The sequence below is a fragment of the Parabacteroides sp. Y3-G-102 genome (assembly GCF_023656845.1).
GTDB lineage: Bacteria > Bacteroidota > Bacteroidia > Bacteroidales > Tannerellaceae > Parabacteroides > Parabacteroides distasonis.
In genome coordinates, this window is sequence record NZ_JAMOKU010000037.1 from 1 (window position 1) to 53783 (window position 53783).

The window sequence follows — 53783 nt, forward strand, 5'->3', positions numbered from 1 at the left end:
GAAAGTATCTCTGATGGCAGAATCAACTGTGCCAATGCTAATAGTCCTTGATTGTTCATGGTACAAAGGTGCAAATTTTCTATAGAATTAAAGAATTTTCCCCCTGATTTATCGGGTGAGCCATCGCTATCCGTGTGATGCGCTCATGTAAGGAGATGGGGATTCGCACTGTTGCCGTATATTCGGAGACCGATCGTACCGCTCGGCATGTAATGTATGCGGATGAGGCAGCCTTGATAGGCCCGGCGGCTTCCAAGGAAAGTTATTTGAATATAGACAATCTGATCGCTGCGGCGAAACGGCACCATGCCGATGCGATACATCCCGGTTATGGTTTCTTGTCGGAGAACGCGGACTTCGCACGCCGTTGTAAGCAAGAAGGATTGATATTTATCGGCCCGTCAGCGGAGACGATGGAAGCGATGGGAGATAAGATCGCCGCACGCAAACGCATGATCGCCGCAGAGGTTCCTGTGGTTCCCGGTACGGAGCAACCGTTGCAAAGTGCGGAAGAAGCGCTTCGGGTTTGCGAAGAAATTGGTTTCCCTGTTATGCTGAAAGCTTCTATGGGAGGTGGAGGAAAAGGGATGCGCCTGATACATGAGAAGGGCGAGGTTGTCGAGGCTTATCATACGGCTCGTTCAGAATCGTTGTCCTCATTTGGTGATGATACGGTATATATAGAGAAATTCGTAGAGGAGCCGCATCATATAGAATTCCAGATATTGGGAGATAACCATGGTAATGTCATTCATCTATTTGACCGGGAATGTTCGGTTCAACGTCGTAACCAGAAAATAGTAGAGGAAAGCCCGTCTCCATTCCTAACAGCGGACTTACGTAAAGAAATGGGGGAAAAGGCTGTGGCTGCGGCTAAAGCGGTTCATTATTCCGGAGCGGGAACGATAGAGTTCCTTGTAGATAAGGACCGCCATTTTTATTTTTTGGAAATGAATACCCGGCTACAAGTAGAGCATCCTATCACGGAAGAAGTGGTAGGGGTGGATTTGGTAAAGGAACAAATCCGTATCGCCAATAATGAGGTTTTGCATCTTCGTCAAGAAGATCTTTTCCAACGAGGACATGCCATCGAGTGCCGGATCTGTGCGGAGGATACGGAAAATAATTTCATGCCTTCCCCGGGTATTATCCGGCAATTAACGGAACCGAATGGTATCGGGGTACGTATCGATAGCTATGTATATGAAGGGTATGAGATTCCGGTCTATTATGACCCTATGATCGGTAAATTAATCGTATGGGCAACGACACGTGCGTATGCGATCGAGCGTATGCGCCGGGTTCTATATGAATATAAAATCACGGGCTTAAAGACGAACCTCAGTTATTTGAAACGTATCATGCATAATCCTGATTTCGTGAAAGGGGAATATAATACATTATTTATCGCTAAGAATGCCCGGATGCTACAACGGTCTAACGGTAATAACGAGGAAATCGAGAATATCGCCATGATCGCCGCTTATATGGATTATTTGATGAATTTAGAGGAAAATACTTCTACCCAATTGGTGGATACACGTCCTATCAGCCGTTGGCGGGAGTTTGGTTTACAAAAAGGTGTCTTACGGATTTAACGGGTATTGGTTATGGAAATACATATCGGAAATCGTGAGGCCGATGTGACATTGGTCAGTAAAGAAGGGAATAAAGTCCGGCTTTCTATCGACGGGAAGCCGTATGATGTGGATATCGTGATGACGGAGAACGGCAGTTGTTCTGTCTTGCACGATGGGAACTCATTTAACGCGGAGATCATCTCCGGAGAAGATCATCGGAGTTATGACGTGAATATGTTCTACCGTTCCTATCATGTGGATATCGTAGATACCCAAAAGAAATATTTGCGTATGCGTAAAAGTGCGGAAGAGAAGCAAGATGACAAGATTGTCGCCCCGATGCCGGGTAAAGTCGTGAAAATACCTGTGCGGAAAGGAGATCGCTTGGAAACGGGGGATACCGTGGTCGTACTTGAGGCGATGAAGATGCAGAGTAACTATAAGGTAAGCTCAGCATGCGTGGTAAAAGATATATTGGTATCCGAGGGAGATTCCGTTGATAACAATCAAGTGCTTATGACTTTAGACCTATTAAAAGATGATTCATATGAATAACGAGCAATTATATAAAGATTTTGAGGCTTTGAATAAAGAGGCCTCGTTGGGAGGAGGATTGAATCGCATTGAGAAACAACATGCTTGCGGGCGTATGACCGCCCGTGAACGAATCGAGATGCTGTTGGATAAAGGGACTTTCAATGAGCTGGATAAATTCGTGGTGCATCGGTGTACAAACTTCGGGATGGATAAGAATAAGATTCCCGGTGATGGAATGGTAAGTGGTTATGGAAAGATCGATGGTCGTTTGGTATTTGTTTACGCTTATGATTTTACCGCATACGGTGGGACCTTGAGTGCCACGAATGCCGCTAAGATCGTGAAAGTGCAACAATTAGCCTTAAAGAACGGAGCGCCGATCATCGCCTTGAATGACTCGGGGGGTGCCCGGATTCAAGAAGGGGTGAATAGCTTGGCTGGTTATGCTTCTATCTTTTACCAAAATACGATGGCCTCGGGAGTCGTTCCCCAATTATCGGCTATTTTGGGGCCTTGTGCGGGGGGCGCTTGTTATTCCCCGGCTTTGACCGATTTTATTTTTATGGTCAAAGAGCAAAGTCATATGTTTATCACGGGGCCGGATGTCGTAAAGGCGGTGACTCACGAGGTGATCGATAAGGAAGAGCTGGGCGGGGCGCAGGTACATAGCGGAAAAAGCGGGGTCGCACATTTTGTGTGTGATACGGAAGAGGAGACTTTGATGAGTATCCGGGAACTTCTGAGTTTCCTGCCTTCTAATAATATGGAAGACGCTCCAGTTATAGCTTGTGCTGACGATGTGCGTCGGGTAGAAGAGTCGTTGCAGCATGTGATTCCGGAAGATCCTAATGTCCCTTATGACATCAAGGATATTATAGAGCCGATAGTGGATAATCATTACTTTTTCGAGGTTATGCCTCATTTCGCTCGCAATATTGTAGTGGGATTCGCTCGTTTGGGAGGCCGTACCATAGGTATCGTAGGGAACCAACCTGCCTTTTTAGCGGGAGTCTTGGATATCGATGCTTCTGATAAGGCCGCACGTTTCATTCGCTTCTGCGATTGCTTCAATATTCCATTGATCACGTTCGAGGATGTGCCGGGCTTCTTGCCGGGCTGTACGCAAGAACATGCGGGAATTATACGCCACGGGGCAAAAATTGTCTACGCTTATGCGGAGGCCACGGTTCCCAAAATCACGTTGATTACCCGGAAGGCTTACGGGGGAGCCTATATCGTAATGGCAAGTAAGCCTACCGGTGCCGATATAAACTTGGCATATCCGATGGCTGAGATTGCGGTGATGGGGGCTGAAGGTGCCGTGAATATATTATACCGGAAAGCCAACGATGAGGAGAAGAAACAAGCAATTCGTGAATACACCGAGAAATTCTCAAATCCTTACCGGGCAGCCGAGCAAGGATTTATAGATGAAGTCATACAACCTAGAGACACACGTTTTAAATTGATTCAGGCGTTGGAAATGGCGAAAAATAAGAGCCAGAGTAATCCTCCTAAAAAACATGGAAATATTCCCTTGTAGTAATTATTATTTAAGGAAAATCAAAGCCTCTTCCTGTCGGGAGGATAGCTTAGAGGTTAAAAGATCCCGGTTCAATTGTTTTGTCCCGGGATTTTTTTATTTGGATAATAAAAGTAAACAAAAAAGCGAAAAGATATGATATATACGGAAAACATGCTATCTTTGTTCCCGAATCGGTTCCGCATATACCATTCGGGTATGTGGATTAAAAGGGAATCGGGTGTAAATCCCGGACAGTCCCGCTGCTGTGAAGCTCCGAAGAACATCTTGAAACAACACTATCGCCACTGGTTCTAGCGACCGGGAAGGCTTCAAGATGGGAGTCAGTCAGAAGACCTGCCATTCATTAAAGGCTGTTTTTGCTCGAGGGATTAGGAAAGCAGTACGAAAAGATAAGCAATATCTTAAAAGGAACAAAGACGTATGAAAAGGATCTGTTCGCACTGTCGTGCGACATTTGAATGGCCGGTAACCCTTTTGCCGGAAGAGGAAAGTTTGTCTAAATTATCAGCATAAGAAATAGAAAATATATTAGTAAATGTTGTTAGAATGGATGCCAGATTAAACTGGGATACTAAATGTTCAATATGTGTATCTCTGCCGAAGTGATTCGCCAGAGGTACTTTTTTATCTTAAATTAATATATACATGAATAGATATGGAATGGATTAATGAATTGTTATGGGGAGAAGGGGTAGGGCATTCTATCCTTTTGTTATCCGTTGTGATCGCTCTGGGGATCCAGCTTGGTAAACTGAAGCTATTCGGTATCTCTTTAGGGATTACCATGGTACTGTTTGTCGGGATCTTTCTCGGGCATTTCGGTTTTACGGCGAATCCGTCGGTCGTTCATTTTTTTAGAGAGTTTGGTTTGATCTTATTTGTTTACTCGGTAGGTATGCAAGTAGGCCCCGGATTTTTCTCTTCGTTTCGAAAGGGAGGGATCACGTTGAATATGCTTGCTTGCGGTATTGTTTTTCTAGGGGTGATTACTGCCTTGATTATACATTATATTACAGGCATTCCTATACCGACAATGGTAGGTATCTTATCCGGAGCAGTGACGAATACACCGGGATTGGGCGCTGCTCAACAGGCTTATTCAGATATGACGGGGATCTCGGATGAAACGATCGCTTTAGGATATGCGGTTGCCTATCCGTTAGGTGTGATCGGCATTATCTTGTCGATGATTTTTATCCGTTATGTTTTCCGTATCTCTTTTGCGAAGGAGACGGAACAATTGGAAGAAGAGACGGATACGGAATCGGGAGGAGAGGCTGTACCTATCTCTTTGGTGGTGAAGAATCCGGCGATTTTTGGTCGTAGCGTAAGTGAGCTATCTAAATTGTTGGAACACCGTGAATTTGTTATTTCCCGTATTTTACGTAACGATACGAATCGGATAGAGATCGTGGCGGGGAACACGGTATTGAATGGGGATGATAAGATTTTTGTTATTACCGCAGAGCATGACGTGGAGGCGATAAAGACTTTTATCGGTCAAGAAATACAGATGGATCGTAAGCAATGGATTCCGGCGGAAAGCCAGTTTATCAGCCGGCGTATTTTGGTTACCCGGTCTGAAATCAACGGTAAGCAATTAGGGGCTTTGCAGTTACGCCGTTTACATGGAATTAACGTGACTCGGATCAATCGTGCGGGGCTGGAGTTGGTAGCTACTCCTAATCTGGTCTTGCAAATAGGCGACCGGGTGACAGTGGTCGGTAGTGAATTGGCGGTGGAGAAAGTTGCCGAGACGCTGGGTAATTCAATGAAACGCTTGAATGAACCTAATTTGGTGACTATTTTTGTTGGTATAGTTTTGGGTATTATCGTGGGAAGTCTTCCTATTAGTTTTCCGGGTATTCCTCAACCGGTGAAATTAGGATTAGCGGGAGGTCCGTTGATCGTTGCGATATTGATAAGCCGGTTCGGTTATCGTTATAAATTGGTTACTTATACCACGCAAAGTTCTAATTTACTATTGAGGGAATTAGGAATCACGTTGTTTCTCGCCTGCGTGGGATTGAGTGCGGGTGAAGGTTTTGTCGATACGATAGTCAATAAGGGTGGTGTAGCTTGGATCGGTTATGGTTTTATAATAACGTTATTGCCTCTACTGATTATCGGTTGTGTGGGAAGGTATTTTTATAAACTGAATTATTTTACGTTGATGGGATTGATTGCGGGAAGTACGACCGATCCTCCTGCGTTAGCCTATTCCAATATGGCGGCAGGAAATGATGCGCCGGCGGTTGGATATGCGACGGTTTATCCATTGACCATGTTTTTGCGTGTGTTGACCGCACAGTTAATGATATTATTCTTTTATACATAGAATAAATATTTTGTTGTTAGTAATGTTTAGAAAAGTGTAAACTCCCTAGCCTTCCGCCGAAGTGATTCGCCGGGGGGCTTTTTTGTTGCTAATCAAAAAGTAAACATGTATCTTTGCGGCCAATCAAGGTGTAGATGTTATCGATTCCGATAATAATCAGTAAAAGGGAATCCGGTGCGAGTCCGGAGCTGTACCCGTAGCTGTAAGTCCTTGGAGCCCCGGCAAATCTTGTTGCCACTGCCTATCGGATAGGCGGGAAGGTAGCCGACAGAGGGTGGACGAGCCAGAAAACCTGCCATGATTTTGTTATGCGACGTTTCGGGTGAAGACGTTGGTAAATCTAAATGTTGCTATGCGAGATTTATATCTTATAAGATGCCTATGCGTTTTTAGCGCATGGTTATTCTCTTTGGGTGTCGCTTACGGTCAACAGATCGATACGACGGCCTATCACGAGCTTTCCGGGGTGGAAGTGGTGGAGAAGGTACGTCCGTCGGTCACCCGTGAAGGTACGCCTTTGCAAATTATGGACCGGGCGGGAATCGATCGCTTGGGAGTACAAGACCTATCCGAGGCCGTGAAACGCTTCTCGGGAGTTACGGTACAGGATTATGGGGGGATCGGAGGATTGAAAACGGTCTCGGTACGTAGCTTGGGGGCGAAGCATACCGCCGTCAGTTACGATGGGGTGACGATTACGGACGCGCAAAGCGGGCAAGTCGATATCAGCCGTTTCTCGTTGGATAATGTGGAGATGGTTTCCTTGTCAATCGGGCAGTCGGATGACATTTTCCAAACGGCAAGGGTGTATGCTTCGGCAGGCGCCTTGAATATACAAACCGGAAAGCCCACGTTTAAAGACAAATCGTTTCATACTTATCTTAAGGTTAAGGGAGGTTCCTTCGGGCTTTTTAATCCTGTGCTGCATTATGATCAAAAATTAGGAAAGCGTTGGAGCGCATCCTTACATGGTGATTTCGTGCGTGCGGATGGACAATATCCCTATACATTAATTAATGGGGAATTGGAAACGAGAGAGAAGCGAAGAAATAGCGATATCCATTCTTTCCATTTGGAAGGTAATCTATTCGGCGATTTTGGAAGGGGAGGCGAACTTTCCTTTAAGGCGTACTATTTTGATTCGGAGCGGGGGCTTCCCGGTTCTGTTAATTTATATAACAAGAACACTTCTGAACGATTATGGGATAATAACTTTTTCGTGCAATCGGGGTATAAGAATGTTCTTAATGAGAAATTTACGCTACGGGCCATGGCTAAGTATAATTATGCTTTTACTCGTTATTTAGATATAAATGATAAATATGCTGCGGGCGAACAAGTCGATTTGAATACACAGAATGAGTATTATGGCTCTGTAGGTTTGCTGTATACTCCTATAAAGTATGTATCGGCGACGTTGACTACGGATTTAACTCGCTCTATGCTGGACAATAATTTTGTGAACGGCCCTAATCCAAAGCGAATGGCCTCTCAATCAGTACTAGCGGTGCAATATAAGAACAGTCGATTCACGGCTACCGCTAGTTTATTGGGAACATATATCACTGATAAAGTGGAGCAAGGGGAAAAACCGGATGATAAGAGGCGTTTATCCCCGGCTGTAAGTTTGTCTTGGCGGCCATTCTCGGAAAGTACTTTGCGGATACGTGCCTCTTACAAAGATATATTCCGGGTTCCTACATTTACGGACTTGTATTACCTCCGTATGGGAAATACAAATTTGAAACCGGAAGAAACTTCCCAATATAATGTAGGGGTAACATGGAGTTCTTCCTGTGGGGATTGGCTGCGGCATTTCAGTATTTCGGCGGATGGATATTATAATACGGTGAAAGATAAGATCGTGGCTTTACCTACCATGTATGTTTGGAAGATGATGAATATGGGCGAAGTGGATATTAAAGGGGTAGATGTAAATTTATCTACACAATTCCGATTGCCCTTACGAATGAGCTTGCTTTTGGCTTCCACTTATTCTTTTCAATACGCGGTTGATGTGACAGATCCGGAAGCTAAGAATTATAAGGATCAGATTCCTTATACACCTCGTCATTCTGGCACGGTTTCCGTAACCTTGGAAAATCCATGGGTAAATGTCTCTTATATACTGACTGCGGTTGGTGATCGTTATGCATTGCCGCAAAATATAGATCGGAACAGGATTGATTCTTATATAGAACAGAGTATTTCTATAAATCGAGATTTTCGTTTTCGATATTTCGGTTTGCGTTTGCAAGGTGAATTGTTAAATCTTGCGAACGTGAATTATGATGTTATTCAGTATTATCCCATGCCGGGCCGTTCTTGGCGTTTAAGTATTTGTTTATCCTATTAGTAAACTATAAAAGTAAAGTAATGAAAAAGAAGAATTTAGTTTGTGTCTCTGCCTTGTGTGCATTGATGTCTTTCTCGTTTGTCAGCTGTGATGATGACAATGAGCCTTCACTGAACATACCAAATGTATCTGTAACTAATGTCAGTTTTACGGATGAGAATCCGGAAGCTTTAAAAGTTAGCGGAACCTTAAATTGGACAGCTCCGTCTTCTGTTGACAATGTAACAAAGTACGTGATTTATGGTTCCTCTGATGGAACCGCTAAAGATATGAAAATTGCGGAGGTAGAAGTTGGAACACATTCATATGCTATTACGGATGTCGTAAATATAGGCTATTTATTAGTTATAGCCGCAAATGCGGAAGGTGAGTCTTCTGTTTATGCTTCCGTAAGAGTTATTGATTTTGTGAAGGATAGTTCTTTCATGGCTTTATATTTCTTGAATTCGGGCAATATGGGAAATAACAACTCTTCTTTATATATGTACGACATAGAAAAGGATGAGGTTGTCCCCGATTATTTCTTGGCTCAAAATGGCAGGGGGCTGGGAGATACGGCACAGGATATGATCGTGTATGGCGATAAGATGTATATCGCGGTATATGGAGAGTCTACGATAGAAGTGACAGATCTGAAGGCAAAATCCATTAAGCAAGTCAAGACAGAGGGGCAGCCCCGTTATATGGTATCAGAGGGTGGAAAAGTCTATATTAGCTATTATAATGGATATGTCGCTCGTTTGGATACCGCATCCTTGGAGGTTGAGGCGAAAGTAAAGGTCGGACGGAATCCGGAACAATTGGCGGTATCTTCTAATAAATTGTTTGTCTCAAACTCCGGAGGTATGGATTACAGTACCGAGGTTGGGTATGATAAAACGGTATCAGTGGTTGATCTGTCTACTTTTACAGAGATAAAGAAGTTGGATGTAGTATTGAATCCCACACGGATACAGGCGGATGAGCAAGGAAATGTATATGTGGTTTCTATGGGTAACTATGCGGATATACCCAATACGGTACAAAAGATAAATACGGAGACTTATGAGGTTACTTCCCTTACGAATTGTCCAAACGCAACGGAGATGGCCTATGAGGATGGCAAGCTATTTCTGTTCTATGCGCAATGGGGAATGTCTAGCCCTGCATTTTTAACATTTGATACAAAGAGCCAATCTGCGGGAACGAGCTTTATTACAGATGGAACCTCAATACAATCCCCTTATTCAATCAGTGCCGTGGGTGGAAATGTCTATGTCGCAGAGTCTGATTATAAGAATAATGGCGATATCTATTGTTTCGGAGGTGACGGTAAATTGTTCAAGAAGTTTGAGGCCGGTTTAAATCCCATGAAAGTAGTCCTCGCTCAAAAAGATAATATCTAATGCGATTACTGATTCTCTTAGGGTTCGCTTTCTGGATGGTGGCATGTACGCCATCCGGAAAGCAAACTTCTTCCAAGGAAGCTCTTTCCTCTGATAGTATTCAATATGCCCAAGGTTTCACGGTTCAGCGCTTTGATACCTATATAATGGTGGAAGTTCGTGATCCGTGGGATAGCACCCGTCTGCTTCAACGCTATTTATTGGTAGACCGGACAAAGTCGGTTCCCGGCGGATTACCCAAAGGGACGATCGTGAAGGTCCCGGTAAAAGATATTGTGATTTATACTTCTGTCCATGCGGCTATTATTGATCAACTGCACGAAACCGATAAGGTTATAGGCGTTTGTGAGCCTCGTTATATGGATACTCCTGCCATACAAGAGGGTATACAGGCCGGAAGAATCGCTGATTTAGGTGAGGCTACCTCTCCGAATATAGAGAAAATGATAGAGATCGGCGCGGAACTCGTGATAGCTTCCCCATTCCAGAACAGTAGTTATGGGCCTGTCGAGAAGATAGGGATACCCATTATCGAAGGAGCCGACTATATGGAGGCATTTCCTTTGGGGCGTACGGAGTGGATTCGCTTTTATGGTTTGCTATTCGGAAAGGAAGAGATGGCCGATTCTATATTTAAAGAAACAGAGCAAGCCTATTTGTCTCTAAAGGACTTAACCGCAAATATAGATAATCGTCCTACTGTTTTGTCGGAGAAAAAGTTCGGCTCTTCGTGGTATGTACCATCCGGAGATAGTTATATGGCTCATCTTATCGAGGACGCCGGAGCTGATTATATGTTTAAGGATTTACCGGGTGCCGGAAGTACCCCCTTAGCGTTTGAGACCGTGTTTGATAAAGCGATCCATGCGGATATTTGGCTTGTTAAATATAATCAGTCTTCTGAGATGACCTATAACGATTTACGCTCCGAATATACTCCTTACGAGAATTTCGACGCTTTTAAAAAAAAACGGATTTATACCTGTAATACAGGTGCAGTTCCTTATTACGAGGAATTCCCTATACATCCGGAATATTTATTGAAAGATTTAATCTGGATTTTCCATCCGGAGCTAGTATTCGGGTATTCTCCCCGTTATTTTAGAGAAATGCCCTGATTGTCTTAAAGGTTTCATATCTTTGTTGAAATGTCGTTTCTAGACAAATAAAGGTATTAGACTATGAAGATAAAAAAGGTATATGCTGATGCTTTAACTACATTAGCGAAGGGAACAGATGCCGGGATTTACAGGTTGAATCCCAAACGAGTTGAAATCGTGAGTCGTGAGCAAGATGTAAAACGTGTTCTTGCTGAATGTGAGAAGACTGGTAAATCTGTAACCTTTAAAGCTGGGGGGACCTCTTTATCCGGCCAGACTATTACAGATTCTGTATTGATGGAAATCAGTCCTGACTATGGAAAGGTTAAGATTTCAGGAGATGGGAGTTTGGCTAAATTCCCTTGTGGTATAACTGGAGAAGAGGCGAACCGCTGGTTGAAACCTTATGGCCGTAAGCTAGGGCCTAGCCCTGCCTCCATCAAATCCGCACGTATCGGCGGGATCGTAGCGAATAACTCGAGTGGTTCTAGCTATGGTATTATCCATAACTCCTATAATACGGTCCGGGATATGGAGATTATCTTTGCGGATGGAGCCTTTTTGGATACTTCTTCGTTAGCGAGTCGCAGGGATTTCATGCAAACGCATATAGGCTTATTGGAGAAGTTGATGAATTTCCGTTTGGAGATCTTGTTGAATCCGGACATGGAAGACCGGATTCTATCTAAATATGAGTTGAAGAATACATGCGGTTATGGAATGAACTCTTTCTTGGATTATACCGATCCATACGATATACTCATGCATTTAATGGTTGGCTCGGAAGGAACCTTAGGGTTTATTTCTTCGGTTACTTTCGAGACAGTCCCCGATGAGGCTTTAAAAGCTTCCGCCTTGATTTATTTCCCCTCTTTGATGGAGGCGTGCAGAGCCATAGCCCCGTTACGCCAATGCAAAGTGTCCGCCGCCGAGTTGATGGATAGAAACGCCTTACATGCGGTAGAGGATGAACCGGGGATGCCGGAGATATTACATTCTTTACCCGAGGATGCGGTAGCGTTGCTGATCGACACGTCTTCTAATTCGGAAGAAGAACTTCAAATCCAATTCCGGGATATAGAGGAGCGGCTAGCAGATATACAGACCTTATATCCGGTATCATTTACGACCGATCCGAAGCTTTACGCTACTTATTGGCGGGTACGAAACGGTTTATTTACTTCCGCTGCGGGAAGACGGCCACGGGGGACGGTATCTATTATTGAAGATATTGCTTTCCGGGAAGAGGTTTTAGGAGAGGCTTTGGAACAAGTGCGTGGGGTCTTGTCGGATTATGGATACGGAAATGCGGTGATGTGGGGACATTTATTGGATGGAAACGTTCATTTCACGATTTTTCCGGATATAAACGCACAGGAAGGTATCGATCATTACGCTTCTTTTATGCGTAGCCTTGTAGATGTGGTACTTTACTACGACGGTAGCTTGAAAGCGGAGCATGGCACGGGACGAAATATGGCTCCATTTGTTAAAGATGAATGGGGTGAGGAGATTTATGAGTTGATGTGGAAGATCAAAAGGCTCTTTGACCCGGAAAATATATTAAATCCGGGTGTCCTTTTAAATCGGGACCCGGATGTGTTTATAAAGAACTTAAAGCAAATACCGTTGGCGAATGAGCTGATCGATAAATGCATCGAGTGTGGTTTTTGTGAGATACAATGTCCGTCAAGGCATGTGACATTGACACCCCGGCAACGTATCGTGATCTATAGGGAATTATCGGCTTTGGCGGAACAGGGGGAAACAAACTCTAAGCGATATAAAGAACTCAAGAAAGCCTTTAACTATAAAGGTAACGCTACCTGCGCTACCGATGGCCTATGTGCTACGGCATGTCCGGTTGGCATTAATACCGGTTTATTGATCAAAGAGTTACGGTGGAAAGAGAATGGTGTCTTGGCGAATGCTATCGCTTCGGGCATCGCCGGGAATATGGGAACCGTAACGGGTATGCTTCGTCCTTTGCTTAAGCTGCCCCATGTGCTTTCAAAGCTGGTGGGGTATAACGCATTCGAGAGATTTGCCTCTTTCTTGTTTAGGGCTTCCGCTCATAAATTCCCGCTTTGGACTCGGCATACACCTTCTGGCGCGTCAAAGTTCAAGGAACTGACGGGTGTAGAGAATGGGATGGAAATGGTTTATTTCCCGTCTTGTATTACCCGTACGATGGGAGCTTCAGCTGATTATGAAGATGTGGATTTTGTAAGTGTAACGGAACAAATAATCGCTTTATTGACAAGAGCGGACTTTACGATTCGTTATCCTGAGAATCTAAGTAAGCTTTGTTGCGGCATGGCTTTTAGCAGTAAAGGGTTCCGGAAGCAAGCGGCGCAGAAGGCGGAGGAATTGAATGAGGCTCTTTTGCGGGCGAGCGATAACGGCCGCTTGCCTATTTTGTGTGACATGAGCCCTTGCTTGCTGCATATGAGGGAAACCTTGGATAAACGTTTACGATTATATGAACCTGTGGAGTTTATCTATGACTTTATGCGTGATCGTCTGAACTTTACTAAGTTGCCGGTTACGGTAGCGGTACACTCTACTTGTAGTACAACGAAGATGGGAGTACAAGACAAGCTGGTGGAACTGGCGGGCTTATGCGCGAACCGGGTGGTCTCTCCCGCTCAAGTTACTTGTTGCGGTTGGGCGGGCGATCGTGGTTTCTTCTATCCGGAACTAAACGCTTCCGGTCTTCATTACTTGAAACCGAACTTGCATGGGGCGACGGAAGGATATAGCAATAGCCGTACGTGCGAGATCGGTTTGACGATGAATAGTGGGATATCCTATAAATCGATCGTCTATTTAGTGGAAAAGGCTACTCGTTAAAAATCAAAAACCCCGGTTTCGTACAACTGAAACCCGGGGCTTTGTAGTTTGGCATTCGAAATTATAGGGAGTTTTATTTCATAGATTTTTTTTATTCATATTATGCGTAACCGTTAAGCATTCCGTTGAAATACATCGGTTTTAAAATATATACCTTTAAGATCCAAGCAAGCCATTGCTCTTTTGATGTATCGATCATCGAGAATGGGAATGAAATGTCTGGTTTCTTTTCGTAGTCAAACTCACAAAGCAACACATGACCGTAATCCGTGACGATCGGGCAAGCGGCATAACCGTTGTATTTCTCGGTCGGCTCTTTGCCTTCCATGAGCGCGATCAGGTTCTTGGCGGCGATAGGTACTTGCTTACGGATAGCGGCAGATGTTTTACTGGTCGGGATACCGGCTACATCACCCAGAGAAACGATGTTCTGGTATTTCTTATGTACCAAGGTCTCTTTATCGACCATTACCCATGCGTCCGCGGCCAATTTACCTTCTGTCCAACCTAATCCGGCATCACGAACGAAATCAGGAGCGGACATAGGCGGGGTGAAGTGTAAGAAATCGTAATCCTCTACGAACGGCGTTACGATCTTTTCTTCGCCTTTTGTCTCTATCTTCTCAAAATGTACTTGCTTCGCGGATGTGTCTACACCTTTTACACGTACATTCAAGTTAATAGGTATGTTACGTTCATTATATATTTCTAGCAAGCGAGGTGTGAAATACGGGATATCGTATAGCTCCTTCGATGCGGTAAAATAATTCAATTGCAGTTTGTCGCGAGTCCCTTGTTTCCTTGCGTAATGCTCGGATAATAAACAGATCTTTTTGGGAGCGCCACCACATTTATGTTTTGTATAGGTATCGGTATAAATACCTTTGCCTCCTTTTTTAGCGAATTCTTGAAGAGCTTTCCATGTCTTTTGGGCTCCTTCGAAATCGTAAATAGAGTTTGCGTTTCCTTGTCCCAAGGTGTCGTGGGTAATGCCCTCTACTTTTTCCCAGTTACATTGTAATCCCGGGGTCAGTACTAAAAAGTCGTATGGAATCTTTCCGTTACTTTTGGTCGTTACTTGATTCCATACGGGATCAACTGCGGCGACCGAGTCCTTTATCCATTTTATACCGCTAGGCATACAATCCTCTTGCTTCTTCCAAACATCTTCCGGTTGGTACACACCTGAGGCGATCAGAGTGAATCCCGGTTGATAAAACTGACGATCGCTGGGGTCAATCAGGGTGATATCCGGTTCATCAAGCCAATGTTTTAATCGGGCAGCCATACTGATACCAGCGGCTCCTCCACCGATAATAACGATTTTACCTTTTGCGCTGCTTGAAAAAGCGTTTGCTTTTCCGGTATTAGCTCCCGCGATCAGTCCTGTCGCCGCTAATAACTTAAAGAAATGCCGTCTGTCGACACCTTTCTTTTCTAGCGCATCTAATTGTTTCTCCAGTTCGTGTTTCATCATGACGAAAGAATTTAAGATTTTATTCGCCAGCAAAGGAAACACAATAAATTACGGTAGCCATGAAAATGACTACTACACGACTTGCGCAAATGATTTTTTTATTGGATAAGACTACTACAAGACTTTCTCAAGCTCTTTCTATGTGCGTTTAATATGCTGTTATGTAGAATATTATATATTAAGCATATTCTAGAAAATAATTTTAGTAGTTCATTAAGAAATCGACAAGATTCGTATCCCCATCAAGGGCTAATCGCTTTCTTAAGCGGTATCTTCTTAGCTCGATAGCTCGTACGGATACATTCATTAACGATGCGATTTCCTTCGTGGAAAGGTTCATGCGGAGTAAGCAACAAATACGCAAATCTCCTGCCGTTATATCTGTGTATTGCTGGCGTAAACGATCCATGAAATTCTGGTGGGCGCTATTAAAATAGGTCTCGAACTGCACCCAATCCGCTTGATCGTTCAAGGTAGATTCGATCAAGGAACGTAAACGGGTATATAACTTATTGGGATATCGGTCACCCAATGTCTCTTTCTGCTTATCCAGTTCTTCCAACAAAGCTTGGATTGCCTCGTTTCTTTTTACCAAAGCTGTTGTCTGGAGAGTAAGCTCATTGTTTTTGTTTTGCAACTCCGTTTCCAGCATCTCGCTTTTCATTTGTTGAAGCCTTTGCTGTTCGGCTTGTCGTTCAGCCTCCAACATTTCTTGTTCTTTTTTTCGTAAGTTCCTTAAATGATACCGAAGCCCTTCTTGAATGGCGAACCATATCAAAGCGACGTAGATCAAATAGGCCCATACGGTATTATACCAAGGAGGGCGCACCATGATTTGCATCGTGATCTCGGGAAACGGACCCCGGGTTACATATTTACGTACCCTTAGCTCATAAGTTCCTTCCGGAAGTTGTAAGAAGGTAATTTTGCCGTCTTTCTGCCAAGAAGACCAATCGGCGGATACCCCTTCCAGCTTATAACTGATTTGGTGATTAGGGGTGAATACCGTTGTCCCGATGTATAGCGAGAGTTCTTGGAAGTTATGGGGCATGTTGATTCTTTGAGTATCTGGATATAAATAATGTGTACCTTCTTGATCTTGATACTCGATGCGCATAAACCGTGGCATCGTCAATCCTCCTAGGCTTCCCTCTATTAATTGGCGGGTGTTGATTAATAGGGTTCCTTGCATGGCGGATACCAAATCAAGAGAATCATTCAAGGGGATGATCCGTTTGCCGTTGGTCACCAGATTCAGATCGTAATTATCGAATAGGATCCGGCATTTTAAAGTTCCTGTACCGTTTTCCCGATGGAAGAGTCCGGCCTCATTCTGGATCGTGAGCCAATACAAATTGTCTGGAACCGGGTAAATACTTTCTGCGTTGGCGAATACGCCCAATACATCTTTATTCTTAAATAAAGTGCTTACCGATAAATGATTGTCGGCCGTATCCGGATGGATATATGAACGTCCGATCTCACCGGATATCGGGGTAAACTTATCACCAAACATCAAGCTCCGGCTGAAGTAGCCGAGATTTGTCCGGATATAGAGGCGGTTATCCTCTTTTACAGCGTCTTCCAACTTTCCGATCTGGCTTCTTTTACCTAACATGGCGATGGGAGGATTGATATCTATTTGGGAGATACCATTATCCAAGGCGACCCAGATTAAGTTATTATCCTGTACGCAGATGGAACGTACGATATTATCTTGTAACTGATTATTGATGTTGAGATGTTGAAAGATCTCCCCTTCGTCGTTGGTGATATAAATGCCGGACGTAGATGTTCCCGTGAAATTGAGACCTCCGGCGCTAGCGAAAGAAGTAGGGTGCTTCTCCTCGATTTCTTTCGGGATCGTGTAATTCGTCTCGGGATCATCGAAATTTATATATGACGGGAGCGTATCGATCGGATGGTATTCCAGATTCCCGAGTTTGTCGTATAGCCAATAGCCTAACGATGATTTGCCTTGGGTATAAATAGAATCGTTCTGGAAAGATACTTTATAAATAGGGGTTTTATCCGGTAATGGATATGTGTTCCATGTATTCCCGTCAAAAGTAACCAGACCGGAATTATTAGCTACATATAAGATGCCATGATAGGAAACCGCTAAATCCCAATTTTGGCAACTAGCCTTGTAATCGTCTACGGAATAATTTTGTACGAGGATAGAGGGAGCGACCACAGACGCACGCAAGGCGAAAACCGCCAGTATAGATAATAATATGATAAAAGGTAGCCGTCTGTACATGGTCTTTAAACTATAGAGACAAGGCATAAAGCCTTGTCTCTTTATATTACACACATGCAAATATAATCAAATTTTGATTACTTGTACTCCTGCCAGCTCTTAATCTGTATATCTTCTACGTTCATATTGCAGAAAGCGTCGATAAAGGCGCTAGCCAGACGGGCGTTCGTGATCAATGGAATGTTATGATCGATCGCCGCACGGCGGATCTTATAGCCATTGGTCAACTCACGTTTGCTATGATCTTTCGGGATATTTACTACCAATTCGAAAGCGTGATTGCTGAACATATCCATGATATTCAAATCACCTTCCTCATCCGGCCAGCAAACGGCGGTTGCCTTGATTCCGTTATCGTTCAGGAACTTGGCGGTTCCGTGCGTACCATAGATCGTGTAACCCTTGGCATCCAGCATGCGGCAAGGCTCCAATAAATCGACCTTGCTCTTAGCTGCGCCGGAAGATACTAAAATGTTCTTCTTAGGAATACTGTTGCCTACGGCGATCATGGCGGAAAGCAAAGCCTCGTTGAAATCGTCGCCTATACAACCTACCTCGCCGGTGGAGCTCATGTCCACACCTAATACAGGGTCTGCCTTGTGCAAACGGGCGAATGAGAACTGGGAAGCCTTGATTCCGATCCAGTCGATATCGAATGCGCTCTTATCCGGTTTCGTATACGGAGCGTCCAGCATGATGCGGGTAGCCGTCTCGATAAAGTTGCGTTTCAATACTTTAGATACAAACGGGAAACTACGTGAGGCACGTAAGTTACATTCGATTACTTTCACGAAGTTATTCTTCGCCAAGAATTGGATATTGAACGGACCGCTGATATTTAACTCCTTTGCGATCATCTTGCTTACTTTCTTGATGCGGCGGGCTGTCTCGAAGTAAATCTTCTGAGCTGGGAACACCAAGGTAGCGTCACCGGAGTGAACACCGGCGAACTCGATATGCTCGGAGATCGCGTACTCAACCACCTCGCCATTCATAGCGACAGCGTCGAACTCGATCTCTTTCGTTCCTTGCATGAACTCGGATACGACCACCGGATATTCCTTGGAAACCTTAGCGGCCAAATCCAAGAACTCGATCATCTGCTCTTTCGTGTGGCAAACGTTCATCGCCGCTCCGGACAATACGTAAGACGGACGGATCAAGATCGGGAAACCTACTTTCTCGATAAACGCGTCGATCTCTTCCATGCTGGTAAGCTCTGCCCAACGAGGTTGGTCGATACCTAGCGAATCCAACATCGCGGAGAATTTATGACGGTTCTCAGCACGGTCGATCGATAGCGGGGAAGTACCTAATACCGGAACATTCTGGCGGTACAGTTTCATCGCCAAGTTGTTCGGGATCTGTCCACCTACGGAGACGATCACGCCCTTCGGCAATTCCAGATCGATCACGTCTAGCACGCGCTCGAATGAAAGCTCGTCGAAGTACAGACGGTCGCACATATCGTAGTCGGTAGATACGGTCTCCGGGTTATAGTTGATCATGATCGATTTATAACCTAGCTTACGAGCGGTCTGGGCGGCATTCACCGAACACCAGTCGAACTCAACGGACGAGCCGATACGGTAAGCTCCGGACCCCAAGATAATCACGCTCTTCTCATTCGGGTAGTAGGTGATATCGTGCGGCGTGCCGTCGTAAGTCATATATAGATAGTTGGTCAATTCCGGGTGTTCGGAAGCGATCGTGTTGATACGTTTCACGGTAGGGAGAATGCCCATTTTCTTACGCAAGTTGCGTACGCGGATATTCTCTTTCTCCATATTTCCTTCCGGGTTCTCTACGTAACGAGCGATCTGGAAGTCTGAGAAACCAAGGCGTTTCGCCTCTTTCAATACATCTTCCGGAAGATCCTCGATCTTGTTGTAACCTTTCAATACGTTGGCGTAATCCACGATATTCTTCAAGCCCTCCAAGAACCAGCGTGTGATCTTTGACAACTCATGTATCTTGTCTACGCTATATCCCTGTTCCAAGGCTTGCGCCACGGCGAAGATACGCAAGTCGGTAGGGTTCGCCAACTCCTCGTCCAAGTTATCGAAATGGATATCGTTGTTACCTACGAAACCATGCATTCCTTGTCCGATCATACGAAGACCCTTCTGCATGATCTCCTCGAAGCTCTTACCGATCGACATGATCTCGCCGACGGATTTCATGCTGGAACCGATCTGGCGGCTAACGCCGACGAACTTCGTCAAGTCCCAACGCGGGATCTTCACGATCATATAATCTACCTCCGGTGCTTTGTATGCGGAGTTCGGAGTACCCATCTCGCCGATCTCGTCCAATCCGTAGCCCAACGCCAACTTAGCGGCAACGAAAGCCAATGGATAACCGCTGGCCTTGGATGCCAAGGCGGAAGAACGGCTCAAGCGAGCGTTCACCTCGATCACACGGTAATCGCAAGTCTCGGAGTTGAAAGCGTATTGGATATTACATTCACCCACGATACCTAAGTGGCGGATCGTCTTGGTAGAAAGTTCTTTCAATAAATCTAATTCTTTCTCGGTCAAGGAGCAAGTCGGAGCTACTACGATACTCTCGCCGGTGTGTACGCCTAGCGGGTCTACGTTCTCCATGCTCACTACCGTGAAGCAATGGTCGTTCTTGTCGCGGATCACCTCGAACTCGATCTCTTTCCAACCCTTCAAAGATTCCTCGACCAAGATCTGGGATGAGTAAGCGAAAGCGCTTTCCGCCAAGGTGCGAAGCTCGGCCTCGTCCTTACAGATACCACTGCCCATACCACCTAATGCGTAAGCGGAACGGATCATTACGGGGAAACCGATCTTATAAGCGGCAGCCACGGCGTCGTCCATGCTTTCTACGGCTTGGCTGATCGGGGTCTTCACTTCTATCTCGTTCAGTTTCTTAACAAATAGGTCACGGTCCTCGGTGTACATGATAGCCTCAACGGATGTACCCAATACTTTCACGCCATATTTAGCCAACGTGCCGCTGGTGTAAAGTTGAGTACCGCAGTTCAAAGCGGTCTGCCCGCCAAACGCCAATAGGATTCCGTCCGGTTGTTCTTTTTTGATAACTTCCTCCACGAAGTAAGGAGTGATAGGCAAGAAATATACCTTATCGGCTACTCCCTCGGATGTTTGGATAGTCGCGATATTCGGATTTAGCAATACGGTACTGATCCCTTCTTCTTTCAGAGCCTTTAACGCTTGCGAACCAGAGTAGTCAAACTCCCCGGCCTGTCCGATCTTCAGGGCACCCGAGCCCAGAACAATCACCTTTTTGATATCACTTTTCGACATAGTAATTTGGGTTGTTTTGTTTATTATAATGATTTTAGAATATTATATTTATATTATATCACCGGACCGATGGACACAAAAAAAATGCGTTAGTAAAAGTAACCAACGCATCTTATATAACCAAATTATAATCCCGTAAAATAGAGAAAAGAGCCTCAACCTCCGACATATAACCGGAATAGAACTTCGGATTATCCTTATGTGTCTTGTTTGTCATCTGCTCTCTCTTCAAAATTTCGGCAAAGATAGGGCTTTTGTTTGAAAGAACAAGTTATTTTCTTAAATTTGTAGTATTGTATCAGAAAAAAGAAAGCTTATGGCACGAATAACGATTCCTTATGCGGTAGCGGATTTTGTAGAGATGCGGGAACGCAATTTCTACTATGTGGACAAGACCGATTTCATTCCGGGCTTGGAAGACTATAAGGCTCCAGTCTTCTTGCGTCCCCGTCGTTTCGGGAAAAGCCTGTTTATCTCTACCTTGGCTTGTTACTACGACCGTACCAAGGCCGACCGGTTCGAGGAACTGTTCGGCGGGACTTGGATCGGGGAGCACCCGACGGAGGAGCATAATCGTTATATGATCGTGCGCTATGATTTTTCCAAGATGGTGATGGCCGATGACATGGAAGGGTTGGAGCGGAATTTCAACGATCTGAATCGTTCTCCCGTGGAGATCATGGTAACGCATAACCGGGACTTGTTTAAGGATTTTCAGTTCTCCAGCAAGAAAGAGGCCTCCAAGATGCTTGAGGAAGCTTTGGGGTACGCCCGTGAGCATGGACTGCCTAAAGTGTATGTGTTGATCGATGAGTACGATAATTTCACCAATCAGTTGTTGACGGCCTACAAGGATCCGCTCTATGAGCAGGTAACCACGAAGGATAGTTTCTTGCGCACTTTCTTCAAGGTGATCAAAGCGGGTATCGGCGAAGGTAGTATCCGTACATGTTTCTGCACGGGGGTTCTTCCCGTCACGATGGACGATTTGACAAGCGGATATAATATAGCGGAGATCCTGACCTTGCATCCGAGGTTTCTGGATATGCTTGGTTTTACGTATGAGGAAGCGAGCGCTTATCTTCGTTATGTCCTTGACAAATACGGCACGGGGCAGGACTCTTTTGAGGAACTTTGGCAACTGATCGTGAACAACTACGACGGCTATCGTTTCCGTCCCGGCGCGGAGCCTTTGTTCAATTCCACGATCTTGACCTATTTCTTTAAGAACTTCGCCACGATGGATGGTATGATCCCGAGTGAGCTGGTGGATGAGAACCTGCGTACGGATATCGGTTGGATCCGTCGCTTGACCCTCTCGCAAGAGAACTCCAAGGAGATGCTGGATGCGTTGGTGATTGACGACGAGTTATCCTATAACGTTTCCGACCTGTCGAGCAAGTTCAACAAGAGGAAATTCTTCGACAAGAACTTCTATCCGGTCAGCCTCTTTTATCTGGGTATGACCACGCTGCGGAATAATTACCGCATGGTGCTACCCAACCTTACGATGCGCAGCATCTACATGGACTATTATAACGAGATGAATCATATAGAGGGAAACGCCCAACGCTATGTGCCTACTTACGAGCGTTTCACGGAAGAGCGTCGTTTCGAGCCGCTGGTACAAAACTACTTCGAGCAATACCTCGGGCAGTTCCCGGCGCAGGTGTTCGACAGGATCAACGAGAATTTCATCCGTTGCTCCTTCTTCGAGCTTTGTTCCCGTTACCTGAGCAGCTACTATACGTTCGCCATCGAGCAGAACAATTCGGCGGGCCGTTCGGATTTCGAGATGACCGGTATCCCCGGTACGGACTATTACAAGGATGACCGGTTGGTGGAATTCAAGTATTTCAAGGCGAAGGAGGCGGAGCGCATGCTGGCGCTCAGCGATCCCCGTCCCGAGGACGTGGCGCAAGTACTCGCCTACGCCAAGGATACCAAGGAGAAGTTCCCGTACTACCATGTCCGTTCCTACATTGTATATATCTGTGCCAACAAAGGATGGAAATGCTGGGAGGTGACTCCGTGATATCAATCCAATTGCTTTATTAATAGTACTTTGTGGTGCCAATGATGTGCCATGCTATTGGCACAGTTGTGCCACCATGCTGGCACGCCCGTGCCACCTCGATGGCAAAGGCGTGCCACTGCGATGGCACACGCATGCCACGGTGATGGCACGTTCGTAACATGGGTAGTGGCACAAGCCTCTCTTCCTTGGTTTACCAGTCGTACTCTTCGAAATAAGCGTCGAAGTCTTTTGGTTCCTTCACCCCACAGCGTTTAAGCGCATTCAATACGACCTGTTGTTCGGAGGGTGAAAGCGGCCTTTCTCCCTTGCGGACACGGTAGTAAGTACGCCGGCTGAAGTGCCTCATGAGTCCCGGGATAACGGAGAGCATCTGTTTGTGCGGCAAGCTCTCCAATAGGCTTACGAATCCCGCGGCATAGCGTACTTTCTTGTTCGGACGGTAATAAGGGCAAGTTCCCTTCAATGAGGCGAGGTGTCTCGGGCTGATGATTTGCCAATAGGCCGTCTCGTCGGGCATACTTCGCTCCGCTAGTTGCCTGAGGCAAGTAGAGGCTTTGGGGCATTGCCGGTCTAGGCATAGGGTATATTGGTTGGGGATTGTAGCGTTGTCAAGTTTTTCTTCCATATTTTTATGTATAAATAGTTTGTTATCGTGGTATTTCCGGATTAAATGATTGTTCTCCCGCGAATGTAAATATAAAATGAAGACAGATACGGAATTTACGGTTTAATTGTCTGGTTGGGCCTCAATATTTGTTGGATAAGTGCCGTGATGCGTTTATTTTATTTATATGTGAATATTCTTGATAAAAGATTAGGACGATAAGAAATATTTTGTATACATTTGTGAAAATACATCTTGGATGTATTTGATAAACTGTTAATAAGACCTGCTTTTTTTCTTTCCAGTTTCTATGGTGATGAAGGCCAGTCCAGTAAGGAGCCTAATTACTATAGGGTTTTTAATTATGAACATTTGAATAGGAGGCTCGATCTTGATTGGGATGTGGAGCCGGTGCGTAACGATGATGGGTGAGAGGTAATCTCGCTTTCGTTGGATAACCTAGATACGAATGATCTCATGGATACGATCATTTTGTAGGTTCGGCGTAGATTCGGTCAGACTGGCGGAATTGGATAGACGATATCTATTTTGTTGGGTATTCTCGTTAAAGGTGATTGTTTTATGTACTGCTTCAGTTGCGGTCCGGTTGACTGTATAGTGAGTTTGGTATATGATAATGGCCTTGTATTATGAATTTTATTTCTGGAGAATTTAAATTTTAAGACCATGAAGACGATTAAATCTTTTTTGTTTGTGATGTTTATGTTGCTTGCTAGCAATGTGATGGCTAATCCGATTCTCGGTGAAGTTAATGAATCTGAGCCTGTAGAAGGAGCAGTTACTGGGAGTGAGACTCTTATGATTTATTTGTCAAATTTCTATGAAACTCCGGGGCATAAAGAAGCGGTGGCTCAAGTGGTACGACCTGGCACTTCTGCGGATTTACCTCTACTCCCAATCGGTAATTACACATATGAGTGGACTATAACTCCCGGTGGAGCTACTACTTCTGCGAATATGTGGCCTACAAATGCACGTAGAGGGGATGTGAGTGTCAACTTTAACACACAGATCAGTTCTCGTGTAGAATTGGAATGCAAGGTCTATCTAAATGGTAGTTTATACGATACCTTGTCTTATTTCTGGTATTTATACTAGCTATATGTTTCGTTGATGTTCGAGAGGTGGGCTTCAGAAACGAAGCTCACCCTTTCGTTAGCATTGGATAAAGGTCGGAATATATTTGTTCGTACAGCTTAATGTTTGGTTGATATGAAAAAACTTTTTCTTTGTTTGTTCTTTTTGCCAGTTCTTATCGGTTGCATCACCGACTTCGCTCCCGAAGTGGAGGGTGTACAGGGAATCTTAGTGGTGGATGGAATGATCACCTCGGGAGAATCCGTGTTCCGGTTGAACCGGAGTATAAGTATTACGGGAGACTTGCGTGATAATGACGCGATCTCGGATGCCGTGCTGAATATAGAGCGGAGTGATGGGGTATTGTTTGAGGCTAGGCAAGATGAGAAGGGTGTTTACAAGATACAGAATGGAGAATTCGATTTTAATTTAGCGTATCGCTTGAACCTTGCGGTAGACAATAAACAGTACCAGTCTACTTTCTTGAAGCCCTTGTTCACTCCGGAGATAGATAGCCTTAGTTATCAGAAAAGAGGTCGTGAGGAGCCGGTGACCATTCATGTCTCCAGCCATGCCGGGAAGGATAGTCCTCCCTATTATCGTTGGAGCTATAAGGAGAACTGGGAGGTTCAATCTCCTTTATATGCGAATGCCGGAACTATTGACGGTAAATTCATGTATTTTAATCCTTATACATCCGACAATCTCTATCATTGTTGGGTAAAGGATTCCTCGAAGATATTGCTGATAGGCACCACCGAAAAGCTGGCCGAGAATCGGCTGGCGGAACACAAGCTATTCGAGATCTCTGCGGCAGATGAGCGATTGTCTATCTTGTATCATGTGGAGATCTCGCAGATGCAGATCCGTAAGGAGGCGTATGATTACTTCAAGATGTTGCAAGAGGAGATCGAGCGCACCGGCAGTATCTTTAGCCCGGTCATGTCGGCTGGTGATAATGGAAATATTTTTAATATATCCGATCCAGATGAATTGGTGATAGGGTATGTTGAGGTGACTAGTTCGACACGGAAGGGAATGTATCTCTCGTATGAGGATGATCTATATGTCCCGGATAAGATTATCCCATGCGAGATCTATCCAAAGGACTTTCCTATGGGAGGTTTGGCTTGGTATCAATATCCGGATTCGAAGACTTATCCTCGATGCGTGGATTGCCGTCAGGGGAAGGCCACGAAGGACCGGCCGTCTTGGTGGCCGAACGATCATTATTAATTTAAAATAGGAACCCGATCATGCGAACAGGAAAAACCATCTTTTATATGCTTTGCCTCCTTTGCGGGTGGCAAGTATCGGCGCAGGAACTGGCTGTGTCGGAGAGTTTACCGGTAGACGGTAAGGAAGGACGTTATGTGGAGAAAGCCGGTAATCAAGCCTTGATCTATGCCGGGGAGTTGGAGCCTCTGTACCTGAACCGGTTGGAAGGGCATCCTTATTTGGATACGAAGGATTACCGAAAGGGAACATTGGCATTCGATGGGATCGTATATCCCGGGGTGGAGATGCGTTTGAACGTGTATCTGGAAAAGCTGATCGTGCTCTCGCCGGATAGACGGTTGCATGTGATCGTTCCCTCGGAACGGATTCGGTTTGTGCACCTTCCCGGCTATGATTTGTATTATATGGAACCGAAAGGGGAGAAAAGGAATTACCCCGAAGGTTTTTATGTTCGGTTATATGCCGGGAAATATTCCCTTTGGAAAAGATCGACAAAGGGATTGGAGCGGCGCATGGAAGAGCTGACCCTGACAGACCGGTTCGTCGAAAAGATATCTTATTATATATGTAGGGACGGGGTATATTACCCTGTAAGTGGTAAACGCTCGCTTTTCAATTTATTCAAGGAAAATAAGAATGAGCTGAAGCGATATATAAAAGAGCGAAGGCTCTCGTTTGGAGATGAACGGGAACGCTCGCTGATCGAGGTGGTGGAATATTGTGAAACCTTAAATCTACGCTGATGAAAAAACGAAAGTATATCTGGATGATCCTGTTATTTGTCACGGTAGCGGCTTTTGCCGGACGACGGGTAACCATCCGGCTGGACGGGCGTCCGGCTATGGAATTGATCGAGGCGATCGAGGGGCAAACGGGTCTCCGTGTATTGGGTGATCCGGCGGTGCTGGATTCGCTGACGGTTACGGTGGACGTGAGGGACGCGGAACCGGAGCAAGTCTTGCGGGATGCTTTGCGTTCTGCCTCATTGTTTGTGACGAGGTATTCGAATGACTTGATCGTCACGAGCGAAGAAGAACTGACCGCCTCTTTGCCAGAAGGATATTTTAACGCCATCGTGGTTCGTGAGGTGGAAGATGCAGTTTCCTATCTCTCTTTGCGGCGTGAACAACGGGCCTCCTCCGAGAATAAAGTTTATGAGATCGGTTCTCCGACCGGACAGGTGGAGGAATGGGTGACCTTGGTCGGTACGATCACGAATTTTAAGACGGGCGAGCTCTTAAAAGGTGTCTCCTTGCAGATCGACGATCCCGCCATCGGGGTGACGAGCGACGCAAGCGGTCATTATTCGATCCGGCTTCCCGCCGGACGTCGGGATCTACGTATCCGTTCTATCGGCTTAAAGGATACCAAACGACAAGTTATGCTTTATGCCTCCGGCAAGTTAGATATCGAGTTGGAAGAACAGGTATATGCCTTGAGCGAGGTTTCCGTTTCGGCGAATATCGTGGAGAACGTGCGGAGTACGGCTTTGGGCGTGACTCGTTTGAAAATGAAAGAGATCAAGAATATCCCGACGGCTTTCGGTGAGTTGGATATCTTGAAAGTGGTCATGGCCTTGCCGGGAGTCAAGTCGGTGGGCGAGGTATCCAGCGGATTCAATGTGCGGGGAGGCGCTACGGACCAGAACTTGATCTTGTTTAATGGCGGGACGGTTTATAACCCTACGCACTTGTTCGGGCTTTTCTCTATCTTCAATTCCGATGTGGTGAAAGATATGGAATTATATAAAAGCAGTATCCCCGCCAAATTTGGTGGTCGTATCTCCTCCGTGCTGGATATCAATTCCCGGGAAGGAAGTAAGGAGAAATTCAAAGGTTCGGCCAGTCTTGGCTTGCTGACCAGTAGTCTTACGGTAGAGGGACCGCTTCTCAATAAGAAGACCTCATATATTGTCGGTGCCCGTACCACGTATTCGGACTGGCTCTTGAATCTATTGCCGGAGAAGAGCGGATATAAGGACGGTAACGCTGGTTTTTACGACTTGAACGCCTCGATCGATCATCGTTTTGACGTGAATAATAGTTTGACGTTGACCGGATATTTCAGCCACGACCGTTTTCATTTCGATGAGGTGGAACGATACGCTTACCAGAATGCCAGTGCCTCGCTGAAATGGACGCATGCTTTCCATCCGAATCTCACCGGGACATTTATCACCGGATATGATCATTATAACAATCGGACTGAGAACACGGATAACCCGGCGACCGCTTATACGCTGACTTTCGGTATCGACCAGTTTTACGGCAAGGCTGATTTTAGTTGGCAGGCGCATGATCATCATACGATCGGGTTTGGATTGAGTTCCTTGTATTATAACTTGAATCCCGGGGAATATCTGGGGAAAGGCGAGGCTTCATTGGTGCTGGACGACCGGATGCAGTCCGAGAAAGCGCTGGAATCGGCTATTTACGTGGGCGATCGTTGGGATATAACTCCTACCTTATCGATAGACGCTGGAATCCGTTATAGTATGTATAATGTAATGGGGCCTAGAACTTATAATTTGTATGAACCGGATAAGATGCCGACTCCTTCTGCCGTGATAGATACGAAGGAGGAAGGGAGTGGAGTTTATAAGACTTACCAAGGACCGGAGTTCAGGATCTCCGCTCGCTATGAGTTCGCAGACGGATTCTCTATCAAGGCCGGTTACAATACGATGCGGCAGAATATCCATAAGCTGTCCAATACCACGATCATGTCTCCCACGGATACTTGGAAACTTAGCGACGCGAATATCAAGCCGCAAACCGGTTCGCAGGTGGCTGTCGGGCTTTATAAGAATTTCATTAGGGCCGGACTGGAAACTTCCGTGGAGGGCTATTATAAAACCATGGATAATTATTTGGATTACCGTAACGGGGCGAACTTGATCATGAATCATCATATCGAGACGGATGTGGTCAATACGAAAGGACGGGCCTACGGTGTGGAGTTTATGATACGCAAGCCGAATGGGAAGTTGAACGGTTGGGTGAGTTATACCTATTCCCGTACCCAGCTCCGACAGGAGGACGCTCGTATCAAAAAGCCGGTCAACCGGGGCGAGTGGTATCCGGCGGATTACGACAAGCCGCACGACTTGAAGTTCGTGGGTAATTATAAATTCACCCAACGGTTCAGCGTATCGGTGAATTGTGACTATAGTACCGGCCGCCCGGTTTCCATTCCGGTCAGCAAATATAATTTCGCTGGAGGGGAGTTCGTCTATTTCTCCGACAGGAACCAATACCGGATTCCTGATTATTTCCGGATGGATCTTTCTATCAATATAGAGCCGAGCCATCATCTGACTTTACTTACGCATAGCACTGTCTCGCTGGGAATTTATAACGTGACCGGACGGGATAATGCTTACTCCGTCTATTATGTTGCAGAGGAAGGCCGGCTGAAGGGCTATAAACTAGCGATTTTCGGAGCTCCTATTCCGTATATTTCTTATAATATTAAATTCTAAAGGCTTGAACCATGAAATATTCGATACTATCATTGATCTTGACACTGCTGTTTCTGGGACATGGTGATTTATTGGAGGCGAACGATTTCCGGGAGCGTATTTACGTGCAAACAGATAAACAGGTCTATCTGGCAGGCGAGTTGCTTTGGCTGAAGCTTTGCGTGACCGATGCGACAGGTATCCCCGTGTCATTCAGTAAAGTGGGATATGTGGAGTTGCTCGATGAATCGACAGCCTTGGTACAAGTGAAAATAGAGATCAAGGAGGGGATCGGGGAAGGATGGCTGGAACTTCCCGCCCTTTTGCCTACCGGTTATTATCGCTTGGTCGCTTATACCCGTTATATGCGGAATGAGGGCGATACGGTCTTTTTCCGGAAAACGATCGGCGTGGTGAATACCTTCCGGAAAGACGAGACTATTCCCACAGACACCCTTATAAAAGCTACTTCTCCGGATATATCCGGTAATACGCTTCAACTGACTATGGATAAAGCTTCTTTTTCACGAAGGGAACAAGGTAATATCCGGATTCAGGGTCTACCTGCTGATGTGTATACGTTGGGAATCTCTATTGCCGGCAAAGAATTTATTCCGGTGCCCGACGATCATTCTATTTGTCAATGGCAGGCTATGTTACCTTCTCTAAACCAAACAATTTTTACGGACGATTATCTTCCGGAGTATGAAGGCCATTTGATCCGGGGCAAAATTGTGAATATCCGGACTGGGGAAGCGTTAGCGCAAACGAGTGTTTCTCCGTTACTCGGGTTTGTAGGTGATGAGATCCGATTGTTTGGCGGTCAGCAGCAGGAGGATAAGGAATCCGTACTGTTCTATACCTCGAGGATCACGGGTACGCATGAGCTAGCCACTACTACCGATTCAAAAGGGACAGAGGCTTATCGAATAGATATCCAATCCCCTTTCGCTCTTCATCCTGCCTCGAGAATGCTGCGATTCAAGATGAATCCCGCTTGGGATGAAGGATTAACGCAACGTAATATCGGTCTGCAAGTCACCCGTACGTTTACGGCAGATTCCTTGGGACATGTAGAACCGGTTCGTGCGCATTTCCAATGGCAACCATATAAGACTTATTTGCTGGATGAATATACCCGTTTCCCTACGATGGGAGAAACGGTCTTTGAGTTTGTGGAATCCGTCTCTTTCCGGAATACGAATGGGAAACGTTCGCTTTTCGTCTTGCTAGAGGATCTTTCCAACCAGACGGTATCTCTGAATAGCCCGCTGGTGCTGCTGGATGGTATTCCTATCATGGATCATGAATTGATTTATAACTATAATCCGGCTTTGATCCGGCGTCTGGAGGTGTACAGGAATCGATATAGTTTTGGGGGACAGGTTTTTGAGGGGATCTTAGCTTTCCATACTTATAAGAATGATTATCCTACGCTGAAAGTCGGTGCGTCTACCCAGCTATTTGATTATGAGGGTACACAGCGCCGCCGTTTGTTCTACGCTCCCACTTACCCAGATGAGATTTCTCGTAAAAGCCGTATTCCGGATTACCGGCATACTTTGTTATGGATGCCGAATGTACAAACCGGAGGCAAGCCGGTATTGACTCTTCCTTTTTACACGTCCGATTTGCCGGGAGAATATACGGTGACTGTCGAGGGGATAACAAAAGAAGGGAAAACCGTTCGGGGTATTGTTTGTTTCGGCGTTCTGGAATAGGGGTGTTTACGCGTGCGGCCTACCTCATGAATTTACGAGGTAGGCCGCATAAAAATAGCTATTATCAAGTACTTATTTAACCGTAACATTCCATCCGGAAAGAATACCTCCGTAGAAGTAAAAGTCTACGCAGAATGTTTTTCCTGTGTTTAGCTCTTTGACCTCGTAGTATTTCGTGGCACCTTTTTCGTTCACCAATTTATAATCGGCGATATTCGGAATAGGCACGTTGGCGAGCTCCTTGATCTTTGCGTTTATCATGTTCAAGATATCCATGTTCTCGAAAGGATTCGTTACTTTGGTACTCTTGGATAAAGCCGGATTCACCCCATTGTTCTCGGCACGAACCGCACGAACACTATCCGCATAAGCCTTGAACATCGCACGGCTTTCCGGAGTGCGTAAAGCGGATACGGTAAAGATAGAGATTCCTTCCGCCCCATGATTTAGCGCGGCGTCCATGCTGGCTTGCATATCGTCTGAAACCATTAAGCCGCAGTAAAGCGTTGTTTTCGGGTTCTTATCCCGAACATCCTCTATCATACAGTCTGAGATAAAACTAATATCTTCCGTGTAGAAGTTATGGTATACCATGGGGAAGACAATGTCCAGATTCCATTTACCCCAGTCTTGACGAACCATTTTGGATGCCATCTTGGGGGTTGGGAAAGGAGAGGCCGCCATTTTCTTTCCATAGGAGTGAACCACGTCGGCGATCATATTGGCAACCTCGGTAATCTGGTCACAACGGAATTGAAGCCATTTCTCGTCTTGCGAGGGATCTTCTTGTTCCCTTGGATCATATCCGTAAGCGGCCTTGAACTTCTCGATCATAGCCGGGTGATAGCCAAAATCCCATTGCGGATATTCTTGATCTTGCACGATACCGTATTTCGGCCAAAGGGTAGTCGGCAGGATAACGTCCACGAAACGGTTGTAATCGATAGCGATACCGTTCAAACCCTCTACCTCGCAGTAAGCCTCTATTTTCTTCTTGATAAACTCCCGTACCTCGGGTAAGGCAGGGCACATAAATTTGTAGTAATCCACGTAAGCGGTCGTATCGGCCAAGCTTTGTCCGTTACGGTTTACGCTGAACCATTCGGGATGTTCTTTTAAGATAGCGTCTCGGTCATGTTCCAGATTCATCGTCCATAACCAAGCGTAGACCTCTATCCCATGTTTTTGGGCGATGGGAATAGCGGCCCGATAATCATCCGGAGTAGGGGCGTTTAGCATGACACCGTCTATCCCCGCCTCATTCATGATCGTGCAGATGGAGTCGAAATTCATTCCGGGCTGGTAATCCAACCAAGTCCAGAACATCGGATAAGCATCTTTCGTATCATTTTTCGGGGAACTGCAAGCACCTACGCAGCAAGCTACCAGAAGCAATACTAAATAATTTATGTGTCTCATAAGTTTAATGAATTTGATTAACGATTTATCCGTTAAAGATACGTATTCCTGTTTAATGCCGTTCTTTTTTCAGCGTAAATATCGGTAAATAAAAGAAGATGCCTAGGATAGACATGATAAGGCCGCCTATCGTTCCGGCGGCGAGCGGGAACCAAAAGGCTTCTTTATCGGTGCCTAGCATGAACGGGATAAATCCGAGTATGGTCGATATAACGGTTAGGAAAATCGGCGTGATCTTGGCGTTCCATGCCTTTAGATAAGCACGGATTGGGGAAATAGCGGGTATCCGTTCCCGAATTTGGTTATATTCGTTTAAGATATAGATACTGGCGTTTACCGTGATACCGCATAATAAAACGAAGGAGGCGAATCCACCTTGGTCGAAGTTCAGTTTGAACCAATAGAAGGTCAGGAATACCCCGATATAAGAGATCGGTATGACAAAAATGACCGCCAGCGGTTGTTTCAAGGAATTAAACAAGATACTGGTCGTAAAGAAAATAATAACGATGATCAAGAATAATAACGCATATTGTTTATTATCTTTCTGATCCCATGACCAATAGTTCTTTTCCGCTTTAGCCGTATACCCCATAGGCAGGATCTTGTTAAACTCTCTAAGTTCCCTTTTCTGTATCTTCTCGCCTTGTGAGGAAGCTCCGATATATTCATATTGCAGGCAGAGCCTGTATTGCTGGTTTACTTTCGCTATCTGTTGAGGGGTCTGGCTTTTCTCGACGATAGCGAGTTCGGACAACTTATAGGATTTATCACGGATGGTTTGAGGTACATATTGCATACTCCAGATATCGAACTCCTTTGATTGGCGGGAAGAAAGTTTTAGCTTTTCCGTCTCGTTATCAACGACGATGGTACCTGCGTAGATATCTTTACCGAAAACAGGCCGGATAGACGCGAATAAATCGATAGGCAATATATCCGCTTGCGCCATACGGGATTTATTCAAGTTGAAGTAGAATTCCTGATAATCATCCTTCCACCAAGAAAACTCGGAATTGATCAATACTTCCTTGATACGGCGATACGTAAGCAATTTCTCCCGTAGTTTCTCCGCCCATTCGTATAGCTCGTCATAATTATATCCGTACATCTCGATCCGGAAAGAACCTGCGTTCTCACGGACATCATTGCTGAAACCTTGGTCCATAAGTCCCCATACGCCCCAACTTCCACCACCTAATTCCAACGCTTTGCTAATCACCCTGCTTTTCAAGGTGTAGGGGAAACCACTTCGCTCGTTCTCACGGGTGAAATAGACGTTGATACTGGCTTGACGTGCGTTATAGATACTGGTCTGGAATTGCCGTATTTCCTTATAGGTACTCAAGTAAGCCTCCATTCGGTTGATCAAGTGGTTCATTTGATCAAGGGTCGTACCGTTCGGCATGGAAGCGCTGATACTTAATACCGTTTCTTCATTCCGGGTAAAATAACTTCCCTCGTATACCTTTTGGACAAATAGGCGCAAGGTTCCTCCCAAACTCTTATCGACGATAGGTTTTATCGTTTCCTTCCAAATATCTTTCGCCGCGAATTCATTGTAGCGGGCGATCCACAAAGAGTCCCTTGCGGATAGATCCTTCTCTTCCGGCTCGATCTTCTCTGGCAATAAAAATATCGGTAGTCCGAAAGCCAGTACTAGAATAAGGCAAGCCAGCTTTTTCCAATTGCAAAGGAAACGGATCTGCGCCCGGTAATAATGAGAGAAATAGACTGGGAAACGGTGTATGAACGACCGTATCGGACGGACCACCGGATGTTGTTTCCAATGACTCCGAGCTTTTGGGGAAGAAGAAGCGGCTTTCTTCGGGTGCAAATTCATCTTATCGATCAATGCCGGAACCAAGAATAATGCGATGAACAAAGATACGGCCAGATTAATGATCACGACAGCGGCGAAATCTTGTAAATTCAACCGTATCTTCTCATCCAAGAAGAAGATAATCACGAGGGCACCCATAGTCGTCAAAGTTGCCGCCAGAATAGACAAGAAAGCTTTCCGGTCATGATGGTGCCGGATGTGATCAGTCATCACGATCGTATTATCGATCACCAAGCTGAGAGAGATAGTGATACCCGCCAGCGAGTACAATTGCATCTCCAACCCTAATAAATAATAAAGGATAACGGCTATACACAGGTTGATACTTAAACTGATGATGATCAAGAACAGATAACGTACATTCCGGGTAATCAGCAGAACGAAGAGCAAGAGGATCAAGATGGTCAAGCCTGTACGGACGTAGATTTTATCCAATTCTTCTTGGATAAATTCGGTAGCGTCGTAACTGGTATGGATCTCGTAACCGGGAGGAAGCAAGGTGCGGATATGTTCCATTTCTTCCTTCACTTTCTTGGCTAATTGCAACTGGTTGGCAGTCTCTTCCGCACGGATAGACAGGTAAATAGAGTTTAAACCATTGATCCGGTAGTAACTTTGTGGGGCCTCTTCTTGCCGGGTTACCTTTATCAATTGATCCAGCCGGATTAAGCTACCATCTTTGTTTGCGACGGTGATATGCGATGGTTCGAACCCATTCGTGATCTTTTCCGGCATTAACGCCAGACGAATCCATTCCTTGCCGGTATCTCCTTGTCCCATATTAGCGGTTCCAAGGAACTCTTTTTTGTAATATTGGCTGATCGCCGATTGGATATCCTCTATCGTGATCCCCAGATCCCGTAGCTGGCGGCTATCGTATTCCAAGCGCCATTCCATAGGGGTTGCCCCGCTAACATCGATACGATAAATACCTTGCACGCTGCTAAGCCGGGGCTTTATCTGATCCTCGGCGAATCGCTGGATGAATATCGGGGTAGCGGAAGCGTTCAAGGTATAACTCATGAACGGGCGTGATTCCTTGTCGTCCGGACGGCTCATCTCTAAAATCGGATAACTTAATTCCTCCGGAAGGTCCGGCCACGTCTGCCTTACAATGGTTGATGCCTCGAAACGTGCGGCGTCTATATTCGTATGTTTATCTAGTTCTAAGGTAATCCTTCCCCATCCGTTTCCCGAGGTCGAGGAGATCTCTTTGATTCCTTTGATACGGGCAAGCATCGCTTCCAACCGGGAGGTTACCTCCATCTCGATAACCCTCGCTGAGTTGGAGGGCATATTATAGCTGATACTTAATTTCGGCAGCGTACGGGAGGGAGATAGCTTGATCGGCAATAAAGGCACGAAGGCGATCCCCGCCAATGCGATACAGAGGAAGGTGACGATGATCGTAAAGGATGATATGTTCGGCTTAGAACCCATGCTCGTAATCAAATTCGTTGGCTAATGAGATGCCTGTCTCGAAATCATGTAAGGTGAGCTTACGTATTTTGTAATAGCTCAACCAATAATTTTGCAAGGCCGTGATATAATTACGTTGCGCTTCCTGTTGTCGGTTCAAGGAGAGCGTAAGGCTATTGATATCCGCTTTGCCGATCATGAAACGTTGCTTGGTCTCGTTATAGGCCATGATTGCGATGTCCAAAGCCTCCTCTGCGCTGGCGATCAGGTTTTGCTGTACATTGAAATCGCCGACAGTCATGATAACGTCTTCCTCCAGAGTGACTTCCGTCTGCCGTGCGGATATTTGCGTAACATTTAGATTGCTTTTGGCTATATTGTATTTACCCTTCCGTACTCCCCAGTCTATAAGGGGAATAGAGATAGAGATCGATACCAAGTCCTGCTGTAGCGGATTCTTGTAAACTTCCTTAAACTGGGTCGCTACTTGATTGAAACCGATACTGGCATTTAAGGATGCGTTGAATAAGGTTTCCTTCTTGGTCTTATCTACTTGTTGCTCGGCCTCTAGTACCTCTTGCCGCACTTCCAGAAACTTGGGGTTATTTTCCCGGGCTAACGTCAATGCTTGATCCACCGGAATATCCATATCATGGGGGCGTGACGGCAACCGAAGCCGTATCTCCGTATTCTTATCGAAATTCAGATACGAGGCCAGACTGAACATGGCTCGTTTCAAGGCTATATCGGCGTTTTGTAACGTATTGCGGGCATTGATCGCATCCAGCTTGAGTGTCAGTAAATCCGCTTGGCTGATAGCCGCGATCTTATGCCGCTCTTGGCCGGTACGGTATAACGTATCGGTTGTCGCTACATTTTCTTTAGCCATATCATATTCTACTTGAGCCATGGCTAAAGAGAAAAAGTAGGTGGTGGCTTGCTCGCTGACGGTCTCGATATTATAAAGCAACTCTTTCTTTACTTTCTCATATTTTAGAGGCTCTATCTTCTTCTCCCACCGGAAAGGATTGTATCCCAATAAATCTTGGCTGTATCCGATACGGATTGGAACGGAGGTGAACTGATTATAAGTATTCGAGCCGAAATAGCGCATATACCCCAGATCCGTGTCCACGAAGAAACTACCACCCAGCATATCGAAGTTCTGTTTGATCTTTAAGTTTCCTCCCGCATAAAAGGACTGTTGCTTACGGTATTCGTCGATGTCTTTTTCTGAATCGTATCGTTTCGTGATATCCCGGTAATATTCGGCGGGCGTGATATTCAACGTAAGACTAGGCAGTCGCTCCGCCTTGTAATTGCGAAACTCCCAGTAGCCGGACAAGAATAGGTTTTTCGTACGAAAAGCCTCCAGCGAGCTATCGGCGGCCAATGAGATCGTCTTCTCAAGGGAAAGGACGAGCGATTGGGCCGATACTCCTTCGGCTAATAGCGAACAGAACGCGTATAAAACTAGGAATGTCCTCTTGTATCTTTTTTTCATAATGCATGTCTCCTATAGATAAACCAATAAACCAAAGGGATAATAAATAAACTGACTACCGTACCGATCAGCATCGCCGAGATCATGGCAATGGAGAGTGGCTTTTGCAACTCACTACCCATATCGAACGTGAATAGTAGCGGTACCATACCGAATATAGTTGTCAATGAGGTCATGATAATCGGGCGCAGACGGCGACGACCCGCCTCATGGATCGCTTCCATCAAGGGTACACCTTCTTTCCGAAGCTCATTGATCGCGTCCAGTTTCAAGATAGAGTCGTTTATGATGATACCGCAAGTTACCACGATACCGATAGCACTCATCAGGTTTAAGGTATGCCCGCATATCCATAATACCAGTAAGGAGGCGGCTACGTCTATAGGTATTTCCAGCAGGACGATCAAGGGCTGCAAGAAGCTCTCGAATTGCGCCGCTAAGATAAAGTACATCAAGAGAATGGATATGAACAAGATGACGACCAGTTCATTCAGCATTTGTTGGTTCGAGAAGAAGCTTCCCGAGAAATCGATGTCCCAATTCGTCTTATCTTTGGATTCGCTGCGGACGAGCTCCCGAATATTTTCCATTAACTGTTCCGCATTCTCTACTTGATAGAAGCTAAAAGGAATATATTCCCCGTTCTTTCCAGCGGTGAGTATCTTCAAATCCTCTCCGGGAGTAATTTTTGTTACTGCACTAAGAGGGACATGATTCGTCTTTTGGTTTTCGTCCGGTTGCGTACGGATTAACGTATTATGTAGGATATGATCGACCGTTTGCTCGTTTCCGGCTAGCGTGATCGGTAAATACTGTTGATAAGAGCGTAAAGTAGCGACTTCATTTTCCTTGAAGGCCGTCTTAAGTACCCGGTAGACCTCTTCATAGGAGATATTATAAAGTAATAGTTTCTGATGGTCTATGGATATGTTTAATTGATTCTCGAAAGCTACGCCAACGGGAGCGAGACCGGTCTTACTCTCTAGTGTTTTCTCTAGTTTTTGCAAAGTAGGGGCATCCGGAGCTTGTTCTTTGTTACGGGCATAGAACTCGGCTACGATATCGGCCTCACCGGTTACGAACAGTTTCTCAAACACAGTCTCCGGCGGAGAGAACGATAATACGGCTGTCGGGTAATTTCGCTTTACCCAAGCGGAGATTTCTTGTTGTAAAGGAGCGATAGCATCGGTCTCTTCTGTCTTGAAATAAAGCTCTACTTCCGAGATGGATAATTCCCTGTCTCGGTTTAGCAGGAATTGTTGCTGTCCGATATAGGCCGTGTGTTGCGCACCTAACCGATCGGCCTCACCAAATAATTCGGTGACTCTCTTTCTATTCTCATCAATATGGATGTTCTCATTCCATTCAACATGTGCGATTAACTCATTCTGATCGATTTCCGGCATCCGGCTTTTGGGGATCATATAGAATAGGATCGCGCAAAGGGGGATAGTGACAGCTACAAATAGTAGGCTAGTGGTTTTATGCCTGAATATGAAATCAACCCCTCCGTCATAGAATCGGTCTAGCGTATGCTCCTTGATCAAATTGTTTATTTTCAGATTGAAAAAGGAATGCTTGATCTCCGGTATGCTGTAAACTAATTTGTAAAGTACAGGCAGTAACATGATTCCAGTGAAATAAGAGACCATTAAACCAACCGTAACAGCAAACGCCTGATCGAAGAAAATCGCTCCCGCTATACCACTCATAAATACCAGCGGGACGAATACGGCGATCGTGGTAAATGTGGAACTAAGCATGGGGGTGATTACTTCTGTGGTCCCTTTTATACACGCTTCTTCCAGATTATCTCCTTTTGCCCGGTATTGCGCTATATTCTCCGTCACGATGATGGAACTGTCTATCATCATACCCAATGCCAAAATCAATCCGGATAGGGAGATGATATTTAAGGACATATTGAAAAGGTAGAAGAACAAGAAACTAATGATGATACTGACTACCATACTTAGTCCGATTACCGCCGGGCTTTTTACGTCCCCGAGGAAAAGGATCGCCACGATGCAGATAAATAAGAAACCTAACGATAGATTCTGTTTGAGGTTGGAGATCGTATAATCCAATAACTCGGTCTGGTTTCTTGTGATCGTAAATTCAATATCCGGGTAAATAGACTTGAAATAATCGGTAACCTCGGCAAGCGCCTCTTTCATATTGTCCATATTCTCATCCGCTTGCTTGATAACGGCTAATGTAACGGCCCTTTCCCCGTTGGCTAGCGATAAGCCGGTTTCTTTTTCCGGTACGACAGCTACTTTTGCCAGATCTTTTATCTGGAAGATCCGGTCATTCTTACGGATATAGATATTTTGTACGTCTTCCGGTGTACGTAATAAGGTAGAAAATTTGATATTGTACTCATAATAACCATCCCGTACGGTCATGCTTCCCGGCTCTATATTATTGGCAGACAAGGCTGATTCCAAATTATTTAACGTAATATCAGCCATATCCAAGAGCTTCATATCCGGTACGATCTGTAATTGCCGTCCTAATATGCCCGTGATATCCACCATTGCGACTTCCGGCAACTGTTCGATCCTTCGTTTGATTACTGTTTCCGCGAATTGGCAAAGATCGAGGAAAGCCTCGTCGTTTTCAATTGTCTTGAGTGTGAGGTTGAGGCAAAACACCGGAATGTCCGTAGCGCTCGCCTTGACTACCCGTGGACGTTCTACCTCACGGGGCAGGTAATTCATGGCGGCGTCTATTTTCTCATTGACCTCTATAAAGGCAAGATCCGTGTTCGTGCCAAAGTCGAAGCTAAGGCGGATAATACCCGCTCCATCACGAGTCTCGCTATGGATATCCCGTAATCCTGCCACTTGCATCAATTGCAAACGGACCGGCTTCACGACGGTGTTTTCCAATTCCCGTGCGGATGTATTTTGTCCGGATATCTGAACGGTAATCTCAGGTATGGCGATATCAGGCAATAAGGAGACCGGTATGGTGAAATAAGTCACCAACCCCACGATAAAGCAAGCCGTAAAAGCCATCAATACCGCTATCGGACGTTGTAGCAGGAAGCGAATCATACGCAACTAATTTTCAATTCTCAATTCTCAATTTTCAATTACCTTGACCGGTGACTCATGCGCCAGATTAATATTGCCGCTTGTAATCACGACATCCCCTTCTTTCAATCCTTCCAAAAGGGTATAACTATCCGCGTTTTCCAGTCCGGTGCGCACGTAGTTCCAATAAGCGTGCCCATCAACTAAAGTAAATACGACTTGTTTTCCGGAACGTAATACCACAGCCGTTTTAGGTACGACCAATTGCTTCCCAAGCGAGCGTTGTACGCTAACCCGTACATTCATGCCTTCGAATAATTTACCTTTGTCGTTTACCGCCGCTTTCACTTGTACCATCCCGTTCTCATCCACTAGCGGGTTGATCTCGGATATACGTCCTTCAGTCTTTAAGCTGGTGGTGGCGAAAGGGGTAACTTCCACTTTATCTCCGTTTTGGATAAGCGGCAACTCACTTTCCAATACGGTGAAAGAGGCTTCCAGACTATGAGGATCGATAACGGTACAGAATGCGTCCGTCGTAGACACCACGTTCTCTTGTTTAGCGAAAAGGTTTGCGATAATACCGTCGAAAGGCGCGATTAGCGTCGCATTCTGTTCCTCATATTGGGCAAGTTGATATTGGGCGAGCGCCAGATCATATCCACTTTTTACCCGTGCTAGGTTGAGCGTTGCGGGCGGGACTTTCGCTGAGTCTTCCAGCATATATCCTTGACCGATCAATACGTCTTTTAATTCAAGCCTCGCTTTCTCTAGGGCATCTTTGGCTTGCGCTGTTTTGTTCGTGAGCCGGAAAGTAGCGAGTTCCGCTATTTTCTGTCCTTTGTTTACCCGGTCTCCGTTCTTCACGTAGATACGGGCGATGGGTTCCGCCGACTCAAACCGTAAGTCCACCAACTTGCGAGCGGACAGTTTACCATTGCTTATCAACTCATGATTAAATTCCGTTTGCTTCAATGTCATGATCGTGACTTCGTTCGCCTCATCCGGCAATACGGTCTCTACGGAATCCTGTGTGGCATCTGTATCTTTCTTTTCTCCGCCGCATGCGCTTAAACAGAATAAAAGCGTAAAGGTCAACAATTTATAGTATTTCATACTCGTATGATTGATCGGTTTGTACAATTTGTCATTCGCAAATATAAGTATTTATTGTTACGATGTAGTCGTAATTGCTATAAAAATAAGGATATTGTATTCATATTGATGTGTTGTTTAACATACTTCGTGCTTTCTCTTTCATTTCTTTAATAGCGGAACTTTCCACTTTGGGTTTCTTAGTTAATACGGAATCAATCGCCTTTTTCAATTTTGCAGGTTGAAAATAAGATGGTTCCGTATAAAGATTCATTAACAGATAATACGGATAGATACGTTCCGGTAAAATATCAATGGCATGTAACAGGTGCTTTTCCGCTTGTCGGTATTCACCTAAACACTGCTCATTTTTAGCCATTACGTAATAAAGCATGGGATCGGAGCTTAATAAGACAGCTCTTTCCAGATATCCATTCGCTTTCTCGTATCGTCCGGTCTTGCTTAGGCATTGAGCGACCTCGAAAAGGAATTCCGGTTTATGCTTCAATAATGGATACAAAGGTTCATATACCTCCAAGGCCGCTTCGTAAGCTTTATTATTGTAAAACATTTGCGCCTTATTCCATTGTTGATAAGCCTTATAATGATCTTTTTGCATCCAGAACAAACCAATTCCAAGAATAGCGATTCCCATAAAAAATATCTGTTTGCCCCATCTATGGCCATTTGATTCGGCTTGGTTCTCACGGATCTCATCCTTGTCCGGTGTTACGCTCATCACCCCTAGGAATATCAATACTACCCAAAACTCCGGCAATTGCAATGGATAAGAAGAGAAGGCGAATATAGCCATAGACATCAATCCCCCGCAACAAGCATACCTTTTGTTCTTTATTCCTTTATAAAATAGAAGCCCCAGCCAGCCTATAAATAGGGCTAATCCTACTAACCCCTGTTCTAATCCAATCTGCAAGTATTCATTAAATGCGTACTCCGGGCATCCGGCAACCAACTTTTCCTGTTCAGTCGCTTTTCCCGAAGCCATGTATTCCGCTTGTGTTTCAGCGTAAGCGGCAGGGAACCCACCTAGGCTGGTACCTGTAATCGGTTGTTTTTGTATCGCTTTCGTCGTGATCTTCCACATCAGAAACCTTCCGTCTGCCGAATCTTTCTTTAATGTATAGAGTGATGCGCTCCCGCCAAGAAGCAATATGCCGCCTAGGATACCGCCTATGATATACCACCTTTTGTGTTGTCTCAGTCTGGTCGCTGCCTGTTTCCTGTCAAGGCGGTACAGGGCATATACCCAGGCGCAAGAAACGACCACCGCTATCCATGCCGATCGGCTCATTCCCGCAGGAAGTACAACGATCGCTGTGCCTATACATCCCATGGACAGGTAATAGGGCATATTTCGTTTGGACTGTTCCAGCAAGATGCCAAGAGCCACCGGTAATGTGATCGCCAAATATCCGGAATAAGGCCCCGGATTGAAAAAAGAGCCGGTCAGCCGAAACAGGGAATGGTTCGAATAGGCCCATCCCTGTAATTGACGGAAGCCCCAGATGGCTTCTATAAGGCCTGTCGCGATAAAGAACATTGAAAAATATCCTATGAGCACCGGATATTCATGGAACACCTGCCGAAGCAGATACCACAAGACAACCATTTGTCCGATAAACAGGAGCTTTTCCGGCTCCGGGTGTATGGAGTAGGGATAAGAGAGGAGGATAAGCCCCAAGAGGGAAAGGGGGAGGATATCCACGTAAGTCCATGGGCACAGCCCCTTGCTTGGATTCAACCACAAACCTTGTAGGGACACGGCGGATAAGAACAGGGCGATTAGTTGAATCCAAAAGGTTTTCTCTGTCACCAAGTGTGTGGATAGCATTCCCAATCCTGCGAAAGGGGCGCTTAGCAAAAGTGTCCCGAGTAGGGTATATACGCCGAGTTTCAACAGCTCTTTCATGGTTAATATCTTTTTACCGTATCGTTTTCCACCAAAAAGATACGATCTTCCGCAGCCTTTTCCGGTCGCGAGATCATCGCTTTCAACAGGCTCCCTTTAGGTATCTTGCGAATGAGGATGCCACCGGGTATCGTGTCTGTCGGGAAATATCCGTTTTTAAAACACTGCTGTTCCTGTTCCCAATAAGCGAGTGTATACGGCACTTGCTGTTGATACGGGTTGTCCGAGGCGATAAAGATGGAATCGGTTCGGGCCGGATCGGGCTTAATTTTCGTGATGATCCCCGTATTGCTCACATGGAAAGGGGATGTGATGAAGCGTAGTGAGCCATAAGCCTCTTTGTCATATTCGGCGATGATAAACACATCATCGCCTACGATCTTCGGGAAGGTACAGCGGTTGCCGATCCGTTCGCTCATGGCGAAAGGCCTCCAGTTACCATGATTATAGGTACAGAGGTAAATAGGTGCTCTTTTTGATCTCACCGGGAGGTCGCAAGTCGTATGGATATCTGCGACAGGTGGTAGGTATTGCTCCGTGACAGCGGTCAATAACGGATTTTTTAAGAACGTACGGTATTCATCGGTCGACTCGGTCGTTACCGGATGTAAGGGGGCGAATCCGTATCTGTAAACCTTGGCCGGGGTCAAGAACGGCTTGGTTAGGTTGTAGATCAAGGAATCCGGGCCTTCGTACTCCGGAGCGAAAGGTAGGAATCGCCCATCCTCGTTTAAGAATGCGCACCAATAATGTTCCCCGTTCCTACGAGTCCAGATCGTATGTTCTGCTACAGTGGGAATACCGGCCGCACGCATCAGCTGGATACCATACAAGACTACCCCATCACAACGTCCAACCCCTGTCCGGTGGATCTCCTCTGCGGTTGGATAGTGGATGGGTATCTCCGTTTGATAGGTGACTCGGGTTCGTAGTATCTTTTGTAACCTCACGGCCGCATCGTACGTGTTATCAATATGCGAACTATCCAGCAAAGGGAGGTACGTCCGCATCAGCTCCTCACGTAAACCGGAGGGCTGTTCGTATAACCCCCGGTAGGGAAGTATATACCTGCAAAAATTCTCGAAACTTACCGATTTATTCCAGGGCTTGGGCCACGCCTGAAACGCCAGCTCGATATTACGGATTAGATAGTCCGAGGATAGGGTGGTGATGTCTGATACCCTCTCTCGCTTCTCATATCCGAAATGATAGACCATATTGCGTATCAAAAAGCGGGCGGCCTCTCTTTTTAATGAATCCCCTTCATAGTATTTGATGACATATTCCAACTCTTTCCTGTTATCGCCGGCTTGCGACAACGCATATTCCAACATACTTTCTTCTTGGCTTTTTGAGAAACCGCAAGAGTGCAGACAGATCCAAGCGCATACATATAAAATAAGCTTATTCATAATTCTTCAATTGTTTCGAATATTTTTCCAAAAACGTCCCTTTCTGTATTCCCCCGTGTAAGGGTCAACGGATTTCCACACTTTCCAAGCTACCCCTACGATAAATTCCTCCGGTATAAGTCCGAGATAACGGGAATCTCTAGAGTTTTCTGTCTTATCTCCGGCCACGAAGTAATAGTTGCTTTGGAACTGGTATTGTCTTACCTGTTTGTCTCCTATATAAACTTTACTATCTTTCCACGATAGGGAATCTTTTGATTCCCACTCGATCATTTGTTTGTATAGCTTATAATTTGTTTGATTCACGGTAATTCTATCCCCTTTTCGGGGGATATACAAAGGACCGAAATCATGAACATTCCAATTGAATGTAGAATCAAAAGGGAAACAACGGTAGACACCGTCCGGCATCCGATCCGCTTTTTGTCTGGATAAGTTCGCTTGACTTTCCACATTCCCCAAAGGCTCTTTTGTATGGTTGTTTCGGTAGAATCCCTGTTCGATCCGGATGGAGTCTCCCGGTAACCCGAGGCAGCGTTTGATATAATATTGCATGATGTGCATTTCGATCCGCTCCCATGAATAGGGATGCGGGTAGTTGAATACGAGAATATCATTCCGTTTGATTTGCCCGACTCCGGGTACTCTGTATATATCTACCCGCTTCCCTTTCATAGATGCGAAAATATTGAATAACCTAGGTCCGGCTATCCATTTGTTTACTAATACTTGATCTCCGGTTTGGAGTTGAGGCTCCATGGAATCGGAAGGGATTTTGAACGTGCTGAAACAGAAGATGAGGAGGAATGCGTATATGCAACCAATACCAAATACCCCATAAAATATAAGTGTCAGATATCGTAACATCTGATTTATATTTGTTTTGTATATACGTTTTTCTATTCCCATTCTTTTATGTTTATGCCTCATTTCCTAAATCCAAATTCTTTGGATATCAGTCATCAATAGTCGAACACTACGATATGATATTCCGGATCATCACTGATACCATAGATCTTCCGTTTTTGATTGTCTACAGCGATGGAGGAGACTCCTTGGTCTAATGTGTAATGGCATTCAAGGCTACCGTCCCATCCGATTACAAATAATTCTTTGCATAATATATTGTAATTAGGCTCTGTCACCATTTTTCCATTATAAAGAACAAATAAACTATTCCCCACGTTTACAGGACTATAAAAAGCGTCTCTATAAGTTTGCGGGCTCGCTTTACTTCCGATAATGTCTCCATCCCTAAATTCTTTGAAAACAGATGCGAAATGATCCGGTCCCCGTAATTGTTTTTCCAAGGTCCCGTTCACGTTATAGATGCAAATTAAATCAGTGAAGTAGTGAGTGATTGCAACCTTCTCTTTTCGGTTGGTGGTTAGGTCTGCCCGAAACGCATTGATTAATTCGGCAGGAGTATACTCCTGCTCAGTTTTAGGATAAGTACCGAAATCCATCGTTTTCTTACCTGTTTGATCAAAAAGGAATCCAGGACTCGTCTCTTGATAGGATACGCCTAAGAACCCGTTGCCCAAGCTTCGAATATTGCTCCATAGCGGTTTTGTATCTAGGGAGATACGGCTGGCGTATTCCGGTTCTTTTCCACTGGTAAATTCCGGGATAGAGTAAGTGAAAATCGTAGAGGTCATCATATCAAAAATGACTACGGAATCGTTCCGATTGACGAAACATGGTGTCATCATCTCTTTAGGCCCTTGTCCTACAGGAATACATTCTCCTTCCTTATGTGCCGTATTGAGGTTGAAGATGTGGAATTGTTTTTCCGCCCCTTGATTGCAAGTAACTAGGAAGGAGTCGAATAATTGGATTTGTGAAGGTCGTAAAATAAGACTGTCAAATTCAATAGTTTTTCCGGATAGTGATTTTCGGACTTTGAAATCACTTCTCTGGAAGGTTATGTTTTTGTCATCTTGTTTTTGATCATCGGTACAAGCGATGAATACTAATAGGATGAGTGAAAGATGTAAGATAATGTATTTCTTCATGATACTGATTTTTTAAGGAGGGCATGCCAAATTAAGGGATTGAACACATTTTCTTCTTGCTCAAGATACCTAGAGTCTATGAAATACAAATTAAAAAATCAATGAGAAAACATCTGCATTCCATTGATTTACCGACTGTATTCCATTGTGATTTTTTTCGTTTTGGCACACCCTCCTTTGATTAAATTTTAGTTCCAACGTCCCGGTATGTAAGTGGATGTCCCATCGGAATATTTGATAATACATCCTCCCCCAGAGTAACTGCAATATCCGCTTCCACCTTCCCCACTAGCCAATGCCTCCACATTGTCAAGCGCTAAATCAGAGAGTTTAATCTCGTTTTCACTCTGGTTGATGTTCCATGCCGCAGCTACTGCTACGACTGCCATTACGGCTATTCCTAAAATCTTTTTTCTCATGATATTTCTTTTTTATAGTTTATGTTTTTGAGAATTTAATCTCTTGCTTACTATTCTTCTGCAAGATAAGGATATTCTCGAATTCCTCTTTCAATTTAATTTACTACTTTTGTGTCACCTCCTTTCTGCTTCATGAGTAAAAGTGGGGTGGGAGGCTTGCTTGTGATCGTTCCAATATATCCGGCAAGCTCTCCCTTCTCTTTTATTTATTGAGCCATCCCCCGAATGTTTAATTTTATCAGTTGATTCGTATTGCATTTCACGGAAATCGTCTCGTCAAAGACTCCTTTGTCTTTCGGTGTCATGATGACTCTTACTTGAAGGATCTCTCCCGGCTTGGCGGGATGTTTGTCGAAAGATGGGCGGGCACAGCCGCAGGTTGTAGCCGCGTCTAGTATGACTAACGGGTTGTTTCCTGTGTTTGTTAATCGGAAAACAGCTTCTTTGCTTTCTCCCATTTGGATAGTTCCTAGCTGTATGGATGCCTCTTCCACTTTCACGGTGGTCTGTATTTGTGAAGCGGGTTGTTTTCCGGTGATCTCTTTTAGGTATAGCTCCCGGATATTCGGGTTGTGGATAGGATTTCCTATCACTACGACCTTATTGTCCTTATCCAATAGAAAGGTTTGAAATCTCCCGTCGGCCGGGAAATGATTCAGTTCGTTCAGTCTGTCTGATTGATCCATGCAGATAGGTTTGTCGAAATTGTCTTTTTTCAATAGATACCGTATTTCTTTCTTGTCATCGGACTGGAAGAAAAAGAGGAAGGGAACCGTTCCTTGGGTAATGGAGTCGGTGTATTGAATCAGTTCTTTCCATCGGTGCAGTTGGAGTTTGCAACTGGTACATCCTATGGAATCCACGAAAACCAGCACCTTGTGGGGGGATTTTGGCAGGGTGAAGTCTACCGTATCGGTTGCAAACCGTGCAAAGACCATGTCTTTCGGAAATCGTATCTCTTTTCCTTGCCATTCGGATACTAAATGCTTGATCTCGTCTTTTTTCTTGTCTTGGCAAGCTAGAAGGAATAATAATAGTATGATTAGATTTAAGTATTTCATGATATTTTGTCGTTATATTTTAAATGAAAGAATCGGATCGTTGCTGTTTACATCCGTGGCAAGGATCGTCCCCGTATCCTCATCTACGTCGATACCATAAATGGCATGGTCGAGCACGTACTTCCGGACGGGGTTTCCTTTGAGGTCGAATACATAGATGTATCGCCCGCCATCCTCGATATCTTCCCCTCGTTGGTATGCCTGCCCGATATCTTTGAAACTACGGCCATGAAATACGGTATAAATGAAATGGTCTGTGATATGAACATCACTGAATCCCATGATACCCGTTGGAATTCCCTCCGATTGTGAGATTGCGAATTGAGGTTCTCCATTAGGTCCGTATCGTACGGTTTGTGTAGTATCTGTGAAGTTGTATATTTCTAATGCCTCTCCTAGTTGGGTTGCCATGACCAAGATGCCTTTTTGGGGATTATAGTCGAAGAAGCTTCGCCACGCTTGCGCCAATGCAGGGCGTGCGATGTCTTCATAATTATTTTCGGTCGGGATCTGATTAGCGGAGTGAATCCATTTCCCTTCTCGGTCTGTCCACTTTTGTCTATATTCACCGAGGTAGTCAGATACTAAAAAGCCCGATTCCATCGGGTAAAAGTCCAATGCCCTAACCAGCCGCTTGTCCATATCGATCGTTTCTACGGGGATGATGTTGTTCATATTTTGTTCAATCTTCCACCGGGTTGTTCGCATTTTGTTCGCATCGAGCGTCCAGATAGAATCCTTGGAGATAAACCGGAAGCAATCTGCCGATACCATTTCTTCGGGTCCCTCGCCTCGTTTGCCAAACGATGTCATATATTCCCATTCGGGGTAAGAGAAGGCATGGAAGAAATAATCTACGTTGTGCAAGTCCATGATAATAGCGATACCATCCTTGACCGCTACCCGGAAAGGATAGCGGAACAAGGCGGTATCTAGGTGGATAACCTGCGCATTTAATGCCTTTTCATCGGGAAAATCCTCGTAGCGGGGGAAGTGCCGTGAGGATTCCGAACAGGATACCAGACTACCTATTAATAGAACTATGTACACGTAGTAGTTCATGTGTTGTTTTAACGGTTGTATATATATTTGTAATATCCTCCATTACATGATAGAGAGCCAGCCATATAACAATCTTTGGATCCACTTTCACCGGAAGCTAGCGCTTCAATATTAGAGAAAGTAAGATCTGAGAAATTTTGTTTTCCTTCTTTCAAAAGAAAATACGAAGCACACAAGGCGCAAATGAAAATGATAGCGAAAGCTTTCTTGAAAGTAATTTGTTTCATGTCGTTTCTAATTTTTGTTACAAACGTACGGCTTGGTCTTTGGATAGCCAATCTTTTTAGGTGACTTTTAGCTGACAGTTGAAAAATAAGCCTTTTGTCTACCTATAGTCATCTTTCATCTTGCGAGTTGAATGAATTTATTCGTAGAAAGGGATGGAAAACGTATCTTTGCAGTTTCAACGAGGAATAATTATGGAGAAGCAAAATTGGAAATTTTATTGGAAGTGGAGTGTATTTGTTCTGATGACGATGATTTGCTTGTTGTCTTTTTATAAATCATACCAAAATGTAAAGTATGAATTACAAGAAGAGTCTCAAACGTTATTTCAGCGGGCAGTTCAAGATGATACAAATAGGCGGATAAAAGATTTAGGGGATGCTTTTTGTTTTTCCTATTCAGGCGCTAATCGATTGGAACGAGATAGCATTACAATCAAGACTGCCGATGCGATTATACATATGAGGAATAATAAGGAGGTGGCACGGAGGATGTCTTCACAGGAGAAGTCTGATTTTTGTCTCCAACATTGTTTGTCTATGGAGAATCCGATTCAAGTAACCTTGCTGGATAGCGCTTTTCGTGCATCTTTGTATGAACATGCGATTTCGGCTCAGACCGTAACTTGTTATACCTTTATAGACAAGACGGAATGTAGCTCTTCAGATACTTCTTTTTATCAATCTTTCATACCATTAAAAGATATTGTTTTTGGAGCGAATCGGACGATCGTTTTACAAGCGTTTGTTCAATTTCCTTTCCTTTATATAGTAGGTGAAGTGTTTTTGCGAAATATATTTTGGATTCTGGCAATGGTTATTCTCTGGGTTATTGCGATTGTCTTGACATGGAAAAGACCAAGGATAAATATCTTACCGCTACAAGAAGCACCTAAAGAGATGATACAAATAACAGAAGATATCTTGTTCGATGAAACACATGGCGTATTGCATTATCATAGGCATCGTATCGAATTGGCAAATCAACGGCTGAAACTGTTTTGTATTTTATTAGAACATAAAGGATATTTCATTGAGTCTAATCGGCTGAAAGAAGAAATCTGGCCGGATGGAAGTGTGTCCAAAGACGCTCTTACCGCTACGGCTAAAAGGCTTAAAGAGGATTTGTCTCCTATTCCGGATCTGGTGATTGAGAGTGCTCGGGGGCATGGCTATGTGCTGAAGTGTGGTGGGTAGGTTTTACAAGGTGGGTTAGTGTATTTTTTTGAATGTTTATATTCTTCTCGACTTCGTCTTCTAAAAAACACGTACGTGAATTTTTAGAAACACGTACGACTTTTAGTAAAAACACGTACGAGTTTTTCGGAAACTATAATGATGTTTTTTACACGCTGATTATCAGTTATTTATAGATAAAATTAAAATTGCCTACTTGTTGTAATTAATTTAATATGGTTCTCATGGAATAATAAAGATTACCACCAAACTTGTTTGTCATTTTCATATGTGAATATGCGTTCTTCTTCTCCTTTGGTTAAGTCTTTTAACAACAAGAGAGCATTGTCTGGTACATTTGTATAGGTTAGCTTTGATTCAATAGCTCTTTGTTGGCCTAATGACATCCAATGGTTATATTCCCAATAGAATAGCTCATATAGATCACCTGCGTGGATGTTATTATCATCGTTTCTTGGCGTATAAATGATCTTATTGATAGATACCGGTTTGTTGAAGTCCAAGCCTACCCATGGATAATCAACCGTAGAAGGGGCTTCATAGTAAGTTAGGATATCTTTGTCAAATACTTTGGATTTATCCATTGGCATAGTATCGTAACGAACCGAGGCATTTGTTCCAATGATTGTGCCGGTTAATTCTTTTTCCTCCTTGTCTGAGTAGAAAGCGAGTTCGGCTAGATTACAACCCTTGTTTTTTGCTGATACATAGCGCCAATAGCGATATGTTTTTTGAGGTTTTATCTCGAAAGAATCTGCGGACAATAACCAATGAGAAATCGTATGTATTGTATCAGGATCGGAGAAATCCGGATTATTGGAAGCTTCAAAATGTCCTCCGGTGAGAGTTTTTGCATAATCGAAAATATGTTTTGCGAGATAGTATTTCCTAGATAATATAACTTTCTTTCGTTTACTGGTATCTGCATGTAGATATTTTATTCTACCTCGTGAATCAAGTATGAATGGATCTGTAATAGGATGAATACCTTGATTGTCATAATAAAGTGGGAGATAGGCAATATCTTTTCCTATTTCATTGAAGTAACAAACTTTTCCTTTTTGTGTACCGTAACATATAGGTACCCATTTCTGATTGTCGAAAACGGCTAGGTAGGCATGTTTATGGTTTCGTTTTTTTTGTGTTGGAATCATGATATCACAAGTTTTCATGTATTCGGAGGTAACATCTTTCATGAAAATATTCCGGAAGAGGTCGGGCACGACCTCTTCGGTTGTATTCAGCTTTACGAGATCTTGATTAATAGCGTATGTTCGCCTATACACTTTAGCCATCTTCTGGCTAGGTTTATGCAGTATATCCGGATCTGTTTTTGTCTCGCATCCTCCAAACGCTAGATTCTTTCCTGTATTATCTAAAAGTACATTCCAATAATGCCCCATCGAGCGGAAAGGCCATTGTGGTGTGAAATCTAGCATGACGGGAATTCCTATGCTTCTCATCATAGCTAACGCTATTAACGAGAATTGATTACAAGTGCCGAATGATATCATGCTCCTAGTGGAGGTCTTTGCTATGAACGGAATGGAATATACCGAGTTTTCAGGAACTAATTTCTTCTCTAAAAACTGATTGATATGCTTACAAGCCCAAAATGCTGAGTTTTGCATATCGGAAGAATAGCTGAAGTCGTTGAGTTCTGTTAATGTCGTAGAATCTATTTGTTGGTACATGCCAGTCCTCCAATCCTCCAGTACATCCATGGCTCCGATAGAGTAGGGCAATAGGTATTCACAGAAGTCATCAAAATTTAAATGTCGGCTCCAAGGGGCATCTTCCCATAGGTGGAAAGCCTGCTCGATATTTTGAATAAGAAAATCAGCTGTAATTATACGAATGTCTTCTTGTATCGGGAATGAGGTGTTCTCGTGGATTTTAGAGATTCTATCAATGCGATTGGCAAGATAAGGTGTATCATGATAACGCCCCTCTTTTTGTGTTTGAAGTATTATAGAGTCAATTTGTTTATTATATGTGTTGGTGATTTTCCCGCAATAAGAATAATGCCCGGGCATATTCTTAATAAGAAAGCAAGCTGCACGATATTTCAAGGAATCATTTTTGTAATGTTCCAATACCTGTTCTAATTCACGGCGGTTTTCGCCTGCTCTTTCAAGAGCGAATGAGAGTTGTCTGTCTTCTTTGAAATTGTGACAAGAGACTAAACTAGATATAAGTAGCGTGATCCAAAAGAGTTTCATTCGTTTTATTTGTTCTTTTTGCGAAGGACGGTGTTTTAATAGATTGCTCGTTTCATATCGTATTTAATTTTTCACAAACATAAGTTTATTCCTTTTCATGGCCAATTGTTTTAGCTGACTTTTAGCTGACAGACAAAAAATGAGGGTTTGTTGGCATAAAGTTATGTATTTGTATTGCTATCATTTCAACAAGTAGTCCAAGAGGATACAGATCGGCGTATCAAAGAACTTGGGGATGATTTTTGTTTTTCTTATACAGGGGGGGCACTTCAGATATTATCATTAGATAGTACTTTTCGTGCATCTTACCGCTACGGCTAAAAGGCTTAAAGAGGATTTGTCTCCTATTCCGGGTTTGGTGATAGAGAGTGCTCGGGGTAAAGGATATTCGCTAAAGATCGTTTCGGGAGAGTAAATTCTCTATCTCAACGTTCATTTGATGGTTCATTTGTGTGATGAGCTTGCTATCGGCAGTAGTACTGACTTGGCTAAGTAATATATACTGACTTGCCCAACACAGTATATATTACTTAGCTAAGTCTGTATTGGTCTTAGGATTGCCAGTCTAAGGTCACCTATTTATATCGTGAGTTGAATGAATTTGTGCAAACAATGTTAATTATTTTGTCCGGCTTAACCTCGTTCATGAATAAGATAGAACATGGTCAACCTCTTTTATTACTAAGTCGCAAACCGGTCAACCTGCTTTATAAATAAGATGCGAAGTAGTCAATTAAAAACGTTAACATACAGGGTATTGTTGTTTCTCGTAGGGAAAACAATGGTTTCTCCTGTAGGAAACTTTAGTTTCTTCCTAGGGAAACAAAAGTTTTCCAGTTATAAAACAAAAGTTTCATAAGCGGAAAACTTTTGTTTTTGCTTAGAAAAACTGTAAACTATTATACGTTAATGTCTTTTCCTGATTTATCTAGACACTTTTTTTGTTTATAAACGTAATCAGTAGACAGTAGTTATAAAGTAATACTGATATAGTAGTCACTTCTTTTAACTTCATACTGATAACATAGA

At 44.4% G+C, this 53783-nt stretch carries 33 protein-coding genes and 2 riboswitches; of the genes, 15 read left to right on the forward strand and 18 right to left on the reverse strand.

Translation table 11 applies throughout. The features are described 5' to 3' along the window. Window positions 1–122 precede the first annotated feature (122 nt). The 8 genes from accC (at window position 123) to NBH16_RS16925 (ending at window position 13695) form a co-directional block, all read left to right on the forward strand. Window positions 123–1598 (forward strand): acetyl-CoA carboxylase biotin carboxylase subunit, encoded by a 1476-nt coding sequence (gene accC, locus NBH16_RS16890; protein WP_350457264.1) that lies wholly within the window; start codon window positions 123–125, stop codon window positions 1596–1598. 12 nt (window positions 1599–1610) lie between these two features. Next, a complete protein-coding gene (locus NBH16_RS16895; protein ID WP_122143890.1) occupies window positions 1611–2135 on the forward strand; it encodes an acyl-CoA carboxylase biotin carboxyl carrier protein subunit in 525 nt (174 codons plus the stop codon). Further along, window positions 2128–3660, forward strand: a complete 1533-nt coding sequence (locus NBH16_RS16900; RefSeq protein WP_005859626.1) for an acyl-CoA carboxylase subunit beta — start codon at window positions 2128–2130, stop codon at window positions 3658–3660. The genes NBH16_RS16895 and NBH16_RS16900 overlap by 8 nt, the downstream gene beginning before the upstream one ends. A gap of 157 nt (window positions 3661–3817) precedes the next feature. Then, window positions 3818–4018: riboswitch (cobalamin riboswitch) on the forward strand. 300 nt (window positions 4019–4318) lie between these two features. Further along, the gene (locus tag NBH16_RS16905; protein ID WP_005859616.1) at window positions 4319–6001 is read left to right on the forward strand and encodes a putative transporter; all 1683 of its coding nucleotides are present in this window, start codon (window positions 4319–4321) and stop codon (window positions 5999–6001) included. Window positions 6002–6110: 109 nt separating this feature from the next. After that, window positions 6111–6315, forward strand: a riboswitch (cobalamin riboswitch). Between the two features lie 38 nt (window positions 6316–6353). Further along, a complete protein-coding gene (locus NBH16_RS16910; protein ID WP_034526476.1) occupies window positions 6354–8357 on the forward strand; it encodes a TonB-dependent receptor plug domain-containing protein in 2004 nt (667 codons plus the stop codon). Between the two features lie 20 nt (window positions 8358–8377). After that, window positions 8378–9742, forward strand: a complete 1365-nt coding sequence (locus tag NBH16_RS16915; RefSeq protein ID WP_005859612.1) for a DUF5074 domain-containing protein — start codon at window positions 8378–8380, stop codon at window positions 9740–9742. Further along, a complete protein-coding gene (locus NBH16_RS16920) occupies window positions 9742–10860 on the forward strand; it encodes an ABC transporter substrate-binding protein (RefSeq protein ID WP_005867452.1) in 1119 nt (372 codons plus the stop codon). Before NBH16_RS16915 ends, NBH16_RS16920 begins: the two co-directional genes overlap by 1 nt. Window positions 10861–10923: 63 nt before the next feature. Further along, a complete protein-coding gene (locus tag NBH16_RS16925) occupies window positions 10924–13695 on the forward strand; it encodes an FAD-binding and (Fe-S)-binding domain-containing protein (protein ID WP_044544685.1) in 2772 nt (923 codons plus the stop codon). A 100-nt stretch (window positions 13696–13795) separates the two neighbouring features. On the opposite strand, the gene NBH16_RS16930 is transcribed toward NBH16_RS16925, so the two are convergent. The 3 genes from NBH16_RS16930 to carB form a co-directional block, all read right to left on the reverse strand. Continuing rightward, window positions 13796–15172 (reverse strand): NAD(P)/FAD-dependent oxidoreductase, encoded by a 1377-nt coding sequence (locus NBH16_RS16930; protein ID WP_005867456.1) that lies wholly within the window; start codon window positions 15170–15172, stop codon window positions 13796–13798. Between the two features lie 202 nt (window positions 15173–15374). After that, window positions 15375–17435 (reverse strand): ligand-binding sensor domain-containing protein, encoded by a 2061-nt coding sequence (locus NBH16_RS16935; protein WP_250788903.1) that lies wholly within the window; start codon window positions 17433–17435, stop codon window positions 15375–15377. Window positions 17436–17512: 77 nt separating this feature from the next. Further along, window positions 17513–20731 (reverse strand): carbamoyl-phosphate synthase (glutamine-hydrolyzing) large subunit, encoded by a 3219-nt coding sequence (gene carB, locus NBH16_RS16940; protein ID WP_005867460.1) that lies wholly within the window; start codon window positions 20729–20731, stop codon window positions 17513–17515. Window positions 20732–21047: 316 nt separating this feature from the next. Here carB and NBH16_RS16945 point away from each other — a divergent pair, with 316 nt between their 5' ends. Beyond that, window positions 21048–22766, forward strand: a complete 1719-nt coding sequence (locus NBH16_RS16945; protein WP_121961562.1) for a PD-(D/E)XK nuclease domain-containing ATP-binding protein — start codon at window positions 21048–21050, stop codon at window positions 22764–22766. A gap of 193 nt (window positions 22767–22959) precedes the next feature. Here the strand turns inward: NBH16_RS16945 and NBH16_RS16950 are convergent, their stop codons facing one another. Beyond that, a complete protein-coding gene (locus tag NBH16_RS16950; RefSeq protein ID WP_199486262.1) occupies window positions 22960–23394 on the reverse strand; it encodes a DUF6078 family protein in 435 nt (144 codons plus the stop codon). A gap of 666 nt (window positions 23395–24060) precedes the next feature. On the opposite strand from NBH16_RS16950, the gene NBH16_RS16955 reads away from it, so the two are divergent. The 5 genes from NBH16_RS16955 (at window position 24061) to NBH16_RS16975 (ending at window position 30891) form a co-directional block, all read left to right on the forward strand. Then, window positions 24061–24492 carry a hypothetical protein gene (locus NBH16_RS16955; protein ID WP_211738891.1) on the forward strand — a complete coding sequence of 144 codons (432 nt, stop codon included), beginning with the start codon at window positions 24061–24063 and terminating at the stop codon, window positions 24490–24492. A 114-nt stretch (window positions 24493–24606) separates the two neighbouring features. Then, window positions 24607–25707 (forward strand): DUF4249 domain-containing protein, encoded by a 1101-nt coding sequence (locus tag NBH16_RS16960; protein ID WP_211738893.1) that lies wholly within the window; start codon window positions 24607–24609, stop codon window positions 25705–25707. A gap of 20 nt (window positions 25708–25727) precedes the next feature. Further along, window positions 25728–26453 (forward strand): hypothetical protein, encoded by a 726-nt coding sequence (locus NBH16_RS16965; RefSeq protein ID WP_249222544.1) that lies wholly within the window; start codon window positions 25728–25730, stop codon window positions 26451–26453. Continuing rightward, window positions 26453–29191: a TonB-dependent receptor gene (locus NBH16_RS16970; RefSeq protein WP_250788904.1), complete on the forward strand. Its 2739-nt coding sequence runs from the start codon at window positions 26453–26455 to the stop codon at window positions 29189–29191. The genes NBH16_RS16965 and NBH16_RS16970 overlap by 1 nt, the downstream gene beginning before the upstream one ends. Window positions 29192–29202: 11 nt before the next feature. Continuing rightward, window positions 29203–30891, forward strand: a complete 1689-nt coding sequence (locus tag NBH16_RS16975; RefSeq protein WP_250788905.1) for a hypothetical protein — start codon at window positions 29203–29205, stop codon at window positions 30889–30891. A gap of 72 nt (window positions 30892–30963) precedes the next feature. On the opposite strand, the gene NBH16_RS16980 is transcribed toward NBH16_RS16975, so the two are convergent. The 13 genes from NBH16_RS16980 to NBH16_RS17040 form a co-directional block, all read right to left on the reverse strand. Then, window positions 30964–32310 carry a family 10 glycosylhydrolase gene (locus NBH16_RS16980; RefSeq protein ID WP_005867464.1) on the reverse strand — a complete coding sequence of 449 codons (1347 nt, stop codon included), beginning with the start codon at window positions 32308–32310 and terminating at the stop codon, window positions 30964–30966. Between the two features lie 52 nt (window positions 32311–32362). Next, entirely contained in the window at window positions 32363–35593 is a 3231-nt protein-coding gene (locus NBH16_RS16985; protein WP_122297484.1) for an efflux RND transporter permease subunit, read from the reverse strand. After that, window positions 35583–37076, reverse strand: a complete 1494-nt coding sequence (locus NBH16_RS16990) for a TolC family protein (protein WP_005867468.1) — start codon at window positions 37074–37076, stop codon at window positions 35583–35585. The genes NBH16_RS16985 and NBH16_RS16990 overlap by 11 nt, the downstream gene beginning before the upstream one ends. After that, entirely contained in the window at window positions 37073–40138 is a 3066-nt protein-coding gene (locus NBH16_RS16995) for an efflux RND transporter permease subunit (RefSeq protein ID WP_044544507.1), read from the reverse strand. Before NBH16_RS16995 ends, NBH16_RS16990 begins: the two co-directional genes overlap by 4 nt. Before the next feature lie 27 nt (window positions 40139–40165). Continuing rightward, window positions 40166–41233 carry an efflux RND transporter periplasmic adaptor subunit gene (locus tag NBH16_RS17000; RefSeq protein WP_022192521.1) on the reverse strand — a complete coding sequence of 356 codons (1068 nt, stop codon included), beginning with the start codon at window positions 41231–41233 and terminating at the stop codon, window positions 40166–40168. Between the two features lie 100 nt (window positions 41234–41333). Continuing rightward, window positions 41334–43142 (reverse strand): O-antigen ligase family protein, encoded by a 1809-nt coding sequence (locus NBH16_RS17005; protein WP_009275349.1) that lies wholly within the window; start codon window positions 43140–43142, stop codon window positions 41334–41336. A gap of 2 nt (window positions 43143–43144) precedes the next feature. Continuing rightward, a complete protein-coding gene (locus tag NBH16_RS17010; protein WP_044545980.1) occupies window positions 43145–44554 on the reverse strand; it encodes a transglutaminase domain-containing protein in 1410 nt (469 codons plus the stop codon). Between the two features lie 6 nt (window positions 44555–44560). Beyond that, entirely contained in the window at window positions 44561–45421 is an 861-nt protein-coding gene (gene lepB / locus NBH16_RS17015) for a signal peptidase I (RefSeq protein WP_008779164.1), read from the reverse strand. Between the two features lie 95 nt (window positions 45422–45516). Beyond that, window positions 45517–46569, reverse strand: coding sequence for a BF3164 family lipoprotein (locus NBH16_RS17020; RefSeq protein WP_005859567.1), 1053 nt, complete (start codon window positions 46567–46569; stop codon window positions 45517–45519). A 188-nt stretch (window positions 46570–46757) separates the two neighbouring features. Beyond that, window positions 46758–46988, reverse strand: coding sequence for an NVEALA domain-containing protein (locus NBH16_RS17025; protein ID WP_005859565.1), 231 nt, complete (start codon window positions 46986–46988; stop codon window positions 46758–46760). 206 nt (window positions 46989–47194) lie between these two features. Then, a complete protein-coding gene (locus NBH16_RS17030; RefSeq protein WP_005859563.1) occupies window positions 47195–48049 on the reverse strand; it encodes a DUF1573 domain-containing protein in 855 nt (284 codons plus the stop codon). A gap of 12 nt (window positions 48050–48061) precedes the next feature. Next, window positions 48062–49111 carry a TolB-like 6-bladed beta-propeller domain-containing protein gene (locus NBH16_RS17035; protein ID WP_122114866.1) on the reverse strand — a complete coding sequence of 350 codons (1050 nt, stop codon included), beginning with the start codon at window positions 49109–49111 and terminating at the stop codon, window positions 48062–48064. A gap of 8 nt (window positions 49112–49119) precedes the next feature. After that, a complete protein-coding gene (locus NBH16_RS17040) occupies window positions 49120–49338 on the reverse strand; it encodes an NVEALA domain-containing protein (protein ID WP_009275352.1) in 219 nt (72 codons plus the stop codon). 153 nt (window positions 49339–49491) lie between these two features. On the opposite strand from NBH16_RS17040, the gene NBH16_RS17045 reads away from it, so the two are divergent. Next, window positions 49492–50532, forward strand: a complete 1041-nt coding sequence (locus NBH16_RS17045) for a winged helix-turn-helix domain-containing protein (protein WP_008779167.1) — start codon at window positions 49492–49494, stop codon at window positions 50530–50532. A gap of 239 nt (window positions 50533–50771) precedes the next feature. On the opposite strand, the gene NBH16_RS17050 is transcribed toward NBH16_RS17045, so the two are convergent. Continuing rightward, a complete protein-coding gene (locus tag NBH16_RS17050; protein WP_008779168.1) occupies window positions 50772–52754 on the reverse strand; it encodes a discoidin domain-containing protein in 1983 nt (660 codons plus the stop codon). Window positions 52755–53783: the final 1029 nt, after the last annotated feature.

What these genes read in the sequence shown, in the direction of transcription:
- NBH16_RS17030 (WP_005859563.1), bottom strand. Translation starts at nt 48,049, where the DNA reads ATGAAATACTTAAATCTAATCATACTATTATTATTCCTTCTAGCTTGC.
- NBH16_RS16970 (WP_250788904.1), top strand. Translation starts at nt 26,453, where the DNA reads ATGAAAAAACGAAAGTATATCTGGATGATCCTGTTATTTGTCACGGTA.
- NBH16_RS17045 (WP_008779167.1), top strand. Translation starts at nt 49,492, where the DNA reads ATGGAAAACGTATCTTTGCAGTTTCAACGAGGAATAATTATGGAGAAG.
- NBH16_RS16920 (WP_005867452.1), top strand. Translation starts at nt 9,742, where the DNA reads ATGCGATTACTGATTCTCTTAGGGTTCGCTTTCTGGATGGTGGCATGT.
- NBH16_RS17050 (WP_008779168.1), bottom strand. Translation starts at nt 52,754, where the DNA reads ATGAAACTCTTTTGGATCACGCTACTTATATCTAGTTTAGTCTCTTGT.
- carB (WP_005867460.1), bottom strand. Translation starts at nt 20,731, where the DNA reads ATGTCGAAAAGTGATATCAAAAAGGTGATTGTTCTGGGCTCGGGTGCC.
- NBH16_RS16990 (WP_005867468.1), bottom strand. Translation starts at nt 37,076, where the DNA reads ATGAAAAAAAGATACAAGAGGACATTCCTAGTTTTATACGCGTTCTGT.
- NBH16_RS17025 (WP_005859565.1), bottom strand. Translation starts at nt 46,988, where the DNA reads ATGAGAAAAAAGATTTTAGGAATAGCCGTAATGGCAGTCGTAGCAGTA.
- NBH16_RS17040 (WP_009275352.1), bottom strand. Translation starts at nt 49,338, where the DNA reads ATGAAACAAATTACTTTCAAGAAAGCTTTCGCTATCATTTTCATTTGC.
- NBH16_RS17020 (WP_005859567.1), bottom strand. Translation starts at nt 46,569, where the DNA reads ATGAAGAAATACATTATCTTACATCTTTCACTCATCCTATTAGTATTC.
- NBH16_RS16980 (WP_005867464.1), bottom strand. Translation starts at nt 32,310, where the DNA reads ATGAGACACATAAATTATTTAGTATTGCTTCTGGTAGCTTGCTGCGTA.
- NBH16_RS17010 (WP_044545980.1), bottom strand. Translation starts at nt 44,554, where the DNA reads ATGAATAAGCTTATTTTATATGTATGCGCTTGGATCTGTCTGCACTCT.
- NBH16_RS16960 (WP_211738893.1), top strand. Translation starts at nt 24,607, where the DNA reads ATGAAAAAACTTTTTCTTTGTTTGTTCTTTTTGCCAGTTCTTATCGGT.
- NBH16_RS16995 (WP_044544507.1), bottom strand. Translation starts at nt 40,138, where the DNA reads ATGATTCGCTTCCTGCTACAACGTCCGATAGCGGTATTGATGGCTTTT.
- NBH16_RS16905 (WP_005859616.1), top strand. Translation starts at nt 4,319, where the DNA reads ATGGAATGGATTAATGAATTGTTATGGGGAGAAGGGGTAGGGCATTCT.
- NBH16_RS16975 (WP_250788905.1), top strand. Translation starts at nt 29,203, where the DNA reads ATGAAATATTCGATACTATCATTGATCTTGACACTGCTGTTTCTGGGA.
- NBH16_RS16910 (WP_034526476.1), top strand. Translation starts at nt 6,354, where the DNA reads ATGCGAGATTTATATCTTATAAGATGCCTATGCGTTTTTAGCGCATGG.
- NBH16_RS16955 (WP_211738891.1), top strand. Translation starts at nt 24,061, where the DNA reads ATGAAGACGATTAAATCTTTTTTGTTTGTGATGTTTATGTTGCTTGCT.
- NBH16_RS17000 (WP_022192521.1), bottom strand. Translation starts at nt 41,233, where the DNA reads ATGAAATACTATAAATTGTTGACCTTTACGCTTTTATTCTGTTTAAGC.
- NBH16_RS17035 (WP_122114866.1), bottom strand. Translation starts at nt 49,111, where the DNA reads ATGAACTACTACGTGTACATAGTTCTATTAATAGGTAGTCTGGTATCC.
- NBH16_RS16945 (WP_121961562.1), top strand. Translation starts at nt 21,048, where the DNA reads ATGGCACGAATAACGATTCCTTATGCGGTAGCGGATTTTGTAGAGATG.
- NBH16_RS16935 (WP_250788903.1), bottom strand. Translation starts at nt 17,435, where the DNA reads ATGTACAGACGGCTACCTTTTATCATATTATTATCTATACTGGCGGTT.
- NBH16_RS16930 (WP_005867456.1), bottom strand. Translation starts at nt 15,172, where the DNA reads ATGATGAAACACGAACTGGAGAAACAATTAGATGCGCTAGAAAAGAAA.
- NBH16_RS17005 (WP_009275349.1), bottom strand. Translation starts at nt 43,142, where the DNA reads ATGAAAGAGCTGTTGAAACTCGGCGTATATACCCTACTCGGGACACTT.
- NBH16_RS16900 (WP_005859626.1), top strand. Translation starts at nt 2,128, where the DNA reads ATGAATAACGAGCAATTATATAAAGATTTTGAGGCTTTGAATAAAGAG.
- NBH16_RS16985 (WP_122297484.1), bottom strand. Translation starts at nt 35,593, where the DNA reads ATGGGTTCTAAGCCGAACATATCATCCTTTACGATCATCGTCACCTTC.
- NBH16_RS16925 (WP_044544685.1), top strand. Translation starts at nt 10,924, where the DNA reads ATGAAGATAAAAAAGGTATATGCTGATGCTTTAACTACATTAGCGAAG.
- NBH16_RS16895 (WP_122143890.1), top strand. Translation starts at nt 1,611, where the DNA reads ATGGAAATACATATCGGAAATCGTGAGGCCGATGTGACATTGGTCAGT.
- lepB (WP_008779164.1), bottom strand. Translation starts at nt 45,421, where the DNA reads ATGTTACGATATCTGACACTTATATTTTATGGGGTATTTGGTATTGGT.
- NBH16_RS16965 (WP_249222544.1), top strand. Translation starts at nt 25,728, where the DNA reads ATGCGAACAGGAAAAACCATCTTTTATATGCTTTGCCTCCTTTGCGGG.
- NBH16_RS16950 (WP_199486262.1), bottom strand. Translation starts at nt 23,394, where the DNA reads ATGGAAGAAAAACTTGACAACGCTACAATCCCCAACCAATATACCCTA.
- NBH16_RS16915 (WP_005859612.1), top strand. Translation starts at nt 8,378, where the DNA reads ATGAAAAAGAAGAATTTAGTTTGTGTCTCTGCCTTGTGTGCATTGATG.